The 55,744-nt window shown below is 70.0% G+C and carries 56 protein-coding genes; 29 read left to right on the forward strand and 27 right to left on the reverse strand.

The genetic code is table 11. The features are described from left to right. Positions 1-170 precede the first annotated feature (170 nt). From Q9G87_RS44205 to Q9G87_RS44215, 3 genes are all read right to left on the reverse strand, one after another. Positions 171-899: a neutral zinc metallopeptidase gene (locus Q9G87_RS44205; RefSeq protein ID WP_305922619.1), complete on the reverse strand. Its 729-nt coding sequence runs from the start codon at positions 897-899 to the stop codon at positions 171-173. Positions 900-1,019: 120 nt separating this feature from the next. Next, positions 1,020-1,355, reverse strand: coding sequence for a type II toxin-antitoxin system PemK/MazF family toxin (locus Q9G87_RS44210; protein WP_305922620.1), 336 nt, complete (start codon positions 1,353-1,355; stop codon positions 1,020-1,022). Beyond that, positions 1,336-1,566, reverse strand: a complete 231-nt coding sequence (locus Q9G87_RS44215; protein ID WP_305922621.1) for a hypothetical protein — start codon at positions 1,564-1,566, stop codon at positions 1,336-1,338. The genes Q9G87_RS44210 and Q9G87_RS44215 overlap by 20 nt, the downstream gene beginning before the upstream one ends. A 192-nt stretch (positions 1,567-1,758) precedes the next feature. Here Q9G87_RS44215 and Q9G87_RS44220 point away from each other — a divergent pair, with 192 nt between their 5' ends. Next, positions 1,759-2,499, forward strand: coding sequence for a sulfite exporter TauE/SafE family protein (locus tag Q9G87_RS44220; RefSeq protein WP_305922622.1), 741 nt, complete (start codon positions 1,759-1,761; stop codon positions 2,497-2,499). 7 nt (positions 2,500-2,506) lie between these two features. Here the strand turns inward: Q9G87_RS44220 and Q9G87_RS44225 are convergent, their stop codons facing one another. Beyond that, on the reverse strand, positions 2,507-3,052 hold the full coding sequence (locus Q9G87_RS44225; protein WP_305922623.1) for a GrpB family protein: 546 nt from the start codon (positions 3,050-3,052) through the stop codon (positions 2,507-2,509). A 196-nt stretch (positions 3,053-3,248) separates the two neighbouring features. Between Q9G87_RS44225 and Q9G87_RS44230 the strand changes: the two genes are divergently transcribed. Genes Q9G87_RS44230 through Q9G87_RS44245 form a run of 4 tightly spaced genes read left to right on the forward strand, consistent with a single transcriptional unit; the run spans position 3,249 to position 7,669 of the window. Continuing rightward, positions 3,249-4,358: a sugar ABC transporter substrate-binding protein gene (locus tag Q9G87_RS44230; RefSeq protein WP_305922624.1), complete on the forward strand. Its 1,110-nt coding sequence runs from the start codon at positions 3,249-3,251 to the stop codon at positions 4,356-4,358. A gap of 46 nt (positions 4,359-4,404) precedes the next feature. Beyond that, positions 4,405-5,169 (forward strand): ATP-binding cassette domain-containing protein, encoded by a 765-nt coding sequence (locus tag Q9G87_RS44235; protein WP_305922625.1) that lies wholly within the window; start codon positions 4,405-4,407, stop codon positions 5,167-5,169. Beyond that, positions 5,166-6,428, forward strand: coding sequence for a sugar ABC transporter permease (locus Q9G87_RS44240; RefSeq protein ID WP_305922626.1), 1,263 nt, complete (start codon positions 5,166-5,168; stop codon positions 6,426-6,428). Before Q9G87_RS44235 ends, Q9G87_RS44240 begins: the two co-directional genes overlap by 4 nt. A gap of 35 nt (positions 6,429-6,463) precedes the next feature. Continuing rightward, positions 6,464-7,669 carry an ROK family transcriptional regulator gene (locus tag Q9G87_RS44245; protein WP_305922627.1) on the forward strand — a complete coding sequence of 402 codons (1,206 nt, stop codon included), beginning with the start codon at positions 6,464-6,466 and terminating at the stop codon, positions 7,667-7,669. A 5-nt stretch (positions 7,670-7,674) separates the two neighbouring features. On the opposite strand, the gene Q9G87_RS44250 is transcribed toward Q9G87_RS44245, so the two are convergent. Genes Q9G87_RS44250 through Q9G87_RS44260 form a run of 3 tightly spaced genes read right to left on the reverse strand, consistent with a single transcriptional unit; the run spans position 7,675 to position 10,195 of the window. Further along, the gene (locus Q9G87_RS44250; RefSeq protein WP_305922628.1) at positions 7,675-8,427 is read right to left on the reverse strand and encodes a neutral zinc metallopeptidase; all 753 of its coding nucleotides are present in this window, start codon (positions 8,425-8,427) and stop codon (positions 7,675-7,677) included. Positions 8,428-8,471: 44 nt separating this feature from the next. Continuing rightward, positions 8,472-9,284, reverse strand: a complete 813-nt coding sequence (locus Q9G87_RS44255; protein WP_305922629.1) for a neutral zinc metallopeptidase — start codon at positions 9,282-9,284, stop codon at positions 8,472-8,474. Between the two features lie 56 nt (positions 9,285-9,340). Beyond that, positions 9,341-10,195, reverse strand: coding sequence for a neutral zinc metallopeptidase (locus Q9G87_RS44260; RefSeq protein ID WP_305922630.1), 855 nt, complete (start codon positions 10,193-10,195; stop codon positions 9,341-9,343). Between the two features lie 159 nt (positions 10,196-10,354). Here Q9G87_RS44260 and dxs point away from each other — a divergent pair, with 159 nt between their 5' ends. Further along, positions 10,355-12,235 carry a 1-deoxy-D-xylulose-5-phosphate synthase gene (gene dxs, locus Q9G87_RS44265; RefSeq protein ID WP_305922816.1) on the forward strand — a complete coding sequence of 627 codons (1,881 nt, stop codon included), beginning with the start codon at positions 10,355-10,357 and terminating at the stop codon, positions 12,233-12,235. Here the strand turns inward: dxs and Q9G87_RS44270 are convergent. Next, positions 12,183-12,818, reverse strand: a complete 636-nt coding sequence (locus tag Q9G87_RS44270) for a DedA family protein (protein ID WP_305922631.1) — start codon at positions 12,816-12,818, stop codon at positions 12,183-12,185. The two genes, dxs and Q9G87_RS44270, sit on opposite strands and share 53 nt — an antisense overlap. Before the next feature lie 109 nt (positions 12,819-12,927). On the opposite strand from Q9G87_RS44270, the gene Q9G87_RS44275 reads away from it, so the two are divergent. Continuing rightward, a complete protein-coding gene (locus Q9G87_RS44275; RefSeq protein ID WP_305922632.1) occupies positions 12,928-14,397 on the forward strand; it encodes an amino acid permease in 1,470 nt (489 codons plus the stop codon). 15 nt (positions 14,398-14,412) lie between these two features. Here the strand turns inward: Q9G87_RS44275 and Q9G87_RS44280 are convergent, their stop codons facing one another. The 3 genes from Q9G87_RS44280 to Q9G87_RS44290 form a co-directional block, all read right to left on the reverse strand. After that, the gene (locus tag Q9G87_RS44280; protein ID WP_305922633.1) at positions 14,413-14,793 is read right to left on the reverse strand and encodes an SSI family serine proteinase inhibitor; all 381 of its coding nucleotides are present in this window, start codon (positions 14,791-14,793) and stop codon (positions 14,413-14,415) included. Positions 14,794-14,881: 88 nt separating this feature from the next. Then, positions 14,882-16,969, reverse strand: a complete 2,088-nt coding sequence (locus Q9G87_RS44285; RefSeq protein ID WP_305922634.1) for a 3-hydroxyacyl-CoA dehydrogenase NAD-binding domain-containing protein — start codon at positions 16,967-16,969, stop codon at positions 14,882-14,884. Next, on the reverse strand, positions 16,966-18,129 hold the full coding sequence (locus tag Q9G87_RS44290; RefSeq protein ID WP_305922817.1) for a thiolase family protein: 1,164 nt from the start codon (positions 18,127-18,129) through the stop codon (positions 16,966-16,968). Before Q9G87_RS44290 ends, Q9G87_RS44285 begins: the two co-directional genes overlap by 4 nt. Before the next feature lie 233 nt (positions 18,130-18,362). Here Q9G87_RS44290 and Q9G87_RS44295 point away from each other — a divergent pair, with 233 nt between their 5' ends. Beyond that, positions 18,363-19,883 (forward strand): LCP family protein, encoded by a 1,521-nt coding sequence (locus Q9G87_RS44295; protein WP_305922635.1) that lies wholly within the window; start codon positions 18,363-18,365, stop codon positions 19,881-19,883. A 3-nt stretch (positions 19,884-19,886) separates the two neighbouring features. Here Q9G87_RS44295 and Q9G87_RS44300 read toward each other — a convergent pair whose 3' ends face one another. Beyond that, positions 19,887-20,618: an SDR family NAD(P)-dependent oxidoreductase gene (locus tag Q9G87_RS44300; protein WP_305922636.1), complete on the reverse strand. Its 732-nt coding sequence runs from the start codon at positions 20,616-20,618 to the stop codon at positions 19,887-19,889. Positions 20,619-20,782: 164 nt separating this feature from the next. Between Q9G87_RS44300 and Q9G87_RS44305 the strand changes: the two genes are divergently transcribed. The 7 genes from Q9G87_RS44305 to Q9G87_RS44335 all read left to right on the forward strand — a co-directional run bounded on the left by Q9G87_RS44305 (position 20,783) and on the right by Q9G87_RS44335 (position 28,838). Next, the gene (locus Q9G87_RS44305) at positions 20,783-21,346 is read left to right on the forward strand and encodes a TetR/AcrR family transcriptional regulator (RefSeq protein ID WP_305922637.1); all 564 of its coding nucleotides are present in this window, start codon (positions 20,783-20,785) and stop codon (positions 21,344-21,346) included. A gap of 230 nt (positions 21,347-21,576) precedes the next feature. Further along, entirely contained in the window at positions 21,577-22,701 is a 1,125-nt protein-coding gene (locus tag Q9G87_RS44310; RefSeq protein WP_305922638.1) for a hypothetical protein, read from the forward strand. A 160-nt stretch (positions 22,702-22,861) separates the two neighbouring features. Beyond that, on the forward strand, positions 22,862-23,857 hold the full coding sequence (locus tag Q9G87_RS44315) for a LacI family DNA-binding transcriptional regulator (protein ID WP_305922639.1): 996 nt from the start codon (positions 22,862-22,864) through the stop codon (positions 23,855-23,857). Next, positions 23,854-24,627 (forward strand): sugar phosphate isomerase/epimerase family protein, encoded by a 774-nt coding sequence (locus Q9G87_RS44320; RefSeq protein WP_305922640.1) that lies wholly within the window; start codon positions 23,854-23,856, stop codon positions 24,625-24,627. The genes Q9G87_RS44315 and Q9G87_RS44320 overlap by 4 nt, the downstream gene beginning before the upstream one ends. Positions 24,628-24,659: 32 nt before the next feature. Further along, positions 24,660-25,556 (forward strand): alkaline phosphatase family protein, encoded by an 897-nt coding sequence (locus Q9G87_RS44325; protein ID WP_305922641.1) that lies wholly within the window; start codon positions 24,660-24,662, stop codon positions 25,554-25,556. A gap of 83 nt (positions 25,557-25,639) precedes the next feature. Further along, positions 25,640-28,222, forward strand: coding sequence for a PEP/pyruvate-binding domain-containing protein (locus Q9G87_RS44330; RefSeq protein ID WP_305922642.1), 2,583 nt, complete (start codon positions 25,640-25,642; stop codon positions 28,220-28,222). A 4-nt stretch (positions 28,223-28,226) separates the two neighbouring features. After that, the gene (locus Q9G87_RS44335) at positions 28,227-28,838 is read left to right on the forward strand and encodes a class I SAM-dependent methyltransferase (protein WP_305922643.1); all 612 of its coding nucleotides are present in this window, start codon (positions 28,227-28,229) and stop codon (positions 28,836-28,838) included. A 63-nt stretch (positions 28,839-28,901) separates the two neighbouring features. Here the strand turns inward: Q9G87_RS44335 and Q9G87_RS44340 are convergent, their stop codons facing one another. The 4 genes from Q9G87_RS44340 to ligD form a co-directional block, all read right to left on the reverse strand. Continuing rightward, on the reverse strand, positions 28,902-29,750 hold the full coding sequence (locus tag Q9G87_RS44340) for a sugar phosphate isomerase/epimerase family protein (RefSeq protein ID WP_305922644.1): 849 nt from the start codon (positions 29,748-29,750) through the stop codon (positions 28,902-28,904). Then, a complete protein-coding gene (locus Q9G87_RS44345) occupies positions 29,747-30,910 on the reverse strand; it encodes a dihydrodipicolinate synthase family protein (RefSeq protein WP_371825925.1) in 1,164 nt (387 codons plus the stop codon). Before Q9G87_RS44345 ends, Q9G87_RS44340 begins: the two co-directional genes overlap by 4 nt. Next, entirely contained in the window at positions 30,910-32,055 is a 1,146-nt protein-coding gene (locus tag Q9G87_RS44350; protein ID WP_305922646.1) for a Gfo/Idh/MocA family protein, read from the reverse strand. The genes Q9G87_RS44345 and Q9G87_RS44350 overlap by 1 nt, the downstream gene beginning before the upstream one ends. A gap of 278 nt (positions 32,056-32,333) precedes the next feature. Next, positions 32,334-33,335, reverse strand: coding sequence for a non-homologous end-joining DNA ligase (ligD, locus tag Q9G87_RS44355; RefSeq protein WP_305922647.1), 1,002 nt, complete (start codon positions 33,333-33,335; stop codon positions 32,334-32,336). Between the two features lie 354 nt (positions 33,336-33,689). Here ligD and msrB point away from each other — a divergent pair, with 354 nt between their 5' ends. Next, positions 33,690-34,091 carry a peptide-methionine (R)-S-oxide reductase MsrB gene (gene msrB, locus Q9G87_RS44360; RefSeq protein WP_305922648.1) on the forward strand — a complete coding sequence of 134 codons (402 nt, stop codon included), beginning with the start codon at positions 33,690-33,692 and terminating at the stop codon, positions 34,089-34,091. 163 nt (positions 34,092-34,254) lie between these two features. Here the strand turns inward: msrB and Q9G87_RS44365 are convergent, their stop codons facing one another. The 3 genes from Q9G87_RS44365 to hemG form a co-directional block, all read right to left on the reverse strand. Further along, the gene (locus Q9G87_RS44365; protein ID WP_305922649.1) at positions 34,255-35,070 is read right to left on the reverse strand and encodes a hypothetical protein; all 816 of its coding nucleotides are present in this window, start codon (positions 35,068-35,070) and stop codon (positions 34,255-34,257) included. 159 nt (positions 35,071-35,229) lie between these two features. Then, entirely contained in the window at positions 35,230-35,931 is a 702-nt protein-coding gene (hemQ, locus tag Q9G87_RS44370) for a hydrogen peroxide-dependent heme synthase (RefSeq protein WP_305922650.1), read from the reverse strand. Between the two features lie 5 nt (positions 35,932-35,936). Then, positions 35,937-37,340: a protoporphyrinogen oxidase gene (gene hemG, locus Q9G87_RS44375; RefSeq protein ID WP_305922651.1), complete on the reverse strand. Its 1,404-nt coding sequence runs from the start codon at positions 37,338-37,340 to the stop codon at positions 35,937-35,939. Positions 37,341-37,458: 118 nt separating this feature from the next. Between hemG and Q9G87_RS44380 the strand changes: the two genes are divergently transcribed. Next, on the forward strand, positions 37,459-38,430 hold the full coding sequence (locus tag Q9G87_RS44380; RefSeq protein ID WP_305922652.1) for a DUF4349 domain-containing protein: 972 nt from the start codon (positions 37,459-37,461) through the stop codon (positions 38,428-38,430). A gap of 120 nt (positions 38,431-38,550) precedes the next feature. Here Q9G87_RS44380 and hemE read toward each other — a convergent pair whose 3' ends face one another. Then, positions 38,551-39,507, reverse strand: a complete 957-nt coding sequence (hemE, locus tag Q9G87_RS44385) for a uroporphyrinogen decarboxylase (RefSeq protein ID WP_371825926.1) — start codon at positions 39,505-39,507, stop codon at positions 38,551-38,553. A gap of 659 nt (positions 39,508-40,166) precedes the next feature. On the opposite strand from hemE, the gene Q9G87_RS44390 reads away from it, so the two are divergent. Then, positions 40,167-40,751, forward strand: coding sequence for a DUF3000 domain-containing protein (locus Q9G87_RS44390; protein ID WP_305922654.1), 585 nt, complete (start codon positions 40,167-40,169; stop codon positions 40,749-40,751). A 58-nt stretch (positions 40,752-40,809) separates the two neighbouring features. After that, positions 40,810-42,030, forward strand: coding sequence for a ribonuclease D (locus Q9G87_RS44395; protein ID WP_305922655.1), 1,221 nt, complete (start codon positions 40,810-40,812; stop codon positions 42,028-42,030). Positions 42,031-42,116: 86 nt separating this feature from the next. Here Q9G87_RS44395 and Q9G87_RS44400 read toward each other — a convergent pair whose 3' ends face one another. Further along, the gene (locus Q9G87_RS44400; protein WP_305922656.1) at positions 42,117-42,767 is read right to left on the reverse strand and encodes a TetR/AcrR family transcriptional regulator; all 651 of its coding nucleotides are present in this window, start codon (positions 42,765-42,767) and stop codon (positions 42,117-42,119) included. Between the two features lie 113 nt (positions 42,768-42,880). On the opposite strand from Q9G87_RS44400, the gene Q9G87_RS44405 reads away from it, so the two are divergent. Beyond that, positions 42,881-43,879: a zinc-binding dehydrogenase gene (locus tag Q9G87_RS44405; RefSeq protein ID WP_305922657.1), complete on the forward strand. Its 999-nt coding sequence runs from the start codon at positions 42,881-42,883 to the stop codon at positions 43,877-43,879. A gap of 729 nt (positions 43,880-44,608) precedes the next feature. Beyond that, positions 44,609-45,022: a hypothetical protein gene (locus tag Q9G87_RS44410; protein WP_305922658.1), complete on the forward strand. Its 414-nt coding sequence runs from the start codon at positions 44,609-44,611 to the stop codon at positions 45,020-45,022. A 14-nt stretch (positions 45,023-45,036) separates the two neighbouring features. Here Q9G87_RS44410 and Q9G87_RS44415 read toward each other — a convergent pair whose 3' ends face one another. Together Q9G87_RS44415 and Q9G87_RS44420 are read right to left on the reverse strand one after the other, a co-directional pair. Next, positions 45,037-45,846 (reverse strand): MBL fold metallo-hydrolase, encoded by an 810-nt coding sequence (locus Q9G87_RS44415; protein ID WP_305922659.1) that lies wholly within the window; start codon positions 45,844-45,846, stop codon positions 45,037-45,039. Between the two features lie 8 nt (positions 45,847-45,854). Then, positions 45,855-46,052 carry a hypothetical protein gene (locus tag Q9G87_RS44420; protein WP_305922660.1) on the reverse strand — a complete coding sequence of 66 codons (198 nt, stop codon included), beginning with the start codon at positions 46,050-46,052 and terminating at the stop codon, positions 45,855-45,857. A 163-nt stretch (positions 46,053-46,215) separates the two neighbouring features. Between Q9G87_RS44420 and Q9G87_RS44425 the strand changes: the two genes are divergently transcribed. Beyond that, positions 46,216-46,665, forward strand: coding sequence for a hypothetical protein (locus Q9G87_RS44425; RefSeq protein WP_305922661.1), 450 nt, complete (start codon positions 46,216-46,218; stop codon positions 46,663-46,665). A gap of 1 nt (position 46,666) precedes the next feature. After that, positions 46,667-47,392, forward strand: coding sequence for a class F sortase (locus Q9G87_RS44430; protein ID WP_305922662.1), 726 nt, complete (start codon positions 46,667-46,669; stop codon positions 47,390-47,392). Here the strand turns inward: Q9G87_RS44430 and Q9G87_RS44435 are convergent, their stop codons facing one another. Further along, positions 47,393-49,453 (reverse strand): acyl-CoA dehydrogenase, encoded by a 2,061-nt coding sequence (locus Q9G87_RS44435; protein ID WP_305922663.1) that lies wholly within the window; start codon positions 49,451-49,453, stop codon positions 47,393-47,395. A 56-nt stretch (positions 49,454-49,509) separates the two neighbouring features. Continuing rightward, positions 49,510-50,034: a GNAT family N-acetyltransferase gene (locus Q9G87_RS44440; protein WP_305922664.1), complete on the reverse strand. Its 525-nt coding sequence runs from the start codon at positions 50,032-50,034 to the stop codon at positions 49,510-49,512. Positions 50,035-50,117: 83 nt separating this feature from the next. Between Q9G87_RS44440 and Q9G87_RS44445 the strand changes: the two genes are divergently transcribed. From Q9G87_RS44445 to Q9G87_RS44465, 5 genes are all read left to right on the forward strand, one after another. After that, on the forward strand, positions 50,118-50,648 hold the full coding sequence (locus tag Q9G87_RS44445) for an AAA family ATPase (RefSeq protein ID WP_305922665.1): 531 nt from the start codon (positions 50,118-50,120) through the stop codon (positions 50,646-50,648). 234 nt (positions 50,649-50,882) lie between these two features. Then, the gene (locus Q9G87_RS44450; protein WP_305922666.1) at positions 50,883-51,251 is read left to right on the forward strand and encodes an RNHCP domain-containing protein; all 369 of its coding nucleotides are present in this window, start codon (positions 50,883-50,885) and stop codon (positions 51,249-51,251) included. 1 nt (position 51,252) lies between these two features. Continuing rightward, on the forward strand, positions 51,253-51,657 hold the full coding sequence (locus Q9G87_RS44455) for an RNHCP domain-containing protein (RefSeq protein WP_305922667.1): 405 nt from the start codon (positions 51,253-51,255) through the stop codon (positions 51,655-51,657). A 76-nt stretch (positions 51,658-51,733) separates the two neighbouring features. Next, positions 51,734-52,582 (forward strand): alpha/beta fold hydrolase, encoded by an 849-nt coding sequence (locus tag Q9G87_RS44460; RefSeq protein WP_305922668.1) that lies wholly within the window; start codon positions 51,734-51,736, stop codon positions 52,580-52,582. A 354-nt stretch (positions 52,583-52,936) separates the two neighbouring features. After that, positions 52,937-53,305, forward strand: a complete 369-nt coding sequence (locus Q9G87_RS44465; protein WP_305922669.1) for a hypothetical protein — start codon at positions 52,937-52,939, stop codon at positions 53,303-53,305. 170 nt (positions 53,306-53,475) lie between these two features. Here Q9G87_RS44465 and Q9G87_RS44470 read toward each other — a convergent pair whose 3' ends face one another. After that, the gene (locus Q9G87_RS44470) at positions 53,476-53,628 is read right to left on the reverse strand and encodes a hypothetical protein (RefSeq protein ID WP_305922670.1); all 153 of its coding nucleotides are present in this window, start codon (positions 53,626-53,628) and stop codon (positions 53,476-53,478) included. A gap of 232 nt (positions 53,629-53,860) precedes the next feature. Continuing rightward, positions 53,861-55,009, reverse strand: a complete 1,149-nt coding sequence (locus Q9G87_RS44475) for an FAD-dependent oxidoreductase (protein ID WP_305922671.1) — start codon at positions 55,007-55,009, stop codon at positions 53,861-53,863. A gap of 85 nt (positions 55,010-55,094) precedes the next feature. Between Q9G87_RS44475 and Q9G87_RS44480 the strand changes: the two genes are divergently transcribed. After that, positions 55,095-55,712: a TetR/AcrR family transcriptional regulator gene (locus Q9G87_RS44480; protein WP_305922672.1), complete on the forward strand. Its 618-nt coding sequence runs from the start codon at positions 55,095-55,097 to the stop codon at positions 55,710-55,712. Positions 55,713-55,744: the final 32 nt, after the last annotated feature.

Consider the following 55,744-nt stretch of genomic DNA (forward strand, 5'->3'; position numbering starts at 1 on the left):
GTGACGGCGACACGGTGACGGCGACACGGTGACGGCGACACGGTGACGGCGACACGGTGACGGCGACACGGTGACGGCGACACGGTGACGGCGACACGGTGACGGCGACACGGTGACGGCGACACGGTGACGGCGACACGGCCGTGTGGCGGCGGCGTGGAAATCGTCGGTCAGGAGACCTTCGCGGTGGGTGCCGACCAGGTGTCGCAGGCGGCGGGGGAGAGGGCCCGATACCCGCGCTTGAGCCAGTAGACGCGCGTGGCTCCCTTGCCATGGCTGCGGTAGTCATCGCCGTCGTCCCCGCTGGCCCGGGTGGCATCGACGAGCGCCTCCCAGTCACGCCCCGTACGATCCAGCGATCCCCACGAGCTGCCCAGAAACACGCCGGCCAGGCAGTCGGCCTGCAACTCGTAGCGCCGCTTCAGCTCGTCCTGACGCGCCGGCTCGGCCCGCACCCGCGCTTCGTAGGCACCCCGCACCCCGATCAGGCTCTGCAGATGATGCCCGTACTCATGGGCGGCCACCTTGAACGGAAAGAGATCAGTCCTGTCCTCGATCCACCGCCCGGTGAGCGGGAACACCAACGTGCCGCGCTCAGTGCAGTAGAAGGCCGCCGCGTGCTCAGGCCACGCCACCCCGCACACGGTGCTCTGGGGCTCCTCGAAGTAGAGCACGACCGGCTTGCGGAACGTCCACCGCGTCCGCTTGAAGTACGCCGCCCACGACTTGTCCAGACATTTCACGACACCCTGGAGATACTCCCGCGTCCGCGGAATCCCTCCCGAACTGATCGCCGTCTCCGGGCATGACGTGATCGCCAGCTTGCCGGCCTTCTTGGGGAAAGCGACTGGGGCCGCCTGGGCGCTCTGGGCGGGTACGCAGGCGATCGCCAAGATCATGGCAAGGACCAAGGCCCGTGTGAGGGGGAGGGATTGCACGATGGGCAGCTTAACGATCAGTGGCGTGTGGCACGATAGGGGTGCCACCCGGCGAACTACTATTTCGCCGGGCGGCAAGCCTCATAGCATTCGGTTGAGCGCGGTGATCGCTTCGGCGACGACGTCGTCAGGTGCGTTGCCAATGAAGAAGTCGAGCCTGTCGGGCGAGATCGCGCGCACCTGCTCGATCATCGCCCAGCTGGTCTTGGTTAGCCCTGTGCCCTTGCCGCCAATGCGAATATGAGAAACATATCCGCGCTCACGGCTGGTCAGCGGCACCGCCCAGACGAGCCCCAGCCTCGATCGGTTGAACTGGTCGTTGCTGAGAATCATGGCCGGACGATCGAAGCCTTGCTCGCGACCGATGGGGCGGGGATCGAACCGTGTGAACCAGATCTCACCTTGCGTTAGTTTCATCCTTCTCCTCGGGGAATGTGATCAGTCCTTCCCACTCCGGCGCGATCTGACGGGAGCGTGGCCGTGGACCCAGGAAGGCCTCGCGCTCGGCGAGGTATTCGGCCCAGCCCTCCGGGTCTTCGCGCTGGGTCCGCTCGATCTGCTCGTTGAGGGTCTGCCAGAACAGCTTCTGCTCGAAGTCGGCGATGGCTTCGTTGAGCACCTCGGTCATGGTTCGGCCCTCCTGCCGGGCGATTCGGGCTAGACGGTCTCGGGTGTCGACGCTGACGCGTATCGTCGTCGCAGCCTTAGGCTTCATGCTCATACTCAACAGGCTACGTCGGCGTCTTGGAAACCATACCCCGGAGCGGTTACTCTCGCAGGAGAAACGGCAACGGAGAGTAAAGATGGTTGACTCTCGTGCATGACTAATGCCGCATTGGTGCTGATCCTCGCCGGTCTGGCGGTTTTCGTCGGTGCGATCGTCCAGGGCGCCGTGGGTTTCGGCCTGGGCCTGGTCGCAGCGCCTGTGCTCACCTTGCTCAATCCCGAGCTGATGCCGGGCGCCATTCAGGTGGTCAATATGACGTTGCCGCTGTTCACGCTGGCCGCCGAATGGCGCAGGGTGGACTGGCGCGGGCTGGGCTTCGCGGTGCTCGGCAGGATCCCTGGCAGCGTCCTTGGGGCGCTCATAGTTGTCTACGTTTCTGTCTACATGCGCGGCATTTTCGTCGCGGTCATGGTGCTCGTCGCGGTGGCGCTGACGGCAAGGGCGTTGAGCGTGCCGCGCAACGGTGTGACGATCACGTCGGCGGGTTTCGTGTCGGGGATCACCGGCACCGCCACGGGCATCGGCGGGCCGCCTCTCGCGCTGGTCTATCAGAACGCCAAGGGCCCGCAGATCCGCGCGACGCTGGCGATGTTCTTCTTCCTTAGCGCGGCGCAGTCGCTGGCCATCCTGGCCCTGGTGGATGAGCTGCCGTCCCGGGCGCTGACGACGGGGGCGATCCTCATCGTGCCGATGGTGCTGGGCTTCTTGGTGTCGGGGCCGTTGCGGCGCTATCTCGACGGCGGGAAGGTGCGTGCGGGCGTCCTGGTCGTGGCGGCGGCCTCGGCGGCGGCGTTGATCGTGCAGAACGTGGTCAGCCAGGTCGTGGCACCCTGAGGGCGCCTCACGCGTCGCTGGGACCGGGTCGCCAGCCGACGCCCTGAGCCCACGTGTCGGCCCGCCGCACGACGTCCCAGACGTACGGCTCCTTGGCCGCGACGTATTTCTCCCGCTCGTCGCGAAAGCGCTCCGCGCAGCGCCGTTTCGCCTCGGCGAACTCGGCCGCGGCGGCGGGGTGGACGCGCAGGTAGTCGCGGAACAGCAGGGGGAGCTGCTGGGAGAAGCTGCCGAGCTCACGCACGTGGATATGGGTCCGGTGGTGTCCTGGGGCCTCGCGGAAGTAGCGCTTGGTCAGCTCGGGGTTGCCCGCCCGATGCACCAGTCCCAGGCGTTCCAGCGGAGCCTTGAACGCCTCCAGCGGTTCGAAGGAGCGTACCGAGATCTGGATGTCGATCACCGGCTTGGCGGCCAGGCCGGGCACGGACGTCGACCCGATGTGATCGATGCGCACCGCGATGTCACCGAGCGCCGAACGCATCGCCGCGCCCAGTGCGGCGAACCGCGCCGTCCAGCCCCGGTCGTAGTCCACGACCTCAACGAGATCTGCCATGCCCGGATTGTCCCAGGAAGGTCCTGGTGGTGCACAGGTGGCGAGGAGGAGTCGGGGAGATTGAGGTGGCGTTTCTGGATTGTTACCGGATACAACAAACTCCCGGCCCCCAGCCTCTTCCAAAGCAGGCCGTCCCGGAATACGTTGCCGCAAACAACATTCATCCGGGCCCCTCCGGAAGAAAGGACCCTGCACCATGCGCAAGGGGATCCTCAGCTTGACCGCCGCGGCAGCCGCGCTCGCCCTCGGTCTCACCGCCTGCGGGGGCGATAGCGGTCAGACCACTTCGACGTCGACCGCATCGGCCCCCGCGGCCAAGGCGGGAAAGATCGGCGTCATCCTGCCGGACAGCAAGTCGTCCGCCCGGTGGGAGACGGCTGACCGCAAGTATCTGGAAGAGGCGTTCAAGGCCGCCGGCGTCCAGTACGACATTCAGAACGCCCAGAACGACAAGACGGCGTTCCAGACCATCGCCGACCAGATGATCACGAACGGCGCCACCGTTCTGATGATCGTGAACCTGGACAGCGGCACCGGCAAGACGGTCATCGAGAAGGCCAAGTCTCAAGGTGTGCCGACGATCGACTACGACCGGCTGACGCTCGGCGGCGGCGCCGCCTACTACGTCAGCTTCGACAACACCAAGGTCGGCACGCTCCAGGGCGAAGGCCTCACCAAGTGCCTGACCGACAAGAAGGCCGAAAAGCCGATCGTGGCTTACCTGAACGGCTCGCCGACCGACAACAACGCGACGCTGTTCAAGAGCGGCTACGACGGGGTGCTCAAGCCGAAGTTCGACTCCGGCGACTACGTCAAGGGCCCCGAGCAGTCGGTGCCCGACTGGGACAACACCCAGGCAGGAACGCTGTTCGAGCAGATGCTGACCGAGCAGCCGAAGATCGCCGGCGTGCTGGCCGCCAACGACGGCCTGGGCAACGCCGCCATCACCGTGCTGAAGAAGAACAACCTCAACGGCAAGGTGCCGGTCACCGGCCAGGACGCCACCGTCCAGGGCCTGCAGAACATCCTCGCGGGTGACCAGTGCATGACCGTCTACAAGGCGGTCAAGAAGGAGGCCGACGCCGCGGCCAAGCTCGCGGTGGCGCTGGCCAAGGGTGAGAAGCCCACGGCCGCCTCGAGCGTCAAGGACCCGGAGACCGGTCAGGACGTGCCCTCCGAGCTCATGGATCCCCAGGCCATCTACTTCGACAACGTCAAGGACGTGGTGGCCGACGGTTACGTGACCAAGGAGGAACTGTGCACCGGTGACTTCGCCGCGAAGTGCACCGAGGCCGGAATCCAGTGAGTCCATGGGGGCGCGGCCGCCGGTCGCGCCCCCTTGAGGGAGCCCCATGACCCCCCTGCTTGAAGTGCGCGGGATCGACAAGAGCTTCGGTCCGGTGAAAGTCCTGCACAACGTCGAGCTCTCGGCGTACGCCGGCGAGGTCACAGCGCTCGTCGGCGACAACGGCGCGGGCAAGTCGACGCTGGTCAAGTGCATCGGCGGCATCTATCCGATCGACGCGGGCGAGGTCCTGTTCGACGGCCGCCCGGTCGTGATCCACACTCCCCGCGACGCGGGCGAGCTCGGGATCGAGATCGTCTACCAGGACCTGGCGCTGTGCGACAACCTCGACATCGTCCAGAACATGTTCCTCGGCAGGGAGCGCAAGAGCGGGCTCCTGCTGGACGAGGACAGCATGGAGGAACTGGCCGAGAAGACGCTCAGCAGCCTGTCCGTGCGTACGGTCAAGTCCATCCGGCAGCAGGTCTCCAGCCTGTCCGGCGGGCAGCGGCAGACCGTCGCCATCGCCAAGGCCGTGCTGTGGAACAGCAAGGTCGTCATCCTCGACGAGCCGACCGCGGCACTGGGCGTCGCCCAGACCGCGCAGGTGCTCGAACTCGTCCGCAGGCTGGCCGACACGGGCCTCGCCGTCGTCCTCATCTCCCACAACATGAACGACGTGTTCGCCGTCTCCGACCGGATCGCGGCGCTCTACCTCGGCAGGATGGCCGCCCAGGTCAAGACCTCCGACGTGACGCACGCCCAGGTCGTCGAACTGATCACCGCGGGCCGCAGCGGGGATCTCGGCCTCAAGAACGGGGTCACGCCATGATCAAGGTCAAGGAACTCCCCGGCGAGGCCATCGTCACCGCGACGCAGGCCCCGTCGATCAAGAACAGCTTCCGCGCGTACATCCAGCGGGTGCGCGGCGGCGACATGGGCGCGCTGCCCGCCGTGCTCGGCCTGGTCGTGCTCTGCGTGGTCTTCGCCGTCGCCCGCCCGTCCTTCGTGACGGCGGGCAACTTCGCCAACCTGTTCACCCAGGGCGCCGCCGTCACGCTCATCGCGATGGGCCTGGTGTTCGTGCTGCTGCTCGGCGAGATCGACCTGTCGGCCGGCTTCGCCAGCGGCGTGTGCGCGGCGGTGCTCGCCGTCACGCTCACCAGCATGGGCCTGCCGTGGTACGTGTGCGCGCTGGCCGCCATCATCACCGGCGTGATCATCGGGACCGTGCTCGGCACGCTGGTGGCCAAGGTCGGCATACCGTCGTTCGTCGTGACGCTGGCCGCGTTCCTCGCCTTCCAGGGCCTGGTCCTGGTGCTGGTCGACGAGGGCACGAACATCTCCATCCGGGACACCGTGATCGTCGCGATCGCGAACAGGAACCTGCCGCCGTGGCTCGGCTGGGCGCTGTACGCGGTGTCCGTGGCGGTGTTCGCGGGCGTGCAGCTGCTGCGGGCCAGGAAGCGGGCCAAGCGCGGGCTGGTGGCCGACCCGCTGTCGCTGATCGCCTTCCGGGTCGGGGCGCTGGCGGTGCTGGCCGGGGCCGCGGTGTTCGTGCTCAACCTGGAGCGCAGCCGCAACCCCCTGCTGGTCTCGCTGACCGGCGTGCCGATCGTGGTCCCCGTCATCCTGGTGCTGCTGGTCGTGTGGACCGTGATCCTGCGGCGCACCGCGTTCGGCCGCCATCTCTACGCGGTCGGTGGGAACACCGAGGCCGCTCGCAGGGCGGGCATCCCGGTCGACCGGCTCAGGATCAGCGCGTTCGTGATCTGCTCCTCGATGGCCGCCATCGGCGGCATCGTGGCCGCTTCCCGCGCCAGCTCCGTCGACCCGAACACGGGCGGCAGCTCCGTCCTGCTGTACGCGGTCGGCGCCGCGGTCATCGGCGGAACGAGCCTGTTCGGCGGGAAGGGCCGGGTGCTCGACGCCGTGCTCGGCGGCGCCGTGGTGGCCGTGATCGAGAACGGCATGGGTCTGATGGGATACGGGGCGAGCGTGAAGTATCTGGTCACGGGGTCCGTTCTGCTGCTTGCCGCGGGCGTGGACGCCTTGGCGCGCAAACGGGCGGCTGCCGCTGGGTTAAGGTGATCGGCGACCAGCAGCCCCTGAAGGAACCCCAGCCCATGCGTGCCGGCCCGTCGCAAGAGGACATCAGACGCCACAACCTCGGCGCGCTGCTGCGTCATGTCCACCTCGGCGGGCCGATCTCGCGTGCCGAGCTGACCTCGAAGATGGGGCTCAACCGCAGCACGATCATGGCGCTGACCTCCGATCTCACCGCCGCCGGGCTGGTGCGCGAGGAGCTGCCCCGCGAGACGGGCCGCGCGGGCCGGCCGTCGCTCGTGGTGCGGCCCGAGTCGGCGCGCGTCTACGTGTTCGCCTTCGACGTGGGTCCCGACCGGCTGGCCGTCGCCCGGGTCGGTCTCGGCGGGGTCATCCTCGACCAACGGGAGACCGTCCGGCGGCGGGGTGCGTTCCAGCTGGAGGAGCTGATCGGCGAGCTGGCCGGGTTCGCCCGCCAGATGCGGCGCAAGACCAGGGACGACACGGTCTGCGTCGGCGCGGCGGCGGCCGTGTCGGGCGGCGTCCGCAAGGCCGACGGCGTGGTCGTGTTCGGGCCCAACCTGAAGGCCGAGGAGGTGCCGTTCGGCGAGGAGCTGGGCCGCAAGCTGGGTCTGGGGCTGCCGGTCAGCGTGGGCAACGACGCCAACCTGGCCGCGCTGGCCGAGCACAGCCGCGGCGTCGGCGTCGCCGTCCGCGACCTCATCTACCTGCACGGCGACGTGGGGATCGGCGGCGGGATCATCGCCGGAGGGCATCTGCTCGGCGGCCACGACGGCTACGGCGGTGAGATCGGCCACATGGTGGTCAACCCGGGCGGCCGGGCGTGCGGCTGCGGCTCACACGGCTGCCTGGAGGCGGAGGTGGGGGAGCGGGCCCTGCTGGAGGCGGCCGGCCGGTTCGGAGCCGGGCCGCAGGGGCGGGACGCGGTGCGGGCCGTGGTCGAGGCCGCCGACCGGGGGGACATCGGCGCGCAGGAGGCGCTGAGCCGGATCGGCGAGTGGCTGGGGCTGGGCGTCGCGAACCTGGTGAACATCTTCAACCCGGAACTGCTGATCTTCGGGGGGATGTTGCGTGAGGTCTATCTCGGGTCGGCGGCGCAGGTGCGTACGCAGCTGGCCCTGCACGCCATGGCGCCGCAGCGGGAGCGGCTGCGGTTGCGCACCTCGGCGCTGGGGGACGCGGCCACGCTGGTGGGCGCCGCCGAGCTGGCCTTCGCCCACGTCCTCGCCGACCCCCTGGAAGTCCTGGCCCGCGCCAACACCTGATCCTCTCAGGTGACCTTGGCCTTGGTGGCCGTCCACGTGTTGCAGAAGCCTGTGGCCCCGCCCCGATAGCCGCGGTCCTGCCAGAACGCCAGGTTCTTCGGCTTGCCGTGGATCTCGCTCTCCTCGGCCCGCCGCACGGCGTCGATCCATTCCTCCCACTCGATCCCGGGCTTGATCGACTCGAGCGTCGCACTGTAGAAGACGCCGGCGAAGCACTCGGCCTGCATCTCAAGACGATGGCTGAGCAGGGTGCGCGCGCTGCCGGACGCCGGCCAGTACAGCGCGCTCTGCGCGTCCAGCACGCCGGTGAGCTGCTGCACGTGGTGCCCCCACTCGTGGGCGACGGAGTGCGCCATGTTCATCCTGAACGGGTCCCGCAGGTCCTGTTTCGTGATGCGGATGACGATCGTGCGCTGGTGCGGGCAGTAGTGGGCGCCGCTGCTGGTGATCTTCCCGCAGACGGAGTCGGCGCCTGTCGTGATCGTCACCTCGGGAGCGCTGTACGCCAGCCCGGCGGCCGCGAAGCGATCGGCCCAGAACCGGTCGGCGCAGCGGGCCATCGCCCGGTGGAAGGCCTTCAGCGAGGCGACGACCCCTGCCCGGATCGCGGGGATCGCGCACGTCAGGCGGAGCTGGTCACCGCCCATCACGTCGGACAAGCCGGCCTGGGGAGTGCCCGGCGCCGCCGCCCGGGCCGCCCCCGATAAGAGAAGACCCGCGACCGTGCACGTAGCTGCCGCTACGAGAAGAGTGCGCACGATCGCGGATCATAGATCAATATGTCGGGATTTGTCCTAGAGTCCTAAAGTACCTGCGACTTCGGCGCCTTGAAGGTGTTGCAACCGCCCGCGGACTCGGTGTCGAAGCCGCGCTTCAGCCAGCGGCCCACGGTGGTGGGCTTGCCGTGCGTCTTCGAGCCCCAGTCCTCCGCGTTCACCCCGATGAGACTCAGGCCGCCGCCGCTACCGCCAGCCTTGACGAGGAGGTCGAACTCGGTCTGCCGGCGGCCCAGCGAGTGCCACACGTCGCCGATGAACGCCCCGCTCAGGCATTCGGCCTGCAGCTCGAAGCGGCGCAGCTCGTCCAGCACCCTGGCCTCGTTCTTGCCGTTGTAGCGCGTCAGGCCCTTGAACATGCCCGTGAGCTGCTGGATGTGGTGGCCGTACTCGTGGGCGACGGTCACCAGCAGGAGCATGTCCGACTGCTCCTCGACGAGAGCCGGCTGGACCAGGAGGGAGATCTTCTTGTTGAGCGAGCAGTACAGCGCCAGCGCGCCCGCGGGGTACTTGCCGCATCCGGTCGCCGCGCCGACCTTGGTGACCACCTGGAACGAGGGCTTGCTGAAGGCGAAGCCGGCCTTCTTGATCTTCGGTTCCCAAGCGGCGTTGAGGCAGTCGAGGACCACGTCCATATAGCCCTTGACCTCTTCCGCGCTCCCGGTCAAGACCTTCGGCTCCTCGCAGGTCTCGAGGCCCAGCTCGCCCGTCTTGTAAATCGCGTTCTTGGCCAGGACCGGCTTGTACGCCGGAGCGGAGACGGCTGCCGCAGGGGCCGTGCCGGCGAACAGCACGCTCGCCAGGGCGCCCGCCATGAGCGCCAATCGGGGGATACGCATGGGAATGAACCCTAGTAAAGAGGGAGTTCCAGGTAAAGGAAGATTAAAGCGTGGCGTCAGGTGACATTGCGATGGTTCGCGGCCCACGTGTTGCACGAGCCAGGAGTGCCGCGGTTGAAGCCCCGTGTCATCCAGGCGGCCTGCGTCGGGCCCTTGCCGTGGTCGTTCTGCGGCCACCCCTTGGCGCCGTTCTTCCTGAACCAGTCCACCGTGTACGCCCAGTCCGCGTCGGTGACCAGCGGCGTGCCCTGCATCGTGCTCATGAAGGCCGACGAGAAGCACTCGGCCTGCAGCTCCGACTTGCGCGAGAGCATGAGCCGCTGGGCCTTGGTCGCTCCCATCCTGGCCGTCCAGTAGTAGTTCCAGATGCCGGAGATCTGCTGGACGTGGTGGCCGTACTCGTGGGCGATCAGCCGCGTGATGCCCAGCGGGAACGGGTTGCGCAGCTGGTCCCGGCTGATCATCAGGTACATGGTGCGGTCGGTGGAGCAGTAGACGCCGTCGGCGCCGGTGTTCCAGGACCCGCAGGGCGTCTTGATCTTGCTGGTGATGATGCGCAGGCGCGGCTTGGCGAAGGGCAGCCCGGCCTTGCGGAACTGGGCGCCCCACGCCCTGTTCAGGCACCCGGTGACGCGGGTGAGGAAACGCCGGTACGCCGTCATGCTGCCGGCCGGCAGGTGACCGGGCGAGCAGTTCACGTCGGCCAGCCGCCCCGTCTTGTAGAGCGGGTTCGCCGTGGCCAGCGCCTTGCCCGGCGCCGCCTTCTTCGCATCGGCCGCCTTCACCGGCGGTGAGACGATCTGCTGGGCCTCGTTGGCCGACTCCGTCGAGGTCGTGGCCACGTCGGCGAGCACGAGCACCAGACCGGCCGCCGCCAGAGCGAGCGCCAGAAGCGCGGCGACGAGTGCCACAAGTTTGCTTATGGGGACGGAGTTCATAGGTACCGAAAGACTAGGTCAAGATCGGACATATGTGGGTGCGTTTGACGCGATGGAGTCAGCGAGGCGTCCGCGAACTACACTCGGGGGGTCGGCGCACAAGAGCAGAGGGGAGTCGGATCCGTGAGCGGGTTGCTGGGCTCGATCAAGGGACCGGACGACGTCAAACGGCTGGCGGCAGAGGAGCTGCCGGGGCTCGCGGGGGAGATCCGTGACCTGCTCGTCGACTCGTGCGCGAGATTCGGCGGCCACCTGGGCCCCAACCTCGGTGTCGTGGAGCTCACCCTCGCCGTGCACCGCGTCTTCGACTCCCCGCGCGACCCGATCGTCTGGGACACCGGACACCAGGCCTACGTGCATAAGCTCCTCACCGGCCGGGCCGCCGGGTTCGCGGCGCTCAAGCAGGAGGGCGGCCTGTCCGGCTATCCGAGCCAGGCCGAGTCCGAGCACGACTTCGTGGAAAACTCCCACGCCTCGACCGCGCTGTCCTACGCCGACGGCCTGGCCAAGGCGTTCAAGGTGCGCGGCGAGCACGACCGCACGGTCGTCGCGGTGATCGGCGACGGCGCGCTGACCGGAGGCATGGCCTGGGAGGCGCTCAACAACATCGCCGCCGGCGAGGACCTGCCGGTCGTGATCGTGGTCAACGACAACGGCCGCTCCTACTCGCCCACGATCGGCGGGCTCGCCTCCCACCTGTCCTCACTGCGGGTCAACCGCCGCTATGAGGACTTCCTCGACTACGTCAAGGACAAGATCGGCAACGTTCCGCTGCTCTACGACGCGCTGCACGGCGTGAAGAAGGGCGTCAAGGACGTGCTGGCGCCGCAGGTCATGTTCGAGGACCTCGGGCTGAAATACCTCGGCCCCATCGACGGCCACGACGAGCAGGCCATGGAGGCCGCTCTGCGCAAGGCCCGCGACTTCCGCGGCCCCGTCATCGTGCACGCGGTCACCCAGAAAGGCCGCGGCTACACGCCGGCGGAAAACCACGACGAGGACCAGTTCCACGGCCCCGGCCCCTTCGACAAGGTCACGGGCCAGGAGAAGCCCAAGGGCCGCATCTGGACCAACGTGTTCAGCGAGGAGCTCGTCCGGCTCGGCAAAGAGCGGGACGACATCGTCGCCATCACCGCGGCCATGCTCCACCCGACGGGGCTCAACGCGTTCGCCGAGGCCTACCCCGAGCGCATCTACGACGTGGGCATCGCCGAGCAGCACGCGCTGACCAGCGCCGCCGGGCTGGCACTCGGCGGCATGCACCCGGTCGTGGCCGTCTACGCCACGTTCCTCAACCGGGCCTTCGACCAGCTCCTCATGGACGTCGCCCTGCACCGCCTGCCGGTGACCGTCGTGCTCGACCGGGCGGGCGTCACGGGTGACGACGGCGCCAGCCACAACGGCATGTGGGACCTGTCCATCCTCCAAGTGGTGCCCGGGCTCAGGATCGCGGTGCCGCGCGACGGGGACCGGCTCACCGAGTTGCTGCGCGAGGCCGTGGAGGTCACCGACGGCCCGACCGTGCTGCGTTTCCCCAAGGGCCCGGTGGCCGAGGCGGTCGAGCCGGTCGGCAAGCTGGGCGAGATGGATCTGCTGCGCGCCCCCGTGGGAGAGCCTGACGTGCTGCTGGTCGGTGTGGGGCCGATGGCGCAGGTCTGCCTGGACGCGGCCGTCCTGCTCGACGCCCAGGGCATCGCGGCCACCGTGGTCGACCCGCGCTGGGTCAAGCCGCTGGACGAGGCGCTCGTGCTGGCCGCGAGCGCGCACAAGCTGGTGGCCGTCGTGGAGGACAACGGCCGGGTCGGCGGTGTGGGCGACGCCGTGGCGCGGCTGCTGCGCGACGCCGACGTCGACGTGCCCGTGCGCACCTACGGCATCCCGCAGGAGTTCCTCGACCACGCCAAGCGGGCCGCGATCCTCGGCCAGATCGGACTGACGGGCCAGGACCTCGCCCGCCAGATCACCGAGGCCGTCGCGAAGCGGACCTCCCACGTGGAGCCTGCCCGCCACTGAGCGCCCTGCGGACCGCGGCGGAGATCCCCAGCACGACGATCACCGCCGCGGCCGCGATCGGCACCAGCCACTCCGCGTGTTGCCGCGCCACGCCGCCCGCCACGGCGCCGAGCGTGACGTACGCGCTCACCCAGGCCGTGCTGCCGGCCATCGCCCACGGCATGAACGTGCGATAGGGCATGCCGACCGTGCCCGCCACGGCCGGGGTCAGCGCATGCAGCACCGGCAGGAAATACGCCAGCGCCAGCGCCCATCCCTTGCGCTCGAACAGCCGCTCCGCGCGCTGCCACCGGGCCTCGCCGACGCGCCGCCCAAGCCGCCCGTGCCGCAGCCGGGTCCCGTACCGGCGGCCCAGGAAATAGCCGCCCGAGGCGCCTGCGTAGCACGCCAGCATGCCCGCGCCGATCAGCGCCAGCGCCTCCGGCGCACTGTCCGCGCTGGCGCCCGCGACCAGCAGCAGGGTGTCGCCCGGCGTGATCAGGCCGACTCCGACCGAGGCGTCCAGCGTCAGGAAGACCAGCAGGAGCAGCATCACCACGCCGAGGTCTTGCCTGGCCAGAGTGTCGAGCAGATCATGAGACATAGTCCAGGACCGCTACCCCGATCCAGGAGGATCATCGGGAACGTCACGGAACCATCCCCGTCAAGGAATCAAGGAATGATCGCCTAACGTATGGGAAGGATCACTGGCCGTGGAGATCTTTCGTACGAAGTCCGTCGAGCAGTCGATCCGTGACACCGAGGATCCCGAGCATCAGCTGCGTAAACGCCTGACCGCCACGGACCTCACGGTGTTCGGCATCGGCGTGATCATCGGCACCGGGATCTTCGTGCTCACAGGAACGGTCGCGAAAGGGCTGGCGGGGCCTGCGGTGGCGCTGTCGTTCGTCGTGGCGGGCATCGTCTGCGGGCTGGCCGCCCTGTGCTACGCCGAGTTCGCCTCCACGATCCCGGTGGCCGGATCGGCTTACACGTTCGCCTTCGCCACCCTGGGCGAGTTCCCGGCCTGGGTGATCGGCTGGGACCTGCTCCTGGAGCTGGCGCTGGCGGCGGCCGTGGTGGCGACCGGCTGGTCCGGCTATTTCGCCTCGATGCTCGCCTCCGTCGGCATCCCCCTGCCGGAGTCTATCGCCGGGGCGAACCCCGTGGTCAACGTCCCCGCTGTGCTCATCATCGCCGTCCTCACCGCGATCCTGGTCGCCGGCATCAAGCTCTCCTCCCGGGTCAACCTTGTCCTGGTGGTCACCAAAGTCGCGGTGGTGCTGCTCGTCATCATCGCCGGGCTGTTCTTCATCCGGGCCGCCAACTACACGCCGTTCATCCCCGAGGCGGTGTCCACACCGCGCGTCGGCGGACTGAACGCGCCGCTGATCCAGGTGCTGTTCGGGATCACGCCGGTGGCGTTCGGCGTGATCGGCATCTTCACCGCCGCGGCGATCGTGTTCTTCGCCTTCATCGGCTTCGACATCGTCGCCACCGCCGCGGAGGAGACCCTCGAGCCGCAGCGGGACGTGCCCCGCGGCATTCTCGGCTCGCTGGCGATCTGCACGTTCCTGTACGTCGCCGTCTCGCTGGTCGTCGTGGGCATGCAGAACTACAGCCAGCTGAGCACGTCCGCGCCGCTGTCGGACGCCTTCCGGGCCGTCGGGCACCCGTGGCTGGCCACGATCATCAGCGTGGGCGCGATCGCCGGCCTGACGACCGTGGTGCTGGTGCTGCTGCTGGGCCAGACCCGGGTGTTGTTCGCGATGTCCCGCGACGGGCTGATGCCGCGCGCGCTGGCGGCGGTCCACCCCCGGTTCGGCACGCCGGCCAGGCTCACCGTCGTGATCGGCGTGGTGACGATGGCGCTGGCCGGTTTCGTGGACTTCGAGGAGCTGGCCGAGCTGGTCAACATCGGCACGCTGTTCGCGTTCGTGGTGGTCTCGATCGGCGTGGTCGTGCTCAGGCGCACCCGGCCGGACCTGCCCCGGGCCTTCCGCGCGCCGCTCGTGCCGGTGCTGCCGATCCTGTCCGTGCTGGCCTGCATTTACCTGATGCTGAACCTGCCGGTCGAGACCTGGCTGCGGTTCCTGATCTGGATGGCCGTCGGCGTGGTCATCTACTTCGGCTACAGCTACTGGCACAGCAGGACGGCCGCGCCCGTGAAGGGCGGGCGCTAGCCCGCCCCACACCGGTCAGGAGAGCAGCTTCCCGCCCGCGGCCTGCATCACGCAGAAGTTGCGGTATCCCTTGCTCCACTCCACCTTCTTGCCGCGCCAGGTGCCCGTGATCGCCACCGCGTACGGCTCGAGCTTCTGGTCGCAGGTCTCGTTCGCCGGGACGTGGATCTGGTTGAAGTCGCCCCCGATCTTGCGGATCACGTCGCAGGCGGCGCGTGGGTGGGGATGGGTGCCGCCGTCGGGACCGCAGTGGAGCGTGCCGCCCCGTGCCGGGCTGCCCTTCGTAGCGATCGCGATCTTCAGTTTGCCCTTGGGTGGGCGGGCCGCCTGCGCGGCGGGGGACGAGCACGCCAGGAACGCCGCGCAGAGCGCGATCGTACCGATCGTTCGCATCATGATTACCCTCCGTTCGTCGTGCGGCACCAAACGCTACGGAGGGGAAGGTCATGAAAAGCGGGGGCCCTGGTCGGGCCCCCGCAAAGAATCAGGCGGGGAGTGAGGCCACACCCGGAGGAAGGAACCGGGGCTGGGCGATGCCGGTCCTGTCCAGATAAGGCGTGATGCCCCCCAGGTGGAACGGCCAGCCCGCGCCGAGGATCATGCACAGGTCGATGTCCTGCGGCGCCGCGACCACGCCCTCGTCGAGCATGATGCGGATCTCCGTGGCCAGCGCGGTCAGGACGCGTTCGCGTACCTGCTCGGCGGTGGACGGTGCGGCGCCGCCCGCGAAGAGCGCCACAGCCTCCGGGTCGAGCGTGAAGTCGGGGCGGTAGACGCCCGGCTTGCCCGCGGCGACCAGCTTGGCCATGTTCTCCGAGACGCCGAAGCGGTCGGGGAACGCCTCGTGCACGGTCTCGGCCACGTGCAGGCCGACCGCCGGGCCGACGAGCTGCAGCAGCGCGAACGGCGTCATCGGCAGCCCCAGCCCGTCGAGCGCGTGCTCGGCCACCTCCAGCGGCGTGCCCTCGTCCACGGCCGCGACGACCTCGCCCATGAAGCAGGTCAGCAGCCGGTTGACCACGAACGCCGGAGCGTCCTTGACCAGCACCGACGACTTCTTCAGCGACTTGCCGACGGCGAAGGCCGTGGCCAGCGTGGCGTCGTCGGTCGCCGCCCCCTTGATGATCTCCAGCAGCGGCATGACGGCGACCGGGTTGAAGAAATGGAACCCGACCAGCCGCTCCGGGTGCTTCAGCCCGGCGCCCATCTCGGTCAGCGACAACGAGGAGGTGTTCGTGGCCAGCACGCACGTCGGCTCCACGACCGCTTCGACCTCGCCGAACACCTGCTTCTTGACCGCCATGTCCTCGAACACGGCCTCGATCACGAAGTCGGCGTCGGCGAAGGCGTCCTTGGTCAGCGACCCGGTCACCAGGGACCTGAGCCGGTTGGCCTGGTCCTCGCTGACGCGGCCCTTGGCGAGGAGCTTGCCGACCTCGGTGCGTACGTACTCCACGCCCTTGTCGAGCCTGGCCTGGTCGAGGTCCGTCATGACGACGGGCACCTCGAGGCGGCGGGCGAACAGCAGCGCCATCTGCGAGGCCATCAACCCCGCACCGACGATGCCGACCTTGGTGACCTTGCGGGCCAGCGACTTGTCCGGCGCCCCCGCGGGCCGCTTGGCCCGGCGCTGCACCAGGTCGAAGGCGTAGAGCCCGGCCCGCAGCTCGTCGCCCATGAGCAGGTCGGCCAGCGCCTCGTCCTCGGCGGCGAAGCCCTCGTCGCGGGTGGCGGTCTCGGCCAGGGCGATCAGGTCGAGCGCCCGGTAGGGGGCGGGGGAGGCGCCACGCAGCTTCATGTCCACCAGGAAGCGGGCGTCGGCCACCGCCTTCTCCCAGCCGTCGTGGGAGCGGCGCTCGACGCTCACCTCGCCCTGGAGCACGCGGGCGGCCCAGCGCAGCGACTCCTCCAAGAAGTCGGCCGGCTCGAACATGGCGTCCGCGACGCCGAGCTCGAACGCGTCCTTGCCCTTGATCATGCGGTTCTGCGCCAGCGGGTTCTCGACGATCAGCTTGATCGCCTTCGCCGGGCCGATCAGCCGCGGCAGCAGCTGCGTGCCGCCCCAGCCCGGCACCAGGCCGAGGAAACACTCCGGCAGCGCCACCGCGGGCACGCCGGAGGAGATCGTCCGGTACGTGCAGTGCAGCGCCACCTCCAGGCCACCGCCCATGGCCGCGCCGTTGACGAACGCGAACGACGGGATCGGCAGCTCGCCCAGCCTGCGGAAGACGTGGTGGCCGAGCGCGCCGATGGCCAGGGCCTCCTCGCGCGACGCCACCTGAGCCGCGCCCTTGAGGTCGGCGCCGACGGCGAAGATGAACGGCTTGCCCGTCACGCCGACCGCGGCCAGGTCGGTCCGCCCGGCGATCTCCGACAGCGCCTCGTTCAGCGCGAACAGGCCGTGCGGGCCGAACGTGTTGGGCTTGGTGTGGTCGAAGCCGTTGTCCAGCGTGATCAGCGCCATCGTGCCCGCGCCGTAGGGCAGCTGCACGTCCCGCACCAGCGCCTTGGTGACGACTTCGTCGGTGTTGCGGTCACTGAGCAGTGCCCGCCAGGTGTCGATGTTGCTCACGCGAGGTTCTCCCAGATCACAGTGCCGCCCATGCCCATGCCGACGCACATCGTGGTGATGCCGTAACGCACGTCGGGACGCTCGCCGAACTGCCGGGCGAGCTGCGTCATCAGCCGCACGCCAGAAGAGGCGAGCGGGTGGCCGTAGGCGATCGCGCCGCCGTAGGGGTTCACGCGGGGGTCGTCGCCGTCGATGCCGAAGTGGTCGAGGAACGCCAGGACCTGTACGGCGAACGCCTCGTTGATCTCGAACAGCCCGATATCCGAAATATCGAGATTCGCCAGCCGGAGCGCCCGCTCCGTGGACGGGATCGGGCCCACGCCCATGACCTCGGGGTCGACGCCCGCGAACGCGTACGACACCAGCCGCATCTTCGGCGCCAGCCCCAGCTCCTCGGCGACGTCCTTGGCGGCCACGACGCAGCCGGTGGCGCCGTCGTTGATGCCCGAGGAGTTGCCCGCCGTGACGTTGCCGTGCGGCCGGAAGGGCGTCTTGAGCCCGCTCAGCCCCTCCATCGTGGTGCCCGGCCGCGGCGCCTCGTCCTCGACGGCCAGGCCCCAGCCCTTCTCGGCCGTCCTGATCGCGGTCGGGACCAGGTCGGGCTGGATCTTGCCGTCGGCGTACGCCTTGGCCGCCCTCTCCTGCGAGAGCACCGCGTACGCGTCCGCGCGCTCCTTGGAGATCGACGGGTAGCGGTCGTGCAGGTTCTCCGCCGTCATGCCCATGACCAGCGCGCTCGGGTCGACCAGCTTCTCCGACAGGAAGCGCGGGTTGGGGTCGACGCCCTCGCCCATCGGGTGGCGGCCCATGTGCTCGACGCCGCCCGCGATCGCCACGTCGTACGCGCCGAACGCGATGCCGCCCGCGACCGTGGTGACCGCGGTCATCGCGCCCGCGCACATGCGGTCGATGGCGTAGCCGGGCACGCTCTTGGGCAGCCCGGCCAGCACGGCCGCCGAGCGGCCGATGGTCAGGCCCTGGTCGCCGATCTGCGTGGTCGCGGCGATGGCGACCTCGTCCACGCGCTCGGGGGGCAGGTTGGGATTACGCCGGATGAGCTCGCGGATGACACGGACGACCAGGTCGTCGGCGCGGGTCTCGGCGTACAGTCCCTTCGGCCCTGACCTGCCGAAAGGCGTGCGCACGCCGTCGACGAACACGACGTCACGAGAGGAAGGCACGGATTCGCTCCTCGCTGCTGGAAGGGGTTCCACGCTTATGCTACTCGTGAGTAACTAGTCCGCGTCCCATGCCCTCCCCAGGGTCAGGTGATGGAGGAGTGGCGGAAAGGTCATAGTCTGCCGCGCCTCGGAGGGGCGAACTGAGCGTGGGGGCGGTGGAGTGGTGGTGATTCGCCGTCGGGGACCCCTGTTGGTGACTATGCTTCGCGATCATGACGCAGGGGGTGGAGCGCGTGCGAGGGCGCCCTGGCGAGATGGCCGGCGATACTCGCGTCGCCCCCGTGCCGCGCCGGTCCAGGAAGCTCGACCCGCGGCCGCGCAGGAACCCGCTGACGCCCCTGGGCTGGGTGAGCGTGGCGCTGACGTTCGTGCTGGTGGCCACCACGCTCGGCGCGTACGCGTACTACCGGAGCATCGACGGCAGCATCCCCCGCGACCCCATCGTCGTCGGCCCGAGCCGGCCGCCGGAGACGGGGGCGCTCAACGTGCTGCTCGTCGGCTCCGACTCGCGTGAGGGCGACAACAAGACGTACGGCCCCAAGTCGCAGGGGCTGGGGGAGCGCACCGACACGATCATGTTGCTGCACATCTCCCCGAACAGGGACAAGGCCACCATGATCAGTTTCCCCCGCGACTCCATGGTGGCGATCCCCGAGTGTCAGGGCAGGAACGGCACCGTACTGCCCGGCGGGATCCGGCAGATCAACTCCGCCTTCAACGACGGCGGCATCAACTGCACCATCAAGACACTCGAATCGCTCACGAACATCAAGATCAACCACTTCGTGAAGGTCGACTTCACCGGCTTCAAGGGCATCATCGACGCCGTCGGCGGCATCGAGATCTGCCTGCCCAAGCCGGTCAACGACCCCAAGGCGAAGCTGGTGCTCCCCGCGGGCAAGCACGTGGTCAACGGCGAGCAGGCGCTCGGCTACGTACGCACCCGCTACGCGCTGGGCGACGGCAGCGATCTGAGCAGGATCCAGCGTCAGCAGGTGTTCCTCACCCAGGTGCTGAAGAAGGTCACCGACGGCGGCCTGCTCACCAACCCCATCAATCTGGACGGGTTCCTGCGCTCCGCCGCCGCCGCGGTCACCGTGGACAGCGAGCTGACGTTCGAGCGGATGCTGGAGATCGCCAACAGCGTCAGGGGGCTGACCGCCAAGGAACTCAAGGGCATCACGGTGCCCGTCGAGGCGTATCCGGGGGACAAGAACCGGGTGCAGTTCAGCCAGCCGGCCGCGAAGAACTTCTTCGAGGCCGTACGCAGCGACGTCGAGGTCACCGCCACCCCGACCCCCGGGACGTCCGCCGCGCCGAAGATCGAGCACGAGCAGGTGCGCGTGCAGGTGCTCAACGGGACCGGCGAGGCGGGCAAGGCCGTCCAGGTGGCCGACGAGCTGGCTGCCCAGGGCTTCGCCGTCATCGAGGTCGGCAACGCTCCCGCGACCGCGGCCACCGCGATCCGCTACGCGAAGAAGGACGCCCAGGACGGACCGGCCTACGCCGACGCGGTTGCCGTCCGGCTGTCCCAGGACAAGCGGACCGCGGTGGCCGGCAAGGTCAAGCCGGTCAACACCGAGCCGTACACGTCCAAGGTCGCCGAGCCGCCCGACGGCCCGATCGTCCAGCTCGTGATCGGGGCGGACTGGCCGGGCGTGCGCGTGCAATCGGCGATCCCGGACTCGCTCAAGGACAAGGTGGTCGACTCGAGCACCAACCCATGCTTGTGAGCCTCAGGCCGTGACGCCTGCGTCGACGGGGATCGAGGCGCCCGTGATGTGGCGCCCGCCCTCCCCGGCGAGGTAGGCGACGGCAGCGGCGATGTCGTCGGGAGAGCAGTACGTGCCGAGCGCGGTGTAGCGCCGTTCCTCCTCCGCCTCCGGGGTGTCGGCCGGGTTCATGTCAGTGTCCGTGGAGCCCGGGTTGACCAGGTTCGCGGTGATGCCGCGCGGTCCCAGATCTCGAGCCAGACCCTTGACGAGGCCGGCCAGCGCCGACTTGCTCATCGCGTACGCCGTCCATCCGGGATAAGGCACCCGCTCGGCCAGGCTGCTGCCGATGAGGACGATCCTGCCGCCCCGCCCCATGTGCCGGGCGGCCGCCTGCGCCAGCACGAACGCCGCCCTCGGGTGGACGGCGAGCAGCCGGTCCACCTCCTCGAGCGTCACCTCCTCCAGCGCCCCGTACGGCGCGATCCCGGCGTTGCTCACCAGCACGTCGAGCCGCCCCAACTTGCGCACCGTGCGCTCCACCGCCTCGACTAGCGCGCCGGCGTCGGCGGCCTCCGCGCGCATGCCGAGGGCGCGCCGGCCGGCCGCCTCGACCTCCTTGGCCACGGTGGCGGCCCGGTCGCTCGCGTTCTGGTACGTGATCGCCACGTCGAATCCGTCGCCGGCCAGCCGCCGTGCGACGGCCGCGCCGATTCCCCTGCTCCCGCCCGTGACCAGGGCGACCTTTCGGATCATGCCATCCTCCAAGAACCGGAATATGTTCCGGTTGTGACTCTAACCGGAACACATTCCGGATACAACTGGTGCCAGGATGGAGATCGATCGTGAGAGGGTCCGGGATGGCGCGAGGGCGGAGACTGTGACGCGAGAGGGCGGACCGTGACGCGGGAGGGCAGACCGTGAAACGCGAGCGCACCGACGCGGCCCGTAACCGCGCGAAGATCCTCGCCGCGGCCGAGGCCATCGTCGCCGACCGGGGAGTGGGCGGCTTGTCGATGGCGGAGGTGGCCGCGGCCGCCGGGGTCGGCGTCGGCACGCTCTACCGGCGCTTCGGGGATCGCTCCGGGCTGGCGTACGCGCTGATCGACCGGCGGGAGCGGGAGTTCCAGTCCGCCTTCATTGAGGGGCCGCCGCCGCTCGGGCCGGGTGCGGAGCCCGCCGCGCGGGCACGCGCGTTCCTCGACGCACTTGCGGATCGCACGGTCGAGCAGCTCGACCTGCTGGTCATGGCGGAGACGGCGGGGCCGTTCGCCCGGTTCGGCGGCGCGTACGACGCCTATCACGGGCACCTGACGATGCTGATCGCACAGGTGCGGCCGGACGCCGATGCCTCCTGTCTGTCCGACGCGTTGCTGGCGCCTCTGGCCGCGCCGCTGCTGGCGTATCGGATCCGGGAGTGCGGGGTGGGAATCGAGCGGGTGAAGTCGGCGCTCGGCGACCTGCTCAACGGACTCACCCCCTGACGCCCGTCCGGAATACCGCCTGAGGTGGCGTGAGAGCGGGGAGTGACGAATGTTACTCTACGTGATTTTAGGGAAACATGTGAAATATCCGGACAACTCGTGGTCGGGTCTGCTAGGAAAGGGCGCGGTCCGCATTCGTACTAGAGAGGTTCATCGTGGCGCGCGACGAGAACGACAGGCCATACGAGGATGGGCAGGGTAGGTCGTTAAACCCGGAGCTGACGGGTGACGTGCTGTCGCCGCGGTGGAGCACCGATGACACCGACGAGCAGCCTGCCATCCAGGTCGTCGGCAACGAGACCTACATCATGCCGCCCAATTCGCTGACCGGTGAGCCGCAGTTGGTGGGCCGCGACGGCGTGCGTGACGTGCTCGACGACGGCCCGGCGGCCTCGCACGATCTGCTGAGCGGCGGGCCCCGCGACCTGGGCGGCGGCCCGCAGGACGTGCTGGGCGACCCCGGTGGCCCGTACGACGTGCTCGGCGGCCACAGCGGTCCCCATGACGTCCTTGGTGGCCACAGCAGTCCTCCCGACGCGCTTGGCGGTCCTTACGACGTGCTCGGTGGCCACAGCGGTCCCCATGACGTGCTCGGCGATGCCAGTGGCCCGCATGACGCTCTGCCGGAGCACAGTGGACCGCATCAGGTCGAGGACGGAGCCCCGTACCTGCCGCTCGACCGGAGCTACGAGGGGGGCTACACCGACGACCGCGAGGAGGAGCAGACCAAGCGCGGCTTTCTCGGCTCGGGGTGGACCGACGACTCTCGCGGCGGGCGCTCGGGCGGCGACCGGGAGGTGCGGCGCCGCACCAGGAAGCTGCTCGTGGCGGCGGCCGCGGTGGTGCTGGTCGGGGTGGGGGCCGGGTTCATGCTCACCGGCACCTCGTCGGACGACCCGTGCCAGGGCGGCCAGTGTGCCAGCGCTGGGGAGGTGACCACGCCCTCCGACACCGCGGCTCCCGAGGACACGCCGGCCGAGGAGGCCACTCCCGAGCCCGACGATTCGGCCACCTCGGAGCCGACCGATACCGAGTCCGCAATGCCCACCCCGACGGCCCAGCGGGCGCGGCCGACTCGCGAGCCGGCCGCGCGTCCCACCTCCACCCGCGCCGGCGAGCCGACCAAGAAGGCCACCAGCAAGGCCACCCGGCCGCCGGTGAGCGAGATGCAGGACACGAACCCGGACCCGGACACGGACTCGCGTCCCCAGAGCGGGCAGTCGGACAGCAAGCAGCAGCAGCCCACGCAGCCGAGCAGCAGCCAGCCGGCGCAGCAGCCCACCACCCAGGCGCCCGCGCCGACGCCGACGCAGGAGGAACGGAAGGGACTGCTCGACATCCTCTTCCCCTGGTGACGCTCCCACGGGCCGGGGATGACTCGCTCCGCACCCCGGCCCGCTGCTGCCGGCCGTCCCGCCCTGCCCGGGGGCGTTCTGTCGTCTGGCGCCCGGGCATGTAAGGATGCGGATCCAGGTGCTGTTCTGGCACACTGGAAACCGCTTTCCGGGAGGTCACGTGGTCACGCTTGAGGACGTCGCCAGGCAGGCGGGCGTCTCGCTGGCGACCGCCTCGCGGGTGCTCAACGGCAGCACCCGCCAGGTCGGCGCGGCCCTGCGAGCGCGCGTCGAGCAGGCCGCCGACGAGCTGGGCTATCGGGCCAACATCGCGGCCCAGACGCTGGCCCGCGGGGCCGGCAACGTCATCGGCATCGTCGTGCACGACCTGACCGACCCCTACTTCGCGGCCCTGGCCGACGGGGCGATGCGGGCCGCGGCCACCGAGGGCCTGCTGGTCGTGGTGGGCACCACGCATCGCGACCCGGAGCAGGAGATCGCCTACGTGGCCACGCTCAACGCCCAGCGCGTGCGGGCCGTGCTGCTGGTCGGCTCCCGCGTGGCCGATCCGGCCGTCACCGGGCGGCTCCGCGACGAGCTGGCCCGATACCGCTCGGGCGGCGGCCGGGCGGCCTGTGTTGGTCAGGATCTGCTGGGAGTGGACACCGTCGCGCCCGCCAACCGGGAGGGAGCGGCGGAGCTGGCACGCGCGCTGGCCGGGCTCGGGCACACCCGCTTCGCGGTGCTCGCCGGGCCGCCGCACCTGGTGACCGCCGCCGACCGCTGCGCCGGGTTCGCCGGGGCGCTGGAGGAGTTGGGGCTGCCCGCACCGCACGTGATCCACGGGCCGTTCGACCGCGACGGCGGCTACGCGGCCGCCCAGCAGGTGGGCGAGGACACGACGTGCGTGTTCGCGGTCAACGACGTGATGGCGGTCGGGGCGCTGGCGGCCTACCGCGAACGCGGAATCCGGGTGCCGGAGGACGTGTCGGTGGCCGGTTTCGACGACATCGTGACCCTGCGGGATCACGTGCCGGCGCTCACCACGGTGCGGCTGCCGTTGAAGGCCATGGGTGCGCGGGCGCTGGAGCTGGCACTGGGCGAGGAAGAGGCTGTCGTCGTCGAGCAGGTCGCTGGCGAGGTCGTGTTGCGGGAAAGCGTACGGAGGCTGATGTGAGGCTGGCGGTCAGCACGCTGGGGATGCCCGGCGAGGACCTGGACCGGGCGATCGAGATCGCGACCGGGTCCGGGTGCCAAGGGCTGGAGCTGCGCCTGCACCCGGACACCGGGGTGCACGCCGGGCTGGACTCGGCGGAGCGGCGTTCGGTGCGGGAGCGGGTGGAGCGCGCGGGTCTGGAGATCTCCGCCCTTGCCGGCTATGTCGGGATCTGCGAGCCGGGGCCGGACGAGCCGGTCCTGGAAGCGCTCCTCGCCGACCTGCGGCTCGCCGCCGACCTGGGCGCGCCCGGGGTCCGGGTGTTCCCGCGCGGCGACGATCCGGCCGTCGGCGCCCGAAGGTTGAAGGCCGTCTCCGGCACGGCGGCCACGCTCGGCCGCCGCGTGCTCGTCGAGACGCACGACAGCATGGCCACCTGCGCGGCCGTGGCGGGGCTGCTCGCCGAGGCGGCCTGCCCCGAGACCACGGGAGCGATCTGGGATCTGCTGCACCCGTGGCGGCACGGCGAGTCCCCGGCCGACTCGCTGGCCGCGCTCGGTCCCTACCTGTCCTACGTCCAGGTCAAGGACGCGGTCTCGGCGCAGGACACCACGCCGGTGCCGATGGGCGCCGGATCCGTGCCGCTGGAGGAGGCGGGCGCGTTGCTGCGCGAGGCCGGATACGACGGGTGGGTGTCGCTGGAGTGGGAGCGCACGTGGTATCCGCAGGTCGCGCCGGTTGAGGAGATCCTGCCCGGAGCGGCTGACTGGGTGCGGAGGTTCACCGCTTAGATAGGGGGATGCCCCTACCTAGGAACAAAGTCTTGGTCGTCGGGATGGACGGCCTGCGGTTCGACCTGCTCGCCGCGTCGGGCGCCCCCGTGCTGACCGCGTTGATGTCCACCGGCGCGTACGGCACCAGCCTGCTCCCGTACGGCGAGGCCGGCGCGCCCCGCACGGAGTCGCCCGGCGAGGTCGTGCCCAAGAGCCCGGAGCCGGGGGACGGCGGCCGGGTCATCAAGTCCCGCACCGACTCGGGGCCGGGCTGGTCGTCCATCGCGACCGGAGCCTGGCCCGACAAACACGGCATCGTGGACAACGGCTTCGCCGACCCCCAGTTCCAGAAATTTCCGGACTTCCTGACTCGTGCGAAGAATGCCCGGCCGGACTGCGTGACCTCAGCGTTCTTCTCCTGGGCGGCGCTCGCCGACCACGGCGCGTTCGGTCCGGTCATCGACCACCGATTCGTGCTGGACGGGTACACCTGCGGCTGGGCCGAGGCCGACAAGCAGGTCACCGAGGCCGCCGAGCGGCACTTGGCTGACGACCACCCCGACGCCGTGTTCGTGTACCTGGGCGACACCGACGAGGTGGCCCACGACCTCGGCCCGCACGGCCCCGAGTACGCCGCCGCCCTCCAAGCCCAGGACGCGTACCTGGGCCGCCTGCTCGACACGATCCGCGCGCGGCCGTCGTACCCGGGCGAGCGCTGGACCGTGTTCGTCACCACCGACCACGGACACGTGGACGAGGGCGGCCATGGGGGCACCTCGGACGAGGAGCGCACGGTCTTCGTGATCGCCGCCCGGCTCGGCGAGGACCTGGGCGGCCGCTCGCTCGGCACACCGCGCCTGGTCGACGTGGCGCCGTCGGTGCTGGCGGCACTGGGGGTGCCGATCGATCCGGAATGGGACCTGGACGGCCGGCCACTGGAGCCATGACCTCGGAGTTCATCACGTGTTGAATTTCTGCCGAAAAAGCGGGAAACTGAGTGACAGGACGCTGAACGGCTGGAGTGCACTCGATGAACACGGCACTGGACTTCTCCGAGATCGACGGCGGGATGCTGGCCGAGGTGGGCGGCAAGGCCGCCAACCTCGGCGAGCTGACCAGGGCCGGGCTGCCCGTGCCGCCCGGCTGGGTGCTCACCACGGAGGCCTACCGTCAGGTCGCGGACGGGCTGGAGACCGGCGGAGAAGGGCTGGCCGAGCGCGCCAGGCGGCACCTGCTCCAAGCCCCGGTGCCGGCCGCCGTGCACGAGACGATCGTGAAGCACTACGCCGCGCTCGGCCCCGACGTCCCGGTGGCGGTGCGCTCGTCGGCCACGGCCGAGGACCTGCCGTTCGCCAGCTTCGCCGGGCAGCAGGAGACCTACCTCAACGTCGTGGGCGCCGAGGCGGTGGTCGAGGCCGTACGCCGCTGCTGGGCCTCCCTCTGGACCGACCGCGCCGTGGCCTACCGCGAGTCCAACGGCATCGACCACGCCGCCGTGCGCCTCGCGGTGGTCGTCCAGGTCATGGTGGACTCCCAGATCGCCGGGGTGATGTTCACCGCCAACCCGGTCACGGGCCGGCGGCGCGAGACCGTCATCGACGCCAGCCCGGGGCTGGGCGAGGCCGTCGTCTCCGGCGCCGTCAACCCCGACCGCTTCGTGGTGTACTCGCGCGAGATCCTCGAACGCCACGCCGGCGACAAGCGGCTGGCCATCCGCTCCCTGCCCGGCGGCGGCACCGAGCGGGTCGAGACCACCCACGACGGCCTCTGCCTGACCGACGCCCAGGTCCTCGCGCTGGCCGAGCTGGGCGCCCGGGTCGAGGACCACTACGGCGCGCCGCAGGACACCGAGTGGGCCATCGACGCGGACGGCACGCTCTGGCTCACCCAGGCCAGGCCGATCACCACCCTCTACCCGCTGCCGGAGACCACCAGGGAGGGCCTGCGGGTCTTCTTCTCGGTCAACGTGGCCCAAGGCGTCATGGGGCCGATCACGCCGCTGGGGCTGTCGGCGTTCAAACTGATCAGCGGCGGCGCCGCGAGCCTGCCCGGTTACGGCCCCGCCGACCCGCTCGACGGCCCGCCCTTCGTGTCCGTTTCAGGGCAGCGCCTGTGGCTCGACATCACCACCGCCGTACGCAGCCGCCCCGGCCGCGCCATCCTCCCGCGCGCGCTGACGCTCGGCGAGGCCCGCACCGCCACCGTCATGGAGCGGCTGGTGGAGGACCCTCGCCTGTCGCTCGTCCACACCTCCCGCCGCCCGTTCCTGCGCGCCCTCGCGCGCTTCGCCCACCGCGTCCATGCCCCGTCGCGTGTCCTGATGGCCCTGACCAGGCCGGAGAGGGCTCTGGCCTATGCCGCCCGGCTCGGCGGAGAGCTCGACAAGAGGCTCCAGGTGCCCGATTCCGCCACCCCCGCACAGCGGCTGGATCACGCCGAGCGCATGCTGGCCGGCACCTTTCCCACCATCATCTCGATCATGCCCATCGTGATCACCGGGTACGGCCTGTTCGCGCTGGCGTCCAAGCTGTCCGGTGTGCCGCTGGCCGAGATGCAGGACGTGCTGCGCAGCGTCCCGCACAACCCGACCACGGAGATGGACCTGGAGTTGTGGGCCCTGGCCACCCGTATCGAGCCGGAGCCGTTCAAGGAACTGCCGGTCGCCGAGCTGGTCCGCTGCTACAAGGAGGGCGGCCTGCCGCCCGTCGCACAGCGCGAGATCACCGCGTTCCTGGACAAATACGGCCACCGCGGCGTCGCGGAGATCGACCTGGGCGTGCCCCGATGGTCGGAGGAGCCCGCGCACATTCTCGGCGTGCTGGCCAACTACCTGCGCATGGACCTGCAGCAGGATGGGGGCGCCGACCTCGCTCCCGCCGCGCTGTTCGCCAAGGGCGCCGAGCAGGCGCAGGCCGCCATCGCACACGTGGTGACGCAGGCCCGGCGCAGGGCCCGCTGGCGGGGTGCCGTGGCGCGGTTCGGGCTCCGGCGCACCAGGAAGTTCGCCGGCCTGCGTGAGCTGCCCAAGTTCTACCTGGTCAAGACGCTCGCCGCGGTGCGGCACAGCCTCTTCGCGGTCGGCGAGCACCTGGTGGGGCTCGGCGTGCTCGACGCGGCCGAGGACGTGTTCTTCCTGGACCTGCGGGAGGTCAGGGCCGCGCTCGGCGGAGGCGACCTGCGGGCGGTCGTGGCCGAGCGGCGGGCGGCGTACGAGCAGGAGCGGCGCCGCAGGCACGTCCCCCGAGTCCTGCTGTCCGACGGCACCGAGCCGGAGGCGCTGGCGGTCGCCGCCGCGGACGGCGCGCTGATCGGCACGGCCGCCTCGGCGGGCACCGTCACCGGCGTGGCCAGGGTGGTGCTCGACCCGGTCGGCGCGCACCTGGAGCCTGGCGAGATCCTGGTCTGCCCGTCCACCGACCCCGGCTGGACGCCGCTGTTCCTCACGGCCGGTGGCCTTGTCATGGAGATGGGCGGCGCCATGTCGCACGGCGCGGTGGTGGCCCGCGAGTACGGCATCCCCGCCGTCGTCGGCGTCCCCGACGCCACCCACCGCATCAGCACGGGCCAGGAAATCGAAGTGAACGGCGCGGCGGGCACCGTGACGCTAATGTGATCAAATGCCCGAGGCGTACTGGAACCACAACGTTCACTACCAGCAGCTCGTGCTGAAGCTCCTGCCGGAAGGCTGCGAGCACGCGCTCGACGTCGGCTGCGGCGACGGGCTGCTGGTGAGCAAGCTGGCCGCCCGCGTGCCGGCCGTAACCGGTGTGGATCGTTCCGCCGACGCGATCGCGATGGCGCGTCGGCAGTATGGCGACCTGGACAACGTCACCTTCGTGGAGGCCGACTACCTCGATGACGCGAAAGGCCTGCTCTCCGAGGGCAAGTACGACTTCGTCACCGCCGTCGCCGTCGTCCACCACGCGGACTTCGGCGCGGCCATGAACGGCCTGATCGGGCTGCTGGCGCCGGGCGGCCGGCTCGTGATCATCGGCATCGCGCGGGACCGCACACTCCTGGACCACGTCGTGCGCCTCGCCGGACAGACGGTCTCGCACGTGCTCAAGCTGTTCCACGGCGGCAAGCGCGGGCCCGGCGTGCCGGGCATGGACCCCGTCATCACCAAGGGACAGGTCGCCAAGGAGGCCCGTGTGCTGTTGCCCGGCAGCCGCTTCCGACGCCTGCTGCTCCGCCGCTACCTGCTGACCTGGGACAAACCGGAGCGCTGACTTGGGACGAGCCCGAGCGCTGACCGAGCGGCGGCCCCTTCGAGCCGCCGCTCCGAGGCCTTCTTACGGACGGGCCACCACCACGTCCTCGTAGCGGGCCTTCATCGTGGCCACCACCTCGTCCGGGTCGGCGGCCCAGATGTCGGCGTTGAAGATCTCCACCTCGACGTCGCCGGTGTAGCCGGCGTCCAGGACCGCACGCGTGATCGGCTTGAAGTCGATCACGCCGTCGCCCATCATGCCCCGGCCGAGCAGCACGTCCTCCGGCAGCGGGTGCAGGTAGTCGCACACCTGGTAGGACGCGATCCGGCGGCCGGCCCGCGCGATGTCGTCGAACACCCTCGGGTCCCACCACACGTGGAACGTGTCGACCACCACGCCGACCTGCTCCTCCGGGTGCGCCAGCGCCAGGTCGAGCGCCTGGCCCAGCGTGGACAGGACCGCACGGTCCGGGCAGTAGATCGGGTGCAGCGGCTCCAGGGCCAGCTTGACGCCCCGCTCACCGGCGTACGGCGCCAGCTCCGCCAGTGCCTCGGCCACCCGCTCGCGCGCGCCTGCCAGATCCCGCGACGCGCCCGCGGTCAGCGGCTCGCCCGGCTGCACACCGGGCAGGCCGCCCACCACCATCACCAGGCAGGCCGCCTCCAGCTCGGCCGCCTCGTCGATGGCGCGGCGGTTGTCCTCGAGCGCTTCGGCGAACGCCTTGCCGCTGGTGGTGAGGAAGCCGCCGCGGCACAGCGAGGACACCCGCAGGCCCGCGTCCCGCACCAGCTTGACACTCTCCGCCAGGCCCTGCTCGGCCACGTTCTGCCGCCACAGCCCGATCGCCTCCAGGCCGTGCCGCACGCACCCGTCCACGGCCTCCGCCACGGACCAGCGCTTGGTCGTCCACTGGTTGAGTGAAAGGCTCATAGCCCGTTCACCGCCAGCAGCGCCTTCATGCGGTGCACGGCCAGCTCCTGATCGGACAGTAGCCCGGCCTGGTCGGCCAGGTGGAACACCTCCGACAGGTGCAGCAGCGAGCGGGCCGACTGGGCGCCGTTCACCATGGCGAACGCGTCCTGGTGGCCGTTCAGCCAGGCCAGGAAGACGATGCCGGTCTTGTAGTTGTACGTGGGCGTCTCGAAGATCTTCCGCGACAGCGGTACCGTCGGGCCGAGGATCTCGTCGTACGAGGCCAGCAGCCGGTCACGGCCCGCCTCGTCGCAGGCCGCCTCGGCCGCGTCCAGCACCTGCAGTGCCGCCGCGGCCGCCGGGGCGATCGCGTCGAAGATGCCCAGCAGCGCGTGCGAGCCCGTCTTGATCAGCGACGGGTAGTTGAAGTCGTCGCCCGTGTAGAGCTTGACGCCCTCGGGGAGCGCGGCGCGCAGGCGTACCTCGTGCTCCTCGTCCAGCAGCGACACCTTCACGCCGTCCACCATCGAGGCGTGGGCGTGGATCAGCTCCAGGAACGACTCGGTCGCGGCGTCCACGTCCCGCGAGCCCCAGTAGCCGGCCAGCTGCGGGTCGAACATCTCGCCTAGCCAGTGCAGGATCACCGGACGGTCGGCCAGGCCGAAGAGCTTTCCGTACACCTGGTGGTAGTCCTGCGGCCCCGCGGCCACCTTGGCGAGCTGTCGGGAGGCCATGATGATCACGCCGGCGCCGGCCGACTGGACGGTCTCCAGCTGCTCGGCGTACGCGGCCGTGATGGTGTGCAGGTCGGCGGCGTCAGGCGCGTGGTCGGTGCCGGCCCCGCAGGCCACCAGCGTCGCCGGGTCGCCGAACGAGCGGGCCTCGGCGGCGCTGCGCCAGATGAGCTCCTTGGTCGCCGCCCAGTCCAGGCCCATGTTGCGCTGCGCGGTGTCCATCGCGTCGGCGATCCGCAGGCCGTGCGACCACAGGTGGCGGCGGAAGCGGAGGGTGGCGTCCCAGTCCACGGCGGCGGGGGAGCCGGGCGTGTTGTCGCCGAGCGGGTCGGCCACCACGTGGGCGGCCGCGTACACGATGCGGCTGGTCGCCGGCGTCTCCGACACCGGCCAGACCGTCGGCTCGGCCAGCGTGTACGCGCCGACGCCGGGCAGATCGATCATCACAGCCCCGGCACCTCGATCCTGCGGCCCTCGGCGGACGAGCGCAGGCCCAGCTCGGCGAGCTGCACGCCGCGAGCGCCCGACGCGAAGTCGTACGGGAAGGGCGCGTCCTCCAGCACGTGCTTGATGAACGCCTCCCACTGGATCTTGAACCCGTTGTCGAACTCGGCGTTGTCCGGCACCTCCTGCCAGCCGTCGCGGAAGCGCGCCGTGACCGGCAGATCGGGGTTCCAGACCGGCTTGGGGGTGGCCGAGCGGTGCTGCACGCGGCAGTTGCGCAGGCCCGCCACGGCGCTGCCGTGCGTGCCGTCCACCTGGAACTCCACCAGCTCGTCCCGGTTCACGCGGACGGTCCATGAGGAGTTGATCTGCGCGACGATGCCGCCTTCAAGCTCGAAGACGCCGTACGCGGCGTCGTCCGCGGTGGCCTGGTACGTCTTGCCCTGCTCGTCCACACGTGACGGGACGTGCGTCACGGCGCGGGCGTAGACCGACTCGACCCGGCCGAACAGGTTCTCCATCACGTAGTGCCAGTGCGGGAACATGTCCAGGACGATGCCGCCGCCGTCCTCGGCCCGGTAGTTCCACGAGGGGCGCTGCGCCTCCTGCCAGTCGCCCTCGAACACCCAGTAGCCGAACTCGCCGCGCACCGACAGGATGCGGCCGAAGAAGCCGCCGTCGATCAGCCGCTTCAGCTTGAGCAGGCCGGGCAGGAACAGCTTGTCCTGGACCACGCCGTTCTTGATGCCCTTGGCGGTGGCGGCCTCGGCCAGCGCCACCGCCTCCTGCGTGGACTCGGCGGTCGGCTTCTCGGCGTAGATGTGCTTGCCGGCCTCGATGGCCTTCAGCACGGCCTTCACCCTGGCGCTGGTGACCTGGGCGTCGAAGTAGATCACATTGTCGTCGTCGGCGAGGGCCGCGTCGAGGTCAGTGGTGAAATCCGAAATCCCATGCTTCGACGCGATATCTGCCAATTTGTCGGCATTCCGGCCGACCAGCACCGGCTTGAGCTTCACCCGGGCGCCGTCCGAGAGCGTCACACCGCCCTGTTCGTTGATCGCCAGGACGGACCGGACCAAGTGCTGGCGGTAGCCCATCCGCCCGGTGACGCCGTTCATCACGACGCCGATGGTGCGCACGCTCATTGAGGATCCCTTCAGGTCAAACGGGTGAGGAAAGCGCTTTCCCGAACCGTACGGCCGCCCCACCGGGGGCGTCAAGTAGCGCCTCCCTTAACCACCGATCACAGGGTACGGAGTGGCACGTCCGTGCCAGTCACAGGGGTCGTCACGGCTCTTGCGAGATGCCTGCGCTGGAAGGCCGCCTGCGGGCTGGGACTGCACGACACGCCACCGCCACCGGCGCCCACCCGTCGAACGCGCCGTCGCCTGGATCGTCGCGCGGGGCAGCCGGCGCTCAGTTACTAGTCGGCGCGCCTGGCCCGGCTCGGCTGGACCCGCATCGGCTCCCCCGGCATCTTGGGGTAGTTGGGCGGGTATGGCATGTCGCCGCGTTCGTCCTTGGCGTACATCTCCAGCAGGGGCTCGATCGAGTATGACCGGTCGTCGATGTCCGCGTGCACGTCGCCCACGTCGGCGAAGCGGGCCGGGACCGTGCGGATGTCGAAGTCCCGCGGGTCGGCGTCGGCCAGCTCGTCCCAGGTCAGCGGCGTCGAGACGGGGGCGTGCGGCTGGGCCCTGACGGAGTAGGCGCTGACCACCGTGCGGTCGCGGGCGTTCTGGTTGAAGTCGATGAAGACCCGGTCCCCGCGCTCCTCCTTCCACCACGCCGTGGTCACCAGGCTCGGGTCCCGCTCCTCGACGGCTCTGGCCAGGGCGATGCCGGCGTGGCGGACCTGGACGAAGTCCCAGCGCGGCTCGATGCGCACGGCGATGTGCGCGCCCCTGTTGCCCGACGTCTTGACGAATCCGGTCATCCCCAGCTCGCCCAGCACGTCCCTGGTGAGGAACGCGGCCTTGCGCGCGGCCTCGAAGTCCAGGCCGGGCTGAGGGTCCAGGTCGATGCGCAACTCGTCGGGGTGCTCGACGTCGGAGGCCCGCACCTGCCAGGGGTGGAAGTCGATGGTGCCCAGGTTGGCGCAGTAGGCGATGGCGGCCACCTCGGTGACCCGCACGGACTGCGCCGTCCGGCCGCTCGGGAACGTGACGGTGACCGACTGGAGCCAGTCGGGATGCTTGGGCGGCATGCGCTTCTGGTAGATCGCCTCGGTCTGCACGCCGTCGGGGTGGCGCTTGAGGTTGGTCGGCCGGTCTTTCAGCGCCCGCAGGACGCCGTCGCCGACGCTCACGTAGTAGGCGACCAGTTCGCGCTTCGTGGCGCCGATCTCCGGAAAGTACACCTTGTCGGGGTTGGTGACCTTGACGGTCCGCTCGCCAACCTCGAGCTCTATGAACGGCGATGCCATGCCCCCGAACCTACTACCGTCCTGCGACATTGAGGCGGATCCGCCCCCGCGGGGTACAGAACAGGGCGGGCCCGCCCCGGAGCCGCCTCGGTGGCGGGACCGAGGGCTCGACGGGGCGGGCCAACAGATCGTCCGTCGCCGTTCCGGGCGCTGGCGCGCCACCCGGTCGGCCGTGACGATCCCCAGCGGCTCCAGCACGGGCGTGGGCTGTGCCGCTCGGCGGGATCTGCGGACGATCTCACCCCTTGGCAGGAGGCGATGACACCCCCTTGCCTACAAAGACGCGAATTCTCCCCAGAATGGATGCTTCACCCAGTGGAGATCTCTTTTTGCCGGATCTCGTACCCTGGACGTATGGAAAAGGTCGTCAAGAGCGAGGCCGAGTGGCGGGTCCAGCTTGCCCCCGAGGAGTTCCACGTCCTCAGGGAAGCCGGGACCGAGCGCCCGTTCACGGGGGAGTACGTCGACACCAAGACCGAGGGCGTCTACTCGTGCCGCGCCTGCGGGGCCGAGCTGTTCCGGTCCGACACGAAGTTCGAATCCCACTGCGGGTGGCCGAGCTTCTTCGCGCCTGCCGACTCCGATGCGGTGACGCTGATCGAGGACCGCAGTCACGGCATGGTCCGGGTCGAGGTCCGGTGCGCTCGGTGCGACTCGCATCTGGGGCACGTGTTCCACGGCGAGGGTTATCCGACTCCGACCGACGATCGCTACTGCATCAATTCGGTCTCACTGCGGCTCGAGTCCAAGGCGTGATCGACTCGCGACTCCGCGTATCAACCTTCTGCCACGGGTAAAGAATCCCGCGTGGGGTTCCGCCATCTCCGCCACCGCTGGGTGACGATCGAGGCTATCGGCCGCATCGTGACCCAGCGGTGCCAGGTGTGCGCGAAAACACGGGTGCGAGTGCGGTGACCGCTCAGTCCGGCGCCGGGTGGGTGACGCGGCAGCTCCGGTCGGAGGGGCCGAGGATGTTGGCGAGCACCGGGTTGCCGTTCCCGCCGAACCTGGCCTGCACGAACACGACCGGCCTGGCCACCCCGGCGGCCTTCAGATAGGCGAGGCCGCGCTTGCACAACGTTATGGCGTGAGGGGAATTGTGCGCCGTTTCCGGTAAATCAGTATAAATCCGCAAATATCCGCCGATGGTGCGAATGTCGTTAAGGCGTTTCAGCGCCTTGTCGTCCGGGCCCCAGTGCGTACGGAAATACTCCTCCGCCCGCCGGTCCGTATGCGCCGAGGGCCCGTCGGCGCGGTAGCCATCGGTGTCGTCCATCCCCGGCACCAGGAGCACGGGCTCCTCCGGCCCCTCCTCTGGCGGCGCCGAACCCTCGACCACGTCAGGCGCGGCGGAGCCCGCCACCGCGTCGGGAGTCTCTTCCCGCACAGGGGTCTTGGTCTCCTTCGGCACGGCCTGCTCGATCTCGCGCGCCTTGGCCTGGCCACTCGACCTCGGACTCGCCGCCCCCGCCCGGCCCGGCAGCGCCGCGGACGGGCTCGCCTCCTCCGCCCGCGCGTGCGGCCCGGCCTGCGTCGGCGACCTGGAGGCCACCGGCGCCCCGCCGAAGGTCCCGCCCGTGCCCAGCAGCCCGGCCACTCCACCGGCCAGCGCCAATGCCCCCAGCACCAGCCCCCGCCGCACGGCACGGCGACGCCGCCGCCCGTGCCGCGAGCGGCCCGCCGCGTGCCGACCGGGCGGGCGCCGTCCGCGGCCCGGCCCTCCGGATGTCTCCACCCGCCCCTCCTTGCCCCCGTGGAACGTGCCACCACACGTCACATCCCACGAACAAGGGATTTCCCTGATTCTGACAAAGGGGGTAGATCACTTCAGTTGGATCGCCAACTTGGATCCGACTCTCCCCCCGATCAAGGACGCCGGGCTCGGGTCGGCGGATTACGGCAGGGCGGCGACCAGTTCGCGGACCGGCTTGCGCGCGCCGGTGTAGAACGGGATCTCGACGCGGGTGTGGCGGCGGGCCTGCGCGCCCCGCAGCGTCCGCATCAGGTCGACGATCCGGTGCAGCTCGTCGGCCTCGAACGCCAGCATCCACTCGTAGTCGTTGAGCGAGAAGCAGGCCACGGTGTTGGCCCGCACGTCAGGATAGTCGCGCGCCATCCTGCCGTGCTCGGCCAGCATGGCCCGCCGCTCGGAGTCCTCCAGCAGATACCACTCATATGAGCGGACGAACGGATAAACGCTCACATACGCCCGCGGCTCCTCCTCCGCGAGGAACGCAGGAATGTGCGACTTGTTGAACTCGGCCGGCCGGTGCAACGCCATCGCCGACCACACGGGCCTGCTGTGCCGCCCGAGCGTGGTGCGGCGGAACCTGGCGTAGACGTCCTGCAGATCCTCGGGCGTGGCCGCGTGCCACCAGAACATGTAGTCGGCGTCGGCCCGCAACCCGGCCACGTCGTAGACCCCCCTGGTCACGACGTCCTTGCCGGCGGCCTGCTCCAGCAACTCCTCGACCTCGCCCGCCAGGCCGTCACGGTCAACGGGACACGGCTCGGTCACCTGGAAGACCGACCACATCGTGTAACGGATCACTTGGTTGAGATCGCGGGCCTTGAGCCGCGGAGCTGCCTCTGTCATGGTTCCTATTCTCCTCGCAGGGACAGGTGGTCGAGAATCCGGGCGGCGGCCGTGCGGGCGGTGCCGACGCAGGCCGGGATGCCGATGCCGTCGTAGGCGGCGCCGCAGACGGCCAGCCCCGGCTGCATCGCGACCGCCGCGCGCACGCGCGCCACCCGATCCAGGTGTCCCACGTTGTACTGCGGCAGCCCGCCGCCCCAGCGCGTCACCCTGCTGTCGACCGGCAGCCCCCGCGCGCCCATCACGTCGGCCATCTCCGCCGTGGCCAGCGACACCAGCTCGGTGTCTTCGCGGTGCAGCAGGTGCTCCTCGCCGATCCTGCCGATCGAGCAGCGCAGGATCACCAGGTCCCCGGCCAGGTGGGGCCACTTCACCGAGCTGAACGTGACCGCCTTGACCGGTCTCCCCTCGACGGGCGGCACCAGGTAGCCGCTGAAGGCGGGCGGTTCGGGGAAGGCGCCCAGCGGGTAAGCGAGCGTGACGATGGCCATGCTGGCGTATTCGATCCTGGCCAGCTCCCCGGCCGCCTTGGGCGCCTCGGCCTTGAGGAGCCGGGCCGCGGCCGGCCCCGGCACCGCGACGATCACCGCGTCGGCTTCGATCGTCTCGGGTCTGGGCACCGGACCGGTCACCAGCCGCCAGCCCTGCTCGGTCCTGTGCAGCTCGCGTACGGTAACCCCCGTCCTGACGTCGGCCCCCGACGCTTTGGCGACCGCCTCGGGGAGCGCGCCGACGCCGTGCGCCAGCGAGGTGAAAACCGGCCCGGCGTCTTTGGGCGTCTCCTCCACGAGGTGCCGGGCCGCCGTCAGCAGCGAGCGCTCGGAACGGGCGACGGCCGCCACCCGCGGCATCGTGGCCTCCAGCGACAACATGTCGGAACGGCCTGCGTAGACGCCGCCGAGCAGCGGCTCCACCAGCCGGTCCACGACCTCGCCGCCCATCCTCGCGCGGATGTAGGCGGCCACGGACACGTCGGTGCGCACCAGCGTGGGCGGCAGGATCTGGTCGAGCGGCACGCGCAGCAGCCCGCCGGGCGAGATGATGCCCGACTTGGCCAGCTCGGTCAGGTCGGCGGGGACGCCCATGACCTGCCCCTTCGGCATCGGGCGCAGCGCGCCCCTGGTGTAGACGGCCGATTGCATGGTGCCGGGGAACACCAGGGCGTCGCCGAGCCCGACGGCCCTGGCCAGCTCGGCGCCCTCGGGCCGCCTGGCCAGCATGGCCTCGGCGCCCGCGTCGACGCTCACCCCGGCGACCTCCGAGACGTGCAACTTGCCCCCGACGCGCGGGCCCGCCTCGAGCACGGTCACCTTGACCCGCTCGCCGGCGCCCTGCCGGATGTACCAAGCGGCGGCGAGACCGGAGATTCCCGCGCCGACGACGACCACGTGCGCCCGATTCCCTTCCACGCCTCCTGACGCTACCGCCTCATGGGCGTGGCCAGCCGCTCGGGGCCGCGAGGGACACGGTGACCGTACCGTGATTCCCGCCTTCAAACCGGGGTGATCCGCACGCCGTCTTAGAGGCATGAGGAGAATCCGGTACGGCATCGCGTTATCGGCCGCCTGCGTGGCTCTGGCTCTGGCGGGCTGCGGTGGCAGCACGTTGACGAGCACCTCGGAAGCGGCCGGAGCCCCCGCCCCCGCCCGCGCGGACGCGGCCAGGGACGAGGCCGCCACCGCCGAGGTCCAGGCCAAGCAGCCCCAGGCTCAGAAGCAGGGCGGCCAGGACGGCATCGTCTCGAACGTCAAGGTCACGCAGCAGGAGCGGCAGGTCATCTACACCGGCAGCATGACCGTGCGGGTCAAGAAGGTCGCCGCCGCCGTCGAGCAGGCCAAGCAGATCGTGACCGCGGCCGGCGGCTACCTGTCCAAGGAGGAGAGCCGCTCGGCCAGCGACTCCCGGGACTCGGCGACGCTGGAGTTCAAGATCCCGCCGAACGGGTACGGCGGAGTGCTCGGGCGGCTCGGCAAGGACCTGGGCACGCAGATCTCCATGAACCAGGCCACCCAGGACGTCACGCTGAAGATCGCCGACGTCAACAGCCGGCTGAAGTCGGCCGAGCAGGCGCTGGAGTCGCTGCGTTCGCTGCTGAAGCGGGCCGACACGATCGGGCACGTGCTGGAGGTCGAGCGGGAGATCTCCGCTCGGGAGGCCGACCTGGAGTCGCTGCAGGCGCAGCAGAAGGAGCTGGCTGCCCAGGTGTCCATGGCCACGCTGACGCTGCGGCTGCTGGGGCCGGTCGCGGTCGCGGAGGAGCCGGAAGAGGAGGAGCCTGCCGGGTTCCTCGGGGGGCTCAAGTCGGGATGGAGCGGGCTGGTGTCCTTCACGAAGGTGGTGCTCACGGTGCTGGGCGCGGTGCTGCCGTGGACGATCGTCGCGCTGCCTCTGGTGGCGCTGCTGGTCTACCTGGTTCGCCGTGACCGCGCCCGACGCCCCGGGATCCCGGCGCCTCCCTCTGGCCCGCGCCCGGGCGACCCGGACCCGGAAGCCGCCTGACCGGCAGCCGCGCCGCCCGGCATCGACGCGGCGCTTCACAGTGAGGCGCGTCGAAGGCGGTGAGGCGCGGCGCATCACAGGGCGCTATGCGGTGGCGCGCTCACGCGAGCGGCGCGGGTGTCAGGACTCGGGGGTGAAGGCGTGGACCAGGTCGGTGAGGCGCTTGAGCTGGTCGGGGTCGGTCGAAGGGAGCACGCCGTGCCCCAGGTTGAACACGTGCCCTTCGGCCGCCCGCCCTCGCCGCAGCACCTCGCGGGCCTTGCGCTCGACCACCTCCCACGGCGCCAGCAGGATCGCCGGGTCCAGGTTGCCCTGCAGTGCCTTGCCGGGCCCGACCCGGCGGGCCGCCTCGTCCAGCGGCACCCGCCAGTCGACTCCCACCACGTCGGCGCCCGCCTCCCCGAGCACGCCGAGCAGCTCGCCGGTGCCCACGCCGAAGTGGATGCGCGGCACGCCGGCGATGCCCTCGAAGATCCGCCGGGTGTGCGGCAGGATGAACTCCCGGTAGTCGTCCGGCGCCACCGCCCCCACCCAGGAGTCGAAGAGCTGCACGGCCGAGGCGCCTGCCGCGATCTGGATGCGCAGGTGCTCCAGCACGATGCCGGACAGCCGCTCCATCAGCGCATGCCACAGCTCCGGCGCCCCGTACATCATGGCCTTGGTGCGGTCGTGGTTCTTGGACGGGCCGCCCTCGATCAGGTAGGAGCCGAGCGTGAACGGCGCCCCCGCGAACCCGATCAGCGGCGTGCCGCCCAGCTCGCCGGTCAGCGCCCGGATGGACTCGGTGACGAACGGCACGTCGTCGGGCTCCAGGGGGCGCAGCGAATCGAGCCCCTTGGCATCGCGGATGGGGTCGGCGACGACCGGCCCGACGCCCGGCTTGATGTCGAGGTCGACGCCGATGGCCTTGAGCGGCACCACGATGTCGCTGAAGAAGATGGCCGCGTCCACGCCGTAGCGGCGGACGGGCTGCATGGTGATCTCGACGATCAGGTCCGGCGTCGCGCAGGCGGTGAGCATCGGCACGCCCTCGCGCACTTTGAGGTATTCCGGCAGCGACCGGCCGGCCTGGCGCATATACCAGACCGGGGTGTGCGGGACGGGCCGGCGGCGGCAGGCACGCAGGAACGCTGAGTCGGCGAGGTTCACCCCACAAGGGTGCCATGCTCGGGGGCCGGTCCCCGCATCGGCAGCGAGGTGTCGGAAAAACATCCATTGGACACCCCAAATCATGATCAGATAGCGGGATGAAGGTTTACCGGTCCGCTCGGCGACGGCATCGCACACGGGTCGAACACGGCCCATGGCGTACCAGAGAGCCGGTCTCGACTGGGTCAAATGTTCGCCAACCCACCGCGCGGCACCGATTCAGCGACCACTTTCGGGACACGCCGAGCGCGTTGCGGGGAATTGTCAGCGGCTCGTGCCAACGTCGGACCCACAACCCGAAGGAAAGGCCCCGTGCGATGACCGCGTTGTGGAGTTCCACAGAGCGCCGCAGTGAGCGCTGCGCCTCCTGCGCTGGTGAGCGGCTGTTCGAGCAGCCGCCGTGCTTCGACGGACACGGGCCGGGAGAGTGCCCGGAATGGGCCTGCGTCGAGTGCGGCCACGCGATCATGCTCGGCTCCGCCGAGACCACCACAGCGGCTCGCCGGTTCGTTATGGCTGCGGCTTGATCACCAAGGATGAGCACCCCCGTGGTCCCCTTCCGTCCGATATCGACCTACGCTTCGGCTATGACACTCGGTGACCAGCCACCGCCACCCGCGGCGTTCACGCGCGCGGCGGAGAGCCTGCGGCTGTCCGAGGTCAGGCCGGAGATCGAGCTGGAGGACCTGCCCGCGCCTCAGCGGCTGGCCCCCTACTCGGCCGCGATCGGCGCGTCGGTCTACCGCGACGACGACGAGCTCGCGGTGGGCAGGCTGATCCTGCTCTACGACCCCGACGGCCAGCGCGGCTGGGAAGGCCCGTTTCGGCTGGTGGCGTACGTGCGGGCCGACATGGAGCCGGAGATCACCTCCGATCCGCTGCTCGGGCCCGTCGCGTGGAGCTGGCTGACCGAGGCGCTCGACGCCCATCAAGCCGACTACTCCGCCGCTGGCGGTACCGTGACTAGAGCCGTGTCAGAGGGGTTCGGCAACAAAGCCGAAGACCCGGTCACGACCGAGCTCGAGCTGCGGGCCTCCTGGTCACCCGCCCAGGAGGATCTCTCCGGCCACGTCGCCGCCTGGTGCGACCTGATGTGCCTGGCGGCGGGGATCCCGCCGCTCCCGCCGGATGTGGCCGCGCTGCCCCGCCGACGTGATGAAACCGGAGAGTGACCGAACGAAGTGAGGGCACCAGTCAATACAGCACCCGCGTCATGAGGCCGGTGAACTCGTGACAGAAGAACGCACCGTCGAGCCGCTGCTCGAGCCGCGCGAGGGCATTCCGCCGGTGATCGAGGACGCGGACGGTTTCGCCATGGTCGTGGAGCGGTTCGCCGCGGGCAGTGGCCCGGTGGCCGTCGACGCCGAGCGTGCCTCGGGCTACCGCTACGGCAACCGTGCCTACCTGGTGCAGTTGCGCCGCGCCGGGGCGGGGACCGCGCTGATCGACCCGACCTCCTGCCCCGATCTGTCCGCGCTCGACGCGGCCGTGGCCGAGGCGGAGATCGTGCTGCACGCCGCGTCGCAGGACCTGCCGTGCCTGCTGGAGGTCGGGTTCCGGCCGCGCGAGATGTTCGACACCGAGCTGGCAGGCCGGCTGCTCGGTTACGAGCGCGTGGGACTCGGCACGATGGTCGAGACGGTGCTCGGGCTACGGCTGGAGAAGGGCCACTCGGCCGCCGACTGGTCGACCAGGCCGCTGCCCGAGGACTGGCTGCGCTACGCGGCGCTGGACGTGGAGGTGCTGGTCGAGCTGCGGGACGCGCTCCACAAGGAGCTGACGGACAGCGGAAAGCTGGAGTGGGCGCGCGAGGAGTTCGCCGCCGTGCTCAACACCCCGCCGCCGGCGCCCCGGTCGGATCCGTGGCGGCGCACGTCGGGCATCCACAAGGTACGCAACGTCCGGGCGCTGGCCATCGTGCGCGAGTTGTGGACCATGCGCGACCGGATCGCCCGCGAGGCCGATCTCGCCCCCGGCCGGGTCCTGCCGGATGCGGCGATCATCACGGCCGCGCTCGAAGGGCCTCGCACCAAGAAGGCCTTGACCGAAATCTCGGCTTTCACGGGGCGCAGCGCACGCCGCCACATGAGCGACTGGCTCGCCGCCGTCAACCGGGCCCGCAACCTGTCCGACAGCCAGCTTCCCCAGCCCAGCACGCCCGGGGACGGCCCACCGCCGCCCAACCGCTGGGCCGACCGCGACCCGGCCGCCGCCAAGCGCCTGGCCGCGGCGCGCGCCGTGGTGGCGGCGCTGGCCGACGAGCACCACATGCCGACGGAAAACCTGCTGCAGCCGGACGCGGTGCGGCGGCTGACCTGGGAGCCGCCGGACGAGATCACGGACGAGACGGTCGCGGCCCGGCTGCGCGAGTTGGGCGCCCGCGAATGGCAGCTCTCCCTCACCGCCCATCCCATCGCCAAGGCGCTTTCCCGCCTCGAGGTGGTGTCCTGATCGTTCTTTACGCGGGTGCCGCAGCCGGCCACCGGAGCGGCGAGCGGCAGCTTGCGCGCTGGCCGAGGCCGCCATCCGGATATGGGTCACCGACCCTCACCGCCGTGCACGAGTCCGTCGATGTGTGACGGCGCGGACGTGAGCGTGTCCCACGCGGCCATCGCGCAGGTGATGACCGTTTCCAACTCGGCGCGGGTGGCGCCGTCGCGGGCTTGTACGGATAGGCCCTGCACCACGGTGGTGTAGTAGCGGGCGATGGCGTCGAGGCCGGCGGGCGGCGCGGTGAGGTCGCTGTCGGCGACGCCGCGGGCGAGCCGGTCTTTGATGGTGGTGAGCATGTCGCGCCGGAGATCGGCCAGGAACTCCCGGACCGCGTGGTTTTCCACGGCGCCGGTGGGCGCGGCCAGGATGAGCATGCAGTAGTGCGGCGTGTCCGGGCGGGTGATCTCATCGGCGGTGGCGCGGAGCATGGCCTCGATTGCGGCGCGCGCGGTCGGTTGTTCGCGCAGCGCGCGCCTGGGCGGCTCGCCCGAGGTCGCGCCGTAGAGCGCCATGACCTTGCGGAACAGATCCTGCTTGCTGCCGAAGCAGGCGTAGATGCTGGCCGAGGCGATTCCCATGGCCTCGGCCAGGTCGTTGAGCGACGTCCCCTCGTAGCCCCGCTCCCAGAACAGGTCCAGCGCCGTGCGCAAGGCGGTGTCCGGGTCGAAGGTGCGCGGCCTCCCGCGAGTAGCCATCCAGCGTCCCCTCCGGACTTCTTTGTCGTTCGACCGACTTTACCTTGACCCCAGCCAGAGCGCCGTGCCACGGTTTGTTTGTCGTTCGATAAATAAATAGGAAGGCGACCGCCATGAGTATTCCGTCCACCATGCGCGCCCTGCAGCAGACGTCACTGAACGGCCCGCAGGACCTGTGCCTGATCACCGACGTGCCGGTACCGAACCCAGGCCCGGGCGAGGTCCTGATCCGGGTCACCGCCGCCGGCGTCAACTTCGTCGACATCTCGCAGGCCCGCGGCACGTTCGCAGGCGGTCCGCAGCCGCCATATCTGGCGGGCATCGAGGGGGCGGGTGAAGTGACCGCCGTTGGCGAGGGGGTGACCGGCCTGGAGCCCGGCGCCCACGTCATCGGCGTCGGCATCGGAGGCGGCGCCTTCGCCGAGTACATGGTGCTGCCCGCGGCGGCGGCGGTCCCCGTGCCGGCGGGCTGGGCGGACGAGCAGGCGCTGGGCATGGTCGTCAACTGGCCGACCGCGCTGGCGGCGCTCAAGCCACTGGGCCGCATCGCCGCAGGGCAGACCGTGCTGATCCACGCCGCGGCCGGCGGGACCGGCCAGGCCGCGGTGAAGATGGCCAAGCACTACGGCGCGACGGTGATCGCCACGGCCTCTCCGGGCAAGCACGAGGTGGTACGGGCGCAAGGCGCCGACCACGTCATCGACTCCCGCGGCGCCGACCTCGCCGCCGAGGTCCTGCGACTGACCGGCGGCGCGGGCGCCGATCTGGTGCTGGAGTCGGTCGGCGGCGCCACCCTCGACGCCAGCCTGGCCGCGACCAAGCGGGTCACCGGCCGGGTCGTCGTCTATGGCGTGGTCGGCGGGGAAGCCGCGATCACCAACTGGGAGCTGGTTTACAAGCACCAGATCCACGTCATCGGCCTGAACATCGGCATCCTGATCCAGTCCGCACCGCAAATCTTCGGCGACGTCATGGGTGAGATGTTCGGGCTCCTCGCAGCCGGAGTGCTCGGCCCCGGCCGGCCCACCATCTATGAGCTGGCCGAGGGGCCGAAGGCACTCGCGGAACTGGAAGCGCGGGCCACTGTGGGCAAGCTGGCACTCCTGCCCTGAGCCCGCCATCGCGATGGCCTGCCAGGATCGCAGACCCAAGCGCAGGCGAATCCTCCTGATCTCAACTCCGTACAGGCCCAACACGGCCTGAGGCCGTCGCGTGCACGCACCGGCTCCAGGGCACGCTGCTCGTCGCGCGCCAAGGGGCCGATCAGTCCCCGGTGCCGGAGAAGGTTCGACGATAATGTTCGGCCGCCTGGGCCATGTCGCGACTCAGGAGGTCGAACACCGATCTGCCGATCTTCGCCGGGGCGGGCGAGCCTGGATCAGCGTCTTCGGTTCTCTGTGTTTACATGAGTAAAACGGACATCAGCGTAGCCTCGTCGCATGCCAGCCGGGGCAGGGAAGCGATCCGGTGGAAGCCGAAGCCGCGTCCGCCCGGCGAGACGGGCGGACCGTGGCTGAGAACCGCGTCATCGGGGCCTGACTCCGCATTCCTGGAGGGAGTGCGGCTCTTGGGCCACCGCCCCGCCGAACGCTGTCCCGTTGGTGCGGACACCAACGGTGGCGGGGACCGGACGCCAGTCAGACACCCGGCTGTGACTGAACATTACCATCCGATTACCTTCAGTCGCTACCGATCAACCCAGAGAGAACAACCGCAGTTCTATGGGCAACCACAGGTTCGCATAGCGAGCGCCGCAACAGTTCATACCCTCATGATGTTCGCTGGCTCCCGCTACACCGGCGTCTTCGGTCCTGTCGGTCATCCGGCTCCGGGGGGAGGAGGTGCGCGGCCGCATCGGTCCCGTTCTGGCCGGGCCGACCGGCAGATCAACGTGGCTCGGGTCGTCTCTGCTGGTCTCCGCGCTCGCCGGGGTCATCTTGCTGGCGGTGTACGGTGCCGCGCTCGGCATCGGCGCCGCCGTGTCGACCGGCGATCTCGGCCTCGTGGGAGAGACCATCGGGGCGAGCCTGCTCCGCGTCCCGGAGGTGCTGGTGCTGCTCGCCGTCCTCGTCCCGTTGCTCGGGCTCGCCCCGCAGGCCATGGCCGTGACGAACACGTCGGTGCTATCCCACCTCCCCTGGCACCCGTTGGGGTCGTTCGCCCCGGTGGCCACGGTGGTGCTGGTCGTCCTCGCCGCGGCGCTGACGAGCCTCGGTCTGTACGGCCTGCGCCGCCGCGACCTCGCCGCAGGTTGAGCCGCCGCCGCGGATCAGTGGCGGATGAGCCGGTGCGGGGCGAGCTCTCGGGTCTCGCCCCGTTCCAGGCAGACCATCCGGTCGGCGTGCCCGGCCTGGTCGATCTGCCGCCGGAAGTCCTCCAGCGGCGAGCTGAAGACGGTGTAGTCGTCGTAGTGCACCGGCACCACCGTCTTGGGATTGATCACATCCACCCATGAGGCGCCCTGCTCGCCGTCCATGGTGACCATCAGCGTGCCGAGCCTGGTGCCGCCCAGGTGGACGAGGGCCAGGTCGATCTCCGGGAAGCGGCGCGGAATCGCGTCCAGGCGGCGGTCGAGCAGCGTGTCGCCGCTGATGTGCAGGCGCAGCTCGATGCGCTCGTCCCGGTTGTAGAACTCCAGCATCGTGCCGATCACCGGCGGCAGCAGCGCCTCGGCCGCGCCGGGCGCGTGCCTCGCGGGCAGGGCGGTGATCACGACGGTCCCGCCGGGGCCGCGGAGCTTGTGCTGCTGCCACTCCTCCAGACCCACGCTGCTGCGGAACCCCCGCCAGCGCAGCTTGCGTGCCGCTGTGGTGGTGGTGATGATCGGCGTGTCCCTGTCGAGGCCCCGCCGGGCGACCCGGTCCCAGTGGTCGCCGTGCAGGTGGGACAGCACCACCGCGTCCAGGGTGGGCAGGTCCTCCATCTCCACCGCGGGGTCGGTGAGCCGGCGCGAGCTCAGGCCGAATCCCAGATACGCCCGCTGACCCCGATGCAGGAAGTTCGGATCCGTCAGCAGCGTGAAGCCGTTGTAACGGATCAGCGTGGTGGCGTTGCCGATGAACTGCAGGCTTCCCTTCACCTCTCGCCTCACTCTGGATACGGCGAGCGCTGGCCGGGAGGCACGCCGCCGCCCTTGCCGCCGCCTTTGCCTCCCTTGTCGGTCCCGTGCGGGCGGATGGTCCGCCGCTTGGCGCCGCTCTTCGTCTCAGGTATGGCGTGGGCGGATGTGGAGTCGGTGGCCGCCTTGCCTGATCTGCGAAGTTCGGGCTGTTGTGGTTGACTCATGGCTTTTGTCCCCCTAACGGGGTACTTCTGCCACGTCGGCGGCCGACCAAACACTCCGTATCCGCCTGTTTCACTTCGGTTACATTACTTGACTCCCCGTCCAATAGTTCGCAAGGCTCACTGCTGCATCGGGGGGCGACAACCGACGAATTCGGGAGCCTTCATGGCAAGAGCGCGACGTCTCGCGGCCGCTGGAGCGGTCACGGCATTCATGGTCGCAGGAGTGAGCCTGGCGGCGGGCATCGGCACCGCCTCCGCACAGTCCGGCCCTGAACTGCCGGACGTGGTCCCCACCTGCCTCCTTCCACTGCCGATCCTCTGTGACGAACCCCCGCCGGACTCGAGCACCCCCGCACCCGAGGATTCCTGGTCGGGCGAGCCCGCGCCGGACGAGGAGCCCTGGCCCCACCAGCCGGGACCCGAGGCGAATGAGGATCCGTGGCGGCCGGCGGGCGAGCGCGAGCACAAGGTGCCCGAGGGGCATCCGGAGACCGGCGGGGGCGGGCTCACGCAGGACGGCGCGGTGTGGCCGTTCGCGCTGGGCGGTACCGCGCTGCTGACCGGGGCCGGGCTGGCCGGGTTCGCGGTACGGCGCCGCGGGGATGCCGCCTAGGGTGGCCGGCAGTTCGCGCGCTCCCGCTGAAGCGGCCGGTGGGTCGCGCGCTCCTGCCGACGCGACGCGCGGGACACGTGCTCGCGGAAATCGGCTGATCCTGGCCATCGCGGGCGTCATCACCGTGGCCGGGGCGCTGCTGATCTGGTCCGGGCTGAGCGGCATCGTGGGCGGCGAGCCCGAGACGACGCCGGTCGCGACCGCACGCCCGGCGCCGATCGCTGGCGTGCCGCTCTCCAAGATGGCCAGGCCCATGGAGGCCGCCCGTCCCACCGCCGTCTACATCCCGTCCATCGGCGTCGCCGCGCCGCTGACGGAGCTAGGCCTGGACACGCGCGGCGCCATCGAGAACCCGCCGCTCGACGCCCCGAACCTGGCCGGCTGGTACCGCTACGGCCCCGTCCCCGGCCAGCGTGGCGCCGCCGTGATCACCGGGCATCTCGACACCAGGAGCGGCCCCGCCGTCTTCGCCCGCCTCAAGGAGGTCAAGCGCGGCGACCAGGTCCAGGTGCTGCGGGCCGACCGCTCGGTGGCCGTCTTCGTCGTCGACAAGGTCGAGCACACGCCGAAGACGCACTTCCCCGCCAAGAAGGTCTACGGCAAGCTCGCCTATCCGGGGCTGCGGCTGGTGACCTGCGGCGGGGCGTTCGACCGGCAGGCGCACAGCTACCGGGACAACACGATCGTGTACGCGCACCTGGCGGCCCCGTACTATCCCAAAGGCTGATCACGGGTCCCGCGGCAGCCCCAGCACCCGCTCGGCGATGATGTTGAGCTGCACCTCCGTGGTGCCGCCGCCGATGGTGAACGCGCGGGTGGTGAGGATCATGCGATTCCAGTACGGGTCCGCCGGGGCCAGCGACCAGCAGAACTCCGAGATCGCCTGCGCGTGCCGCATGCCGAGCAGCTTGCGGACACTGGAGGCCGCTCCGGGATCCGTGCCGGACAGCTTCGAGAGCGTCACACGCAGGCCGAGCGCCGAGATGGCCTGGCCCTCCGCCCACAGACGTCCCGCCTGCTCGCGCTGCGCCTGCCGGAGCTCGGGCAGGCGGGCGATCAGTTTGACCATGTCGGTGTGTTGCGAGCCGGGACCCCAGGAATCGCCGAGCGCGACGCGTTCGTGGGACAGCGTGTCGCGGGCGACCCGCCAGCCTGCGTTCACCTCGCCGACGACCAGGTCGTCCGGCACGAAGACGTCGTCGAGGAACACCTCGTTGAAGATCTCCTCGCCGTTGATCTCCTTGAGCGGCCTGACGGTGATCCCGGGGGAGGACATGTCCACCAGGAAGTACGAGATCCCGTCGTGCTTCGGCCGCTCGGGCGCGGTGCGGGCGAGGCAGATGCCCCAGTGGGCGTACTGCGCGAGCGACGTCCAGATCTTCTGCCCGCTCAGCGACCAGCCGCCCTCCACCTTCGTGGCCTTCGTCGACAGCCCGGCCAGGTCGGAGCCGGCTCCCGGCTCGCTGAACAGCTGGCACCAGACGATCTCGCCGGTCAGCGTGCCCGGGAGGAAACGTTCCTGCTGCTCGCGGGTGCCGTACCGGACGATGGACGGGACCGCCCAGGCGGCGATGCCCAGGTTCGGGCGCTTGAGGTCGCGGAACTCCTGGTGGATGATCACCTGCTCGAGCGGGGAGGCGGCCCTGCCCCACGGCCTGGGCAGGTACGGCATGATCCAGCCCTCGCGGGCGAACCTCGCCCGCCTGGCCGCCGGCTCCTGCGCCCGCAGCGACTGCGCCTCCGCCCTGATCGTGTCCCTGACGGCCGCGGCCTCGTCGGGCAGGTCCGGCTCCATCGCCCGCCGCGTGCCCTGGACCGCCAGCCCGGCTGCCTCCTCCGCCCAGGGGCCGGGGTCGCCGGCCAGCATGCGGTCGGACAGGGCGCGGCGATAGTAGCGGTGGGCGTCGTGCTCGAAGGTGTAGCCGATGCCGCCGAGCACCTGGATCGCATCCGCCGCACACCGCACGGCCGCATCGGGCCCGAGCACCGCAGCCACCCCGACCGCCAACCGCGTCTCATCCGAGAGGCCGGTGTTCCCGACGGCGGTGTCCATGGCCCGGGCGGCGTCCCAGACAGCGGCGCGGGCCTGCTCCAACGCCACCAGAGCGGCGGCCACCCGATGCTTGACGCCCTGGAACTGCCCGATCGGCCGGCCGAACTGCTCGCGGACCTTGGCGTAGCCGGCCGCCGTCGCAACGGCCCACGCCGCAAGGCCGCACGCGTCGGCGCCCAGCAGCACCGCGGCGAGCTCCCGTACGGGCGCGTGGGGGAGCACCCGGTCGGCGGGGACCTGCCCGCGCGGCGTCACGGAGCAGAGGGCCCGGTCGAGATCGACGCTGTCGGCGGGCTCGGCAGCGACATCGTCACGACCCAGCACGGCCCACGCGCCACCGCCTACCGGCAGGAGGAAGAGGTCGGCGTCGCACGCACCCAGAGCGAGCAGCCCGGCGCCGGCGACCGGGGCGTCGGCGGGGAGAGCGACGGTCGCGGTCATCGAGCCGTCGGCGAGCGCCTTGACCAGGTCCCCGTACCGGTCGCCGCCTGAGCGGGCGAGAACCGCCGACGTCAGGACCGTCGGCAGGTAAGGGCCGGGGACGCGCCGCTCGCCCAGCACCTCGAGCGCGACGCACAACTCCAGCAGCCCGTACCCCTGCCCGCCGTGCTCCTCCGGAAGATGCAGCCCCAGTAGCCCTTGCCCGGCGAGGGCCGCGTAATCGACGGTCCGCTCCGCCAGCCCCCGAACGGAGGCGGCCAATGCCAGGTGTTCCTCGCTCAGCCCGATCCCCATGAGCCGAATCTAGAACCTTATTCGGTCAATCACCAGTCGGACCCGGAAGGAGCCCTTCACTCCTGCCGGGTGGGCTGCACGGCCCGACGGCGCGTCAGCACGCGAGTGGTGCCGCCGTCATCCTCTGCTATGTCCCGGACGTGCTCGAATCCGATCCTGTTCAGCACGGCCAGTGAGGCACTGTTCGACGCCGCCACGGTGGCGTACACCTCCGTGAGCCCCAGGGTGTCGAAGCCGTAGGCGACGATCGCCTCGGCCAGTTCTCTCCCCAGTCCCGATCCCCACACATCAGGGGCCAGTGCGTAGATGATCTCGTAGCCTTGGACCACGTCGGTCTGCTTGATCTCAGCGTGTCCGATCAAACGACCGTCCCGACGAACGGCCCAGACGTCGAACAGATCCTGGGCATAGACCTTCGTGAAGATCCGTCCGAACAGCGCGCGGTCCTCCGCCTCGGGAGCAGGCCCGTCGCCCATCCACTGCGAAACCCTCCGGTCCTGGAACAGGGCGACGAAGTCTTCCTGGTCTTCGGGGACGTACGGCTCCAGCAGCAGCCGCTCAGTGCGCAGAGTCGGGGTCATGGACGGCGAAGCTAGCCGTGCGCCGCTCTCCCGGCAAATCGCCCCGATCGCTCCTTCGCGACTGCTGCGACAGTATTGACGGCATGCTCATCGTCATCGGCGGCCTGCCCGCGACGGGAAAGACCACGCTCGCCCGCCTCCTCGCCGAGCACATGGGCGCCGTGCACCTGCGCATCGACACCATCGAGCAGGCGATCGTCCGTTCCGGCCTGGCCAGTCAACCCCTCGGCCCCACCGGCTACGTCGTCGGGTACGCACTGGCCGGAGACCACCTTCGGGGCGGACTCACCGTGATCGCGGAATCCGTCAACCCGCTGGCGATCACCCGTGACGCCTGGCGAGACGTGGGGACCGAGGCGCACGTACCGACCGCGGAGGTGGAGGTGATCTGCTCGGACCCGATCGAGCACCGGCACCGTGCGACCTCGCGCTCGACCGACATCCCTGACCTCCACCTTCCCGACTGGCAGCAGATCATCGACCGCGCATACGAACCTTGGGATCGGGAGCACATCGTCATCGACACGGCCGGGCAGACTCCAGACGACTCGCTCAATGTCCTCCTGCGCGCCCTGCACGACGGTCGGCACGCAGGCGAAAACCATTGGCGGTAGGCGATCCGGCGCCGTTACCCTCGCACGTGGCCGAGTCGAACGGGCGGGTCATGCCGCCGTGGAAGGGGTGGGTTGATGTCTGGCACCGCGCCAAGTGCGCCTCGACGTGTTGCCGGCGAATCCTGCCTCTGACGCATCACATCTGTCATCGTCCTGACGGGGCCGGGCCGGCCGCGGCTGGCGCACTTCCTTGCTGTCTTCACCCCCATTCGTTTCCGGCAAGGAGTACCCGCGTTGTCTGCCAACGGCAAACCACGTTCCATCGTCAACACCGAGACCTTCCAGTGCGTCCGCTGCGGCCTGACCGTGACGGCGACCGCCCCTGACGGCACTCGCCGCAACCACTGCCCGAGCTGCCTGCACTCGCAGCACGTGCTCGACCGTATGGAGGGCGGCCCGTCCGAGTGCCGCTCGCGGATGATCCCGATCGCGATCGCGGTCCTCCGCACCGGCGACTGGATGATCATCCATCGCTGCACCCGTTGCGGTGAGCTGACGTCCAACCCCATCTGCGGGGACGACAACCAGCTCATCCTCATGCGCATGGCGGTACGCCCGCTCGCGCAGCCGCCGTTCCCGCTCGAGGCGTTCGGCGACCTGTGACATGCCCAGGAGGAACCCGGCCCGGGAGAGGCCGCAACGGCGCAAGACCGCGCATCATCACCGGGAGCCGGCGGACGCGTCCCGCTGCGTCGGCTGCCGGCTGGACGTCCCGATGATCGCGCCGGGCACCGCGCACCGCAACCACTGCCCGCACTGCCTGACCAGCCTGCACGTCGACCACCGCATTCCGGGGGACCGGCGGGCGGGCTGCCGGGGCCGGATGGCGGCGCTCAGCGTCACCGTCCGGCCGGACGGGGAGTGGCTGATCATCCATCACTGCGAGTCCTGCGGCGAGCTCAGCGCCAACCGCATCGCGGGCGACGACAACGCGCTGGCGCTGCTCCGCATCGCCATGCGCCCGCTGTCCGACCCCCGCCTGCCGGTGAACGCCCTGCTTGCCCTCTGATCCTCACCGGGGCCGTGCGGTACGGCCCTGGTGAGACACCTGGCGCTCGCATTCCCTGGTCGTTAGGCTCGGCCGGGTGGTGAAAGAGCTGACCCTGGATCTTGGCGACGACCGTACGCTGCACGTCTACGACTCGACTGCCGGCGATGCCGATGATCGGCTGACGGTCTTCTGGCATCACGGCACGCCCAACATCGGCACGCCCCCGGAGCCCCTCTTCCCGGTTTCTGACCGGCTCGGCATCCGCTGGGTGTCGTACGACCGTCCTGGCTACGGCGGCACCACCCCTGTTCCCGGCCGGAATGTGTCTTCGGCGGCCGAGTACGCTCAGCGCGTCGCCGACGCTCTGGGCATCGCCAGGTTCGCCGTCATGGGTCACTCGGGTGGCGGCTCGCACGCCCTGGCCTGCGCCGCGCTGCTGCCCGACCGGGTGCTGGCCGCGGTGAGCGTGTCGGGACTGGCTCCGTACGGCGCGGAGGGGCTCGACTGGTTCGCCGGCATGTCCACCTCGGGCGAGGCCTCCCTGCGTGCCGCCGTCGCGGGACGCGCGGCGAAGGAACGACACGAGGCGACGGCCGAGTACGACCCGGAGATGTTCGCCCCTGTGGATCATGCGGCGTTCACAGGTGAGTGGTCCTGGTTCGACAGCGTCGTCGGCCCCGCCCTGGAGGGCGGCCCCGGAGGGCTGATCGACGACGACCTCGCGTACGTCGCCCCGTGGGGCTGCGATCCCGGCCAGGTGACCGCTCCGGTGCTGCTCATGCACGGCGGTCAGGACCGGGTCGTGCCCAGTTCACACGGCGAATGGCTGGCCCGCCACTGCCCTCGGGCCGAGCTGCGGCTCTACCCGGAGGACGGGCACATCTCGATCCTCCATGCGGCGGCTGACGCCTTGGAATGGCTCGGCGTGAACGCCGCTGCCTGAGGCCTCGAAAATCAAACGTCGCACGTGTTTCGATCTGAGCCATAAAGGCGGCTCGGCCTCACATTCACCCGAGTTGTCCGACGCCGTACGGCGCGCGCGGATCCGGGCCCAGCTTTCGCCGCCGAGAGCGGATGAAACCGGCAAATCACCTCATTCTGTTTTATTTCATGAAAGCTCAAAAAGAGCCATGGATGCGTTAGAATCAAGCAAACACACGAAAGCCCCCCGTTTACTGCACACTTATCCAGGAAAGAAGATGCACGGATAGCACATTTGGCTGCCATTCATCAACGTTTTCCCAATCACCCGGAAAATATTGAGAACAGGGCAACCGAACCTTTGGGGGGAAATTCAATGCCCAAGTTCAAGACTGCGACCGGGGCTCTCGCGGTCAGCGTCGCCATGTCCGCTGCCGCCGTCACGCTGGCCGCTTCCTCGCCCGCCTACGCCGGAGGCGCGCCGCCACAGCCCAAGGGGCAGCCCGTCAAGGAGCAGCCCGTCGTGAGCCACGCCAAGCCCAAGCATCACCACCACTACAGCTACCACTATCGCCAGAAGCAGAAGGCCCACCTCTGGATCCACAACAACAACCATCAGAACCAGCATCAGGTCGCGCGCCAGGACCAGGACCAGGCCCATGCCCAGGTCGAGAAACAGGTCTCAGACAACGAGTCGTTTTCGACCGACAACGCGTTTGCGACATCTACCGCCGACGGCTCGTAGTCTCGTAGAGCGCGCAGGAGCGCGTTTGAATGGTCGAGTGGCGATCACGTGACCTTATCCAGGTCGTAGTGAACCGCGGCAGAGTGCCTGTGTCCCGCAGTGGCTTCACCTACTCCGACGGAGAGGCAATGAGCCGGCGCGGGACACAGGCACTCCGTTTCATCGCCGCCTTACCCGGCTCCGACGCCGGCCTGGATGTTCTCGGCGGCCTCCTGCGGGCTGATGTCCGCCGCTTGAGCGGCGCCCTGCAGATCCTGTGCGGTGATGTTGGCCGGATTGCCGTGATCGTCGTTCGGCTCTCCGCAGCCACAGCTCAGACACATGTCAGTCTCCCCCCTGTAAGCCCGCACCACCTACCCGGCAGCCGACGACGAAACAGGCGTGCCGTGGGGGCCGGCTGATAACGCCATGGTGATCGAGATCTTCGATCGCCATGACAGGCCAACCTGTAGCCTCATCGAGCAGCACACGGGCATACGTTCCTGTTCGACTGCATCGAGGGTCGGGCTTGGGGCATCACGTCTGGGCTTACGTGCAGGTGTTGCCGTGGTTTCGTCATGCTGGGGTGGGCTGGTTGTAGAGCCAGCCGGTGGCCCTTTCGTAGAAGTGGCGGAAGAAGACCGGCATGACGAGGTCGTTGATTCGGCGTTCGATCGGTCCGGCGGTCTTGGCGTCGCGGTTGTCGCTGGCGGCCTTGACCATCTTGGCGATGCGGGTGCGGCGGGTCTGGGCATAGTCGGCGAGGGCCTGGGGGATGTCCCGGGCCGTAGCCAGCGAGCGGGCGAGGACCAGTGCGTCCTCGATGGCCATGGAGGCGCCCTGGCCCGAGCCGACCGGGTGCCCGGCGTCACCGAGCAGCACGACGCGGTCGTTGTGCCAGGTCGGCACCGCGGCCAGCTTGTGCATGAGGGTCGGTCGGTGCACCTCGACGGTGGATTCCAGGATGGCGGTCGCGCTCTTCTCGTGGCGGTAGAGCTCGGTGAGCTCGGGGATCCAGTCGGCGACCGCATTCAGGTCCGGCTCATCGGGGCTGGCGACCTGGGCGGACCACCACAGAGCCCCGTTCGGGGCCGGGACGTGGATGAAGGCGCCGTTGCGCGCGAAGGTCATGTTGAAGGTGCCGGGGGTGACCGTGAGTCCGGCGGGCATTTCGGCGACGCCCGAGACGCTGAACAGGCCCGCGTACTCGGGGGCGGGCGCGTTTGGGTCGAGCACGGTGCGGGTCCGGGACCAGATGCCGTCCGCCCCCACCAGCAGGTCGGCGTCGTCGGTGCGGCCGCCGGCGAACTCCGCCCTCACTTCGGTCGCGGTCGTCACGGCGCCGGTCAAGCGTTCTCCCGTGACCAACTCGGCGCCCGCGCGCACCGCGTGGTCGCGCAGGACCTCGACCAGGTGGCCGCGCGCGAGCGTGACGCTGTGCATCGGATCGCCGGACAGCCGGCCGCGCGGCACGTCGCCCAGGAGCCTGCCCGAACTGGACCACATGTGCTGGCGCGCGATGTCGATGCCGGCCCGCCGCACTTCCTCCAGGCAGCCGAGCGTCTCCAGTCCGCGCAGACCGTTGACGGCGAGGCTGAGGAAGGAACCCATCTGGCCCGCGGGGTCGGGATAGGCCTCGTAGACGGTCACCTCGCAGCCGAGCCGCCGCAGGGCGATCGCGCCGGCGGCCCCGGCGACGCCGCCGCCGATGATGATGGCACGCATAGTGAACCCCAATTCAGTGAATCTTTATTCGGCGAACGAGGGTTCAGTATGCTTGGCTTGTGGAACGAGGTCAAGGAGAAAAGGCGTGACAACGCGGAAGATCAAGGCGGCCGAGACCGGGCAAGCGCTCAAACAGGCAGCCCGGAAGCTGTTCGTCGAACGCGGCTACCTCAACACCAAGGTGACCGACATCACTCGGGAGGCCGGGCGGGCCACCGGCTCGTTCTACGACCACTTCCCCAGCAAGGAAGCACTGCTCCAGGCACTGCTGGAGGAGATGGCGGTGCAGGCCGACCGGGAGATCGACGCCGCTGGGCACCCGCGCGAGCACGACCTCGGCGACCCCGGCCAACTCCGCGCGCACATCGCCGTCATCTGGCACGTCCTGGGTGACCACCTGCCGGTAGTGGCGGCGCTGATGCAGTCGAGAATCGCCGAACCACCCGGCGACGGCCATGTCTGGCGGCACATGCTCGCCGAAACCGATACGCTCCGCGACCACCTGGAGTACATGCGAGAGCAGGGAAAGACCTTGCCGGGAGATCCCGCCCTGGTCGCCGCCGCGATCGGCTCGATGATCTCCCTGCTGGGCTACGCCATCCTCGGGGCGGGTCAGAACGGGCCACGTCTGCCCGCCGAGGAGATCATTGACACGCTCACGGCCCTGCTCCTCCACGGACTCGCCGGCCGCACGGCCGGCTGACCTGGGGTCTGCCTGTCGCGTCGGCTCCCGAC

The sequence above is a fragment of the Nonomuraea turcica genome, from assembly GCF_030718205.1.
Classification (GTDB): domain Bacteria; phylum Actinomycetota; class Actinomycetes; order Streptosporangiales; family Streptosporangiaceae; genus Nonomuraea.

Bases quoted from the DNA above. Each gene is read 5' to 3' on its own strand.
- Q9G87_RS44205 (WP_305922619.1), bottom strand. From the start codon at position 899: ATGATCTTGGCGATCGCCTGCGTACCCGCCCAGAGCGCCCAGGCGGCC.
- Q9G87_RS44210 (WP_305922620.1), bottom strand. From the start codon at position 1,355: ATGAAACTAACGCAAGGTGAGATCTGGTTCACACGGTTCGATCCCCGC.
- Q9G87_RS44215 (WP_305922621.1), bottom strand. From the start codon at position 1,566: ATGACCGAGGTGCTCAACGAAGCCATCGCCGACTTCGAGCAGAAGCTG.
- Q9G87_RS44220 (WP_305922622.1), top strand. From the start codon at position 1,759: ATGACTAATGCCGCATTGGTGCTGATCCTCGCCGGTCTGGCGGTTTTC.
- Q9G87_RS44225 (WP_305922623.1), bottom strand. From the start codon at position 3,052: ATGGCAGATCTCGTTGAGGTCGTGGACTACGACCGGGGCTGGACGGCG.
- Q9G87_RS44230 (WP_305922624.1), top strand. From the start codon at position 3,249: ATGCGCAAGGGGATCCTCAGCTTGACCGCCGCGGCAGCCGCGCTCGCC.
- Q9G87_RS44235 (WP_305922625.1), top strand. From the start codon at position 4,405: ATGACCCCCCTGCTTGAAGTGCGCGGGATCGACAAGAGCTTCGGTCCG.
- Q9G87_RS44240 (WP_305922626.1), top strand. From the start codon at position 5,166: ATGATCAAGGTCAAGGAACTCCCCGGCGAGGCCATCGTCACCGCGACG.
- Q9G87_RS44245 (WP_305922627.1), top strand. From the start codon at position 6,464: ATGCGTGCCGGCCCGTCGCAAGAGGACATCAGACGCCACAACCTCGGC.
- Q9G87_RS44255 (WP_305922629.1), bottom strand. From the start codon at position 9,284: ATGCGTATCCCCCGATTGGCGCTCATGGCGGGCGCCCTGGCGAGCGTG.
- Q9G87_RS44270 (WP_305922631.1), bottom strand. From the start codon at position 12,818: ATGTCTCATGATCTGCTCGACACTCTGGCCAGGCAAGACCTCGGCGTG.
- Q9G87_RS44280 (WP_305922633.1), bottom strand. From the start codon at position 14,793: ATGATGCGAACGATCGGTACGATCGCGCTCTGCGCGGCGTTCCTGGCG.
- Q9G87_RS44295 (WP_305922635.1), top strand. From the start codon at position 18,363: ATGACGCAGGGGGTGGAGCGCGTGCGAGGGCGCCCTGGCGAGATGGCC.
- Q9G87_RS44300 (WP_305922636.1), bottom strand. From the start codon at position 20,618: ATGATCCGAAAGGTCGCCCTGGTCACGGGCGGGAGCAGGGGAATCGGC.
- Q9G87_RS44330 (WP_305922642.1), top strand. From the start codon at position 25,640: ATGAACACGGCACTGGACTTCTCCGAGATCGACGGCGGGATGCTGGCC.
- Q9G87_RS44335 (WP_305922643.1), top strand. From the start codon at position 28,227: ATGCCCGAGGCGTACTGGAACCACAACGTTCACTACCAGCAGCTCGTG.
- Q9G87_RS44340 (WP_305922644.1), bottom strand. From the start codon at position 29,750: ATGAGCCTTTCACTCAACCAGTGGACGACCAAGCGCTGGTCCGTGGCG.
- Q9G87_RS44345 (WP_371825925.1), bottom strand. From the start codon at position 30,910: ATGATCGATCTGCCCGGCGTCGGCGCGTACACGCTGGCCGAGCCGACG.
- Q9G87_RS44350 (WP_305922646.1), bottom strand. From the start codon at position 32,055: ATGAGCGTGCGCACCATCGGCGTCGTGATGAACGGCGTCACCGGGCGG.
- ligD (WP_305922647.1), bottom strand. From the start codon at position 33,335: ATGGCATCGCCGTTCATAGAGCTCGAGGTTGGCGAGCGGACCGTCAAG.
- msrB (WP_305922648.1), top strand. From the start codon at position 33,690: ATGGAAAAGGTCGTCAAGAGCGAGGCCGAGTGGCGGGTCCAGCTTGCC.
- hemQ (WP_305922650.1), bottom strand. From the start codon at position 35,931: ATGACAGAGGCAGCTCCGCGGCTCAAGGCCCGCGATCTCAACCAAGTG.
- Q9G87_RS44380 (WP_305922652.1), top strand. From the start codon at position 37,459: ATGAGGAGAATCCGGTACGGCATCGCGTTATCGGCCGCCTGCGTGGCT.
- hemE (WP_371825926.1), bottom strand. From the start codon at position 39,507: ATGCGCCAGGCCGGCCGGTCGCTGCCGGAATACCTCAAAGTGCGCGAG.
- Q9G87_RS44390 (WP_305922654.1), top strand. From the start codon at position 40,167: ATGACACTCGGTGACCAGCCACCGCCACCCGCGGCGTTCACGCGCGCG.
- Q9G87_RS44400 (WP_305922656.1), bottom strand. From the start codon at position 42,767: ATGGCTACTCGCGGGAGGCCGCGCACCTTCGACCCGGACACCGCCTTG.
- Q9G87_RS44405 (WP_305922657.1), top strand. From the start codon at position 42,881: ATGAGTATTCCGTCCACCATGCGCGCCCTGCAGCAGACGTCACTGAAC.
- Q9G87_RS44420 (WP_305922660.1), bottom strand. From the start codon at position 46,052: ATGAGTCAACCACAACAGCCCGAACTTCGCAGATCAGGCAAGGCGGCC.
- Q9G87_RS44425 (WP_305922661.1), top strand. From the start codon at position 46,216: ATGGCAAGAGCGCGACGTCTCGCGGCCGCTGGAGCGGTCACGGCATTC.
- Q9G87_RS44435 (WP_305922663.1), bottom strand. From the start codon at position 49,453: ATGGGGATCGGGCTGAGCGAGGAACACCTGGCATTGGCCGCCTCCGTT.
- Q9G87_RS44440 (WP_305922664.1), bottom strand. From the start codon at position 50,034: ATGACCCCGACTCTGCGCACTGAGCGGCTGCTGCTGGAGCCGTACGTC.
- Q9G87_RS44445 (WP_305922665.1), top strand. From the start codon at position 50,118: ATGCTCATCGTCATCGGCGGCCTGCCCGCGACGGGAAAGACCACGCTC.
- Q9G87_RS44455 (WP_305922667.1), top strand. From the start codon at position 51,253: ATGCCCAGGAGGAACCCGGCCCGGGAGAGGCCGCAACGGCGCAAGACC.
- Q9G87_RS44465 (WP_305922669.1), top strand. From the start codon at position 52,937: ATGCCCAAGTTCAAGACTGCGACCGGGGCTCTCGCGGTCAGCGTCGCC.
- Q9G87_RS44470 (WP_305922670.1), bottom strand. From the start codon at position 53,628: ATGTGTCTGAGCTGTGGCTGCGGAGAGCCGAACGACGATCACGGCAAT.
- Q9G87_RS44475 (WP_305922671.1), bottom strand. From the start codon at position 55,009: ATGCGTGCCATCATCATCGGCGGCGGCGTCGCCGGGGCCGCCGGCGCG.